Source organism: Halococcus sp. PRR34 (genome assembly GCF_028617175.1).
GTDB classification, from domain to species: domain Archaea; phylum Halobacteriota; class Halobacteria; order Halobacteriales; family Halococcaceae; genus Halococcus; species Halococcus salifodinae.
In genome coordinates this window covers 222605-279255 of sequence record NZ_JAQJDA010000004.1, presented here as the reverse complement: position 1 = coordinate 279255, position 56651 = coordinate 222605, and the positions used below count along the sequence as shown (strand labels likewise).

Sequence of the window (56651 nt, the reverse complement as noted above, 5' to 3'; positions counted from 1 at the left end):
TCTCGTCGCACCCCTGAAGGTCACAGATCGAGTAATAATCGTCGAAAACGCTCATCGACTCACCTCGATCAGCGCCGCGTATCCCTCTCGCACCGGCACGTCCGAGTCGCGGGTCTCGTAGCCCTCTCGATCGAACGTCCCGCGGACCCGGCCCTCGCCCTTGCCGATGAGCACCGTGACCGTCTCGTCGCCCGTCCGGCGGATCCGGTACGGCAGGCAGTCGATCTCCGCGAGGATGCGGTTGACCTCGACGACGAACTCGTCGGGTTCGGTGTCGACGTTGACGTCGTCGGTGTCGGCGGTGCCGGTACTCATGATCGACCTCGCTTGCGCTCGGCTATCTCTCGGTGCATCCGACACTCCGGGCACAGACGTAGGCGCTCGGCGGCCGTCCCGATCATCTCTCGGGCGGGTGCCCGCATCCCGCAATCAGCACAGCCCGGACCTTCGACGCCGCGCCGTCGTTGCTCGCGGGCGAAGCCCTGACCGACCTTGACCCGCTCGCGGAGTAGTCCGTTGGTGCCCATCGGCTCACACCTCGTTGGCGAACCGAACGCGGTTCAGCCCACTACCGAGATCGTCGGGGCGGACGTCGCGATCGCTCGTCACTGGCTTCCCGCCGCTCGCGAAGTTCGTCCCGCCGTGAACGAAGACGTCGGCGGTGTTGGCGCGGTGGATGTAGGCATCTCGCGTCGTCTCGAGGCGGACCCCCCAGTCGATGTGTAACGCCCCGCTACCGTAGAGCGCGATGTTGCGGACGTAGCTGTCCTGAATCCGCGCGCCGACCGGCTTCCCGCCGAACCCATCGGGGAAGCGCATATTCCGGTACATCGCGGGGCCGACCTGCTGCGAACGCGACCACGTCATCCCCTGGAACCGGAGGTGTTCGTCCTTCCCGGTGTGGATGATGTTGTGGTTCGCGGTCACCTTCACCTGCGAGGGATTCTCGTAGTTCCCGCAGAAGACGATCCGGGCAGCGCCGCGGTTCTGCGAGAAGGCCGCCTGGATCGTGCCCGGCGAGTAGGTCCCGTCCGCGACCGCGAACGCGTGGACCGCTCCGTAGTCCTTCGAGATCGTGTCGAACGCTTCGCGGTAGTCCTCGCTCGTCCGGATGACCTGGACGTCCGAGGGGTCGATGTACTGCGAGTCCGCGTCGCCCGCGGCTTTCCGCTTGCGCGCAGCGATCGAGGGTCCGGACTGGCCGCCGCTGGATCCACTGCTTCCGCCGCCGGAGTTGCCGCCACCTCCACCGCCCGAGCTCCCGCTCGAACTGGATCCGTCGAATGCCTTCCCTCCGAAGGCCGACGCCCGTTCCCAGCTCTTGTTGTTGATTGAGATCAGCAGGTCCTTGGGATTGTCCGCCCGGATGCGCGTCTTCTGTCCCCAGTAGCGCCACTCGTCGACGCCGCTGACGACTCGACCGACAGCTGTACGTCCGCTGTTGGTGACGCGATCGCGACCGCCGATACCGGAGCCCGCTTCGATACCGCCGTCGACCGTGACCTCGTATTCGTTTTCGCTGTTCGATTCGCTTTTGATCCGCATCGAGTGTGGCATTGGAGTGCTGTGTTGCGATTATCGTTTATTCCAGACGTTCGTATCACGATCCTGTGTTTTGAACTGGTTCAACAACGGGATCGCCCCGATTGAACCAGACGGAAAGCGGTTGCAGAGGTGTTGTAGCGGTGTTGTAGCTGTTTTACCCTCAGCTACGCAACACATACATACACACTGCACTGCAACCGAACTTTCTCTCAGGTCAGAGGAGGTGGGATCCCTCCTCCTGTGTGGAGGATCATTCGGACCCGTTCCCCCCTGATCCGTTGTTGAACTGGTTCAAAGCCCCCGGGTCGCGTTGAACTCGGTCGAAGTCGATCTTGAGCCCCTTCGGTTTCTCCCGGTCGCCCTTCCCCGTGGTGACAGTCTCGGCTTCCCGCACCGCCGCCCACGGATGCTGACCATCGTCGTAGCCGCCGCCCTCGTCAAGGCCGCCGATCTTGTCGACGAGGTCGTAGGCGTAGCGTTTCGAACAGCCGGTCGTGCCGGCGATCTCCTTCGGTGTGACGACCACCTTCGTCGACTGGCCGCGTGACTGATCGGCGTAGGCGACGATCGCGGCGACCTTCTCACCCTCGCTGGATTTGTCCTCGCCGACGTCGGCGATCGAGGCCAGCGTGTCGCCGTGACTCTCGACGGCGATCCGGAGGTCGTCGATCTCAGTCCGGGTTTCCTCGGCGGCGTCGGACAGCGCCATCACGCCCATGTCGTCACCGAGGTCGGCGTCGGTGAGGGTCGTGACTGCCTTCTTTAGAAACGCGATGTCGGTCTGCATGTCTTGGACCTGTTCGCGCAGTCCGCCGACCTCGCGTTCGAGCTCGTCACGAGTGAGTTCGTCCGGCGGCGACTGACTCATGTTACCCTCACCACCTCGTCGGCCGGCTCGTAGATCTCGCCCTGCCGACGGAGCTTCTCGACCTCTTCTTTCGCGTCGTCGAACTCGATCCCGAGGATGCTGGTGATCGAGTAGACGTCCTGGAGCGGTGCGCCGTCGTCGTTGTGCGACTCGGCGAGTTCGATGACCTGTTTGGTAGTCTTGATCCGCGTCCGCTGCTCAGCGTTCTCGTCGCCAGTCAGCCCGCCCCAACCAACGCCGTGGACTGTCTCTTCGAGATCGTGAACCCGTGCCGCGAGACTCTCGACCGTCGGTTCGTCGTCGACGTCGCTGGTGCTGGTCTCGGTATCACTCATGGAGATCACTCTCCCAGTCGTCGTCGCGTTCGGCCTGTCGTCCTGCCTCGGCGGCGTCGCCGATGAACTCGACCGCGTCCTCGCGGCCGACCTGTTCGTACAGCTCCCGCCGGTCGGGATCGCCGCAGGTGATCGTACCACGGTTCGTGAGCGCGTCCCGATCGATCTCGCGTTCGGTGACGTTCTCGTCATCCTGGTCGCGAGCACTCTTCTCTGGCCGGCGGGGCTGGCGCTGGCTCACGACGTCGCACCCCCTTTATTAGTTACACTGATACTCGCTATACCTTTCTCGTCACTTTCCTCGAACACACGGCTCCACGGGATCTGGGCGACGTGGCGGCCCGATCGCTGCGCCGACGCCGGCGACCACGTCGTCACCAGGTCCTCGACCCACCATGCAGGCCGGAGTGCACACGCCGCGATCTCGGTGTCGTCGGGGTCCGCGACTAGGAGCGCGTACTCACCACTTACCTCGCGTAGTTGATCATGAGCGCGCTCGCGGAGTAGCCAGCGCCCGCGGCGCGGCCCTCCGTTGGAGATGCGCCATGCAGCGCTTTTGATCTCGACGGGCGTGCCGGCCTCGACGGTGCCGAACCCGTCGCCGACATCGATTTGTTCCGTAACGCGCGCGTCGAGCCACCACTCGTCGTGATGATCGTCTGGGACGCGCTCTAAGGGGTAGCGCTCGCAGGCCGCGAGCTCGGCGTTCGCGCCGAGCGCACCGTTCTCGTCGCGGCGGTCGGGTGTCACTCCGATCCCCCCCCGTTACCGCGGTCGAGATACCGGATCCCGTTCCGGAAGCAAGGATCGACGCCGTTCGTCGTGGTCGTACACGTCCCGCCGTCGGGAACGCGCTCGAAGAGACGGTGGCACCGTTCGCATTTGCGAACGGGCATCAGGCCACACCCCTCTGCCCGGACGCACCGCTATTTATTTGTGGGCATGAACAGCTTTGAAGTAATGCCCGGGGTGGGCTCCGAACCCACGATCTCCGCATGTCCCAGGTTCGAGGCGGCGGCCTCGAAGGGAATCACGCCCGTCTCGAAACCCTATGAGTGCGGCGCTATGTCCAGCTAAGCCACCCGGGCTGTCCGTTGATATTCGACTCGGAGTCATTAACCTTCCCATCTGGTCCGGCAGTCTTATGTCGGCCGGTGGCACAGACGGCACATGGACGTTCCCGGGATCGTCAGCGAGCGCCTCGCCGACGAGTCGCGGCTGACCAGCGTGAGCATCGGGAACGACGACCGAGTGTACGTCACGCCGTCGCAGACGTTGGTCTATCACTCCGCGGGGCTGTTCAGCAGCGAGTCCGTCGAGGAGTACCCCCACGACGCCATCCGGTTCGACATCTCGGCCAGCCGCCGCGAGGCCTCCTTTGCCTTCGAGTACGACGACGGGGTACGGGGCTTTGCGATCCCGAGCGACCGGATCGAGACCGTCCTTCCGCCGGTGATCGCGGGCGTACTCCGCTCCACCGGGCTGATCGACGACGACGAGTCGATCGCCGAGAGCTATCGGTTCGGCGAGCGCACGCTGGTGGTCACCGACCGACGGCTGCTCACCTCGGTCGGCGAGGCGGTCTGGGACCGCGACTACGAGAGTTACGCCTTCGGGGACGTCACCGACGTGAAGTTCGAGGCGGGCACACTACTGATCGCGATCGGCGGACAGCGGCGGCGGCTCGACCTGTCCGGCGATGGCGATCGAGAGGCCTACCAAACCGTCGAGGACGCGCTGCTCGCGTACCACGACGTCGACACCGTCGAGGAGATCGGCTCACAGAACACCGACCAGTTCCGCCCGCAAACCCCGTCGGACGACGACGGAGAAACGACCGACCAGCAGACGACACCCCCTGGGACGGCCGATCAGCAGCCACCGACCCCGAACGCTCCCGATCAGACTCGAACGGGATCGCCCGAGACCGATGTTCGAGAGGCCGAGACCGGCGCGAACGCGGAGCAATCGCCATCCCGACCCCACGCTGCCGACCAGCCGACCGACACCGCTGGTCAGTCAACCGATACCGCCGGCCAGCCGACCGACACCGCCGGTCAGCCCTCCGACGGCGACACTCGATCGTCGGGCGACGATGCTCAGCCGTCCGGAACGGGCGGGCAGTCCGCGGACACCCAACCGAGTGCCGGACCGACGTCGGCCGAACCCACGATTGCGATCGAGGACACCGAAACTGCTCGGACCACGGATCCCACCACGTCGGACGCCGCTCGGCAGGACGCGGGTTCGAGCGCCGCTGCCGAGGTCGTCGACGAGATCGATGCGCTTCGCGAAGCGGTCGATCGACAGACCGAGCTGCTCGAACGCCAGCAGGCAACGCTCGAACGGCTCGCTGATCGACTCGACGACGATCGCTGATTCGGCGTCGCGGCCGACGGGAGTCCAGTGGCTGTCCGACGGGAATCGGACGAAGCGATCGCTGTGAGGGGTTCAGCGACGGCCGACGACTTTTTCGATACACGACGACCCGAACGGACCGTGGTCGCCGGCATCGAGACGGAGGAAGTAGCCCGTCGAGATGGAGGCCCCGCATCGCCGGCAGGTGAACTCGCCTTCTCGGGTGACGACGTCGCGCCCAAAGCGGACGAACTCGCCGGACAGCACCCGCACGAGACCGTCCTCGCGGTCGATCACGCCGCGGAGCTCGGCCGTATCGAGGATTTCGCGGGTCGTGTGAGGATCGTCAGTCACGGTTTCGAGCCGGTCGATCGCGGTCGCGAGATCGAGCGAAGCGTCGTCGAGCGTCGCGAGGAGCTCCACCCCGAGTTTGACCGGATCGGCGTCGCTCACGTCCTCACTCGATCGGGTGACGTGGTAAGTATTGTGCGATCGGTCCGTCCACATCCGCTGGAACTCTTGGCGGTTCGAACCGGAACGAGTTTGCCGATCCCGCGCCCGTGATCGTGCGTGCAGCGCGCTCGTCGACGGCTGGTCGGGGTCGCGATCGTCGCCGCGGCGGTGGCGCTCGCCGCACTCACGCTGTCTCCGGATCGAGTGCTCGCACGGCTCGCCGCGCTTCGATCCCAGCCGGCCGTGTTCGCGGCGGTCGTGGCGGCGTTGTATCTCGTTCGGCCGCTTCTCGCGTGGCCGCTGAGTCTCTGTTCGGCGGTCGTCGGTTACGGCTACGGGCTCGTCGGCCTTCCGTTCGCGCTCGCCGGCGTGTGTCTCACGTGTCTTCCTCCATACCTGCTCGGCCGCTACGCCAGTGGTGACACCGAAAGCGGCGTCCTCGGTCGGCTCGGCGGGGCCGGCGAGCGGTTTTTCGAACGGACGGGTGGCACTCGCGGGGTGGCCGCCGCCCGGCTCGCACCGCTGCCCGCCGATCCAGTGTCGGCCGGTGCGGGGTTCTCCGGGGTCGGCCTCCGATCGTACCTTTTTGGGACCTTCCTCGGTGAGATCCCGTGGACGATCGCCGCGGTGCTCGCGGGGCGGTCGCTCGACCGCCTCACGACCGCAGGATTGTCCGGCGCGAGCGTCGAACTCGCGGTCGCGGCGGGTGTGATTGCACTCCTCGTGCTCGCCGGACCAGCATACGAGCTGCTCCGCGACCGCCGACGGCCTCACCAGAACGTGTCCGAGCAGTCGTAGACCACGCCGTGGTTCGGGCAGACGTACTTGCAGTGGCGGCGGTCCATCGCCGCCCCGCAGACCGGACAGGGCCGCCCCGATCCGTCGGCCGTGGCGCTTGCCGACCCCGCGACATCGCTCCGGTTTGCAGCGCTTTTTCCATCGGCCTCGTTCGGGTCGCTTCCCTCCCGTCGCTCGTTCGCGCCGGCCATGTCTCGTCCGACCGCCGGCGCGGGGTTGAACCTTCCGCCGGGCGGACCTTCGAGAGAGTTTCGAGAGATTTGGGTGGGAGTCCGGACAACGTTCATTCCGGTGGACTCCCGTTCTCGAGTATGGCCAGAACTATCCTCGATGAGTCGGTCGGCGCGGCACTCGTCACGGCGGCGCTCGCGGGGATCGCGGGCGTCGCGGGGTCGTACGCGCTCGCGGGGTTCACGCCCGCCTTCCTCGCCTCGCCGATCACCTCGTTTCTCACGCAGGTGATGCCGAGCGCGGTGCTCCAGTTCGCGATCGTCACGCTCACCGACGTCGGTCAGGTGTTCGGGATCGAACATCTCGGCCAGCAGGCCAACCTACTGCTCGCGCTCACGCTCGGTGCGGGGCTGCTCGGCAGTATCACCCTCGCGGCGCTCGCGACCGGCTACCGACTCGATAGCGCGGCCGCCGCAGTGAGTCTCGCGGGGCTCGGTGCGTGGCTCGCGACCGCGGTGCTGACGGGCGCACCGATCCCCTCGCTCGGGGCCGGCGTCGGAAGCGCGGTCGTCGTCGGCGTCGCCACCGCCACGCTCGCCACGGCCGGTGACGGGACCGCCGAATCGGGGATCTCGCGCGGCCGGCGGACGATGCTCGGAAGTCTCGCGAGCGCACTCGGTGTCGGCGTCATCGCCTACGTGCTCGGCGGACGCGAAGCCGGGGCATCGGCACAGGAGACGTCACTTTCGAGCGTCACCAACGGCTCAAGCAATGCGAACGGAACGGGCGGCGCGATCGGCGGGGGCGGCGCAGCCGGCAACGACACGAACGGCGGCGCTGACGGTGGCGGATCGGGCACTGCGGAGGGGGGCAACAGCAGTGCTGACGCACAAGAGAGATCGACCGACGACCTCCTCGCCGACGCCGAGGCGGCGTCGTTCGCGATCGAAGGGCTCGAAGGCCTCATCAGCGGCGACGACTTCTATCAGGTCGACACCGCGAACCCCAACCCGGACGTGAACAAGGACAGCTGGACGCTCTCGGTCACGGGCGCGGTCGATAGCGAGCAGACGTTCGACTACGACGAGATCACGTCGATGGGGGCCGAAAACCGGTTCATGACGCTGCGGTGTGTCAGCGATCCACGCAACGGCAAGAAGATGGACAACGCGCTCTGGACCGGCGTCCCGATGGAGCGCGTGCTCGACGGCGTGGACCTCCAGGGGAAGTTCGTGATGGCCCGCTCGGTCGACGGCTACTACGAGGAGTTCCCGGTCGAGGCGCTTCGGACTGGATTCCTCGCGTACGGCATGGACGGCGAGGTGCTCCCGCGCGCCCACGGCTATCCCGTGCGCGCGCTGATCCCCGGCCACTGGGGCGAGATCAACGTCAAGTGGATCGACGAACTCGAAATCCTCGATCGCCCGGCCAAAGGGTTCTGGGAGAAGAAGGGCTGGAAGGGTACTGGCCCAGTGCACACGGTCGCGAAGCTCCACGCAACCAACCGTGCGGATGGAAAAATCACGGTCGCCGGCCACGCGAACGCCGGCGTTCAGGGGATCGAGCGCGTCGAGGTCTCGACCGACGGCGGGAACTCGTGGAACGACGCGGAGCTCTCCCCGGTTCTGACACCGAACCTCGGTGGCGACGTCTGGCGACAGTGGCGGTACGACTACGACGCGCCCGGCGAGCAACACGAGGTCGTCGTCCGCGCGGTCGACGGTACTGGCACGCTCCAGCCGAAGAAAGAAACCGGACGGTTCCCGAGCGGCTCGATGGGCTGGGTCTCGAAGACAATTGAGGGATAAAGCTAAGCCGACAGGGAAAAGCTAAAAACGAGGGCGTAGGGTTCGGTCTAGTTTCTTCCTCAAGCCGATAGCTGGAATATGTTCGACTACACTTGAGGAGAGAACTATAGATATCCTCGAACGAGATATGCTTGTCTTCTCTACGTAACCGTAGAGGTAGGCCGCTACTAGCAATACCCCGTAGCTAAGTCTGAATGAGATTGCATTTATGACCGACTGATAGAAGTGTGCGATGACAGCATCAACGGTTACTACGAACACGCTACTAACCAGCACAAGCGAGAATGTAGCGTTGCTCGCTGCGGAGGACATAAGTCCAACGTAGTCTGATATTCCTACTACAACGGCAGTGAAAAGTGCAGTAGTGGCAATATGGCTATTCTCCGCTATGAAATGAAACACATATAGCACTTTTCTTCGGAAAGGGTCCTCAACCCATTCCTCAACTGGCTCGTCGCCCGTACTATCGCCTCCGGCAGGATTAATCCCCATCTCCGGCCACGAGATATCAGTTCTGGTCATGGGTCTCTGTATCTCCAAAGGACGCTGCTTCTGGCCACCCCTTCGAATTCAGTACCCATAGTCTTTCGCCAACTCGTACTACCGCGGAAGCCATGACGAATTTAGTCACACGAATACCCTCCCCACCCATTTGTATACTGAGCGGGGAAAAAGCGACAACAGGAATGGATGGAACGAATGTATCGATCAATCCGATAAACAATAGCGTCGCTATTGGAACAAATACCATAGTTATGAACAGCAATATCTGGAAGACGAAGGCGTAGAACTGCTGGTGTGCTGCTAAACGTGCTTTCTGAAGCCTAGAGCTGTGGCTCGCAAGATCCTCGTCCACAGACGACTGGCCTGTCTTTTCAGACGCTATCTCGTCAGCCATGGTTGGGGTAGGAGATTATGACCTCCGTTGTCAGCTCAACACTCCGACCAGCCGCAGGACTCGCAGGTCTTGCAGCCTTCGGAGTAGTAGAGCGACAGCGATCCACACGAGGGGCACTCGGGACTCTCGCCGCTGTCGATCATCGCCTGGACGTCACCCGTCGATCGATCGGTGCCGGCGTCGGCTCCCGGCCCACCGGACGCGTCGGCCCGCGTGCCACCGTCGGGTTCGGTCGCCGTGTCTCCGGCCGTTCCGCTCTCGGCATCCTCGCTCGCGATCTCGTCCAAGTTGCGCTGCTGGGGGTAGGTCTTCTCGATCTCTCCATCGAGATACCGCCGCATCGCGGTGCCGATGGCGTCCGGAATCGACTGGATCTGCTCGCCCTTGTCCCACGCGACCTTCGGGCTCCGGGTGCCGTCGAGTTCGTCGACGATCTCGTCGGGATCGACGCCCGACCGGAGCGCGGTCGAGATGACCTTCGCGAGCGCCTCGGTGAAGGAGTTCGTGAACCCACCCGAGTGACCGATGTTGGCGAACAGCTCGAACGCTCTTCCATGTTCGTCCTCGTTGATGTTGACGTAGAGCTTGCCGTAGCCGGTGTCGACGCGCTGGGTCACGCCGTGGAGCACATCGGGCCGGGGCTGCTTCGCGGCGTAGACCGGCTCGGTGTCGACCACCGATGCGAGATCGGTATCGAGCGCCGCGCGGACATCCTCACTGTCGAGGAAGCCCTCGATCCCACCGAACACCTCTTCGATCTGCTCGACGAGAGCCTCGGCAGCTTCGCCCTCGTCGGCGAACTCGGCGTTGTCCGCCCGCGTCGTGAGGACCTGCTTCGAGCGCGTACCGTCGCGGTAGACCGTGACGCCCTTGCCGCCGTTGTCGTAGATGTAGCGGTACACCTCGTCCATGTCCGCCTTGCTCGCGGAGTTCGGGAAGTTACAGGTCTTCGAGATCGCCGAATCGACGCCCGCCTGGCACGCCACCTGCACACCCGCGTGCTCGATGCCCGAGAGGTCCGAGGTCACGACGAACAGCTCGCCGATTGCGTCGGGCACGGTGTCGAGCCCCTCGACGCCGTCGAACTCGTTACTACTCATCTGTTCTTGAGCCTCCGCCTTCACCGCGTCGACGTCGATATCGTTGGCCTCCAGCACCCGGAGGAAGTAGTCGTCGAACTCCACCAGCATCTCGTCGCCCTGGACGTCGTCGGAGACGTTCTTGTAGTAGGCGACGTTGTAGATGGGCTCGCAGCCGCCGGTGGTGTTGCCGACCATCGAGGTCGTGCCGGTCGGGGCGATGGTCGTCGTGTTGTGGTTCCGGATCGGGAACCCCTCTTCCCAGTCGTCGGCCGACTCGCCGGTCTGAGCCTCGAACCACTCTCGGTACGCGGTGGGGTCGGCGTACTTCGAGTCGTCCCAGTCCTCGAAGCTCCCGCGCTGTTCGGCGAGCTCGTGGGAGGCGTGCTTCGAGCCGTGGTTGATCCGGCGCATGAGCTGGCGTGCGATCTCGTTGCCCTCTTCGGAGCCGTAGCGCACGCCCAACTGGATGTAGAGCTGTGCGAGCCCCATGATCCCGAGCCCGATCTTGCGCATCTCGCGGACCTTCTGCTCGATCTTCTCGACCGGGAAGTCGCTCATCGTGACGACGTTTTCGAGGAACCGCGTGCCGAGTTCGATCCGATGGTCGAACGCCTCGGTGTCGATGGCCCCCTCCAGGTAGGCCTCGATCGCCGCCTCCTGAGACGCGTACTCGTCGGCGTGTTCGTCGGACCAGACCCGCCAGTCCGGCGCATCGCTCGCGGCGAGCGTCGAGAGGTTGATGTGTCCGAGATTACAGGCCTCGTACTCCTCCAACGGCTGTTCGCCACAGGGGTTCGTTGCGAGGATCTCGTGGTCGGGATGCTCCTCGACGTCGAAGGAGTGTTCCTTGTTCACGCGTTCGAGGTAGATCACGCCGGGCTCGCCGTTCTGGTAGGCTCCGTCGACGATGTGCTCCCAGAGGTCGGCCGCGGGGATCGAGAGCTCCTCACCGACCTCGACGTGCTCGCCGAGCCCGTAGCAGTCGTAGAGCTCCTTGGTCTCGGCGGTGGCGATGTGGGGCTCTTCGGTGCGTGGATTGGTGAACGTGAACTCGCCGCCCTCTTCGAGCGCGTCCATGAAGTCGTCGGTCACGCCCACCGAGATGTTGAAGTTCGAGAGATGGCCCTCGACGGCGTTCCGGAGGTGCTTCGGGACTTTGCCCTCGTCGTCGATGAGTTCCCGAGCCTCCTCTAAGGCGTCGACGAACTGGGTGTGCGTGAAGTCGTCGGGGTCGTTCAGTCGCAGCGAGTGCGCGAGCGAGACGTCCTTGTTCTTGGCGTGGATGAACTGGATGACGTCGGGGTGGGAGACGCGCATCACGCCCATCTGGGCCCCGCGGCGTGCGCCGCCCTGGGCGATCGTCTCGCACATCTGGTCGTAGGTGCGCATGAACGTGATCGGCCCCGAGGCGATTCCGCCCGTCGACCCCACTGCGTCCCCATAGGGACGGAGCTTCCAGAACGCATAGCCCATCCCGCCGCCCGATTGGAAGACCTCGGCAGCTTCCTTCGCGGTCTGGTGGATGTCGTCGATGTCGTCGCCCGGCGAGTCGACGAAACACGCGGACAGCTGCTGGAGCTCGTCGCCAGCGTTCATCAGCGTGGGCGAGTTCGGCATGAAGGAGAGATCCTCCATCGAGGCCTGGAACGCATCGGCGGTCTCCGCGACGTGCTCGCGGATCTCCTCGGGGAGATCGGGCACCACGGTCTCGTAGGCGAACTTGTTGACGTTGTACGCCGAGAGGGTGGTTTCGGCGTCGTCGTCAGCGGTGGTTCCCTTCCCGAACACCTCGCTCGCGAGATCGTCCCGCCGTGGGTGGTCAGGTTTCAGCTGCTCGGGCGTCACAGTAATGTCGGTGTCCCGACGCCCGGCTTCGAACACCGCCTCCGCCAGCGCGACGTTCCGCGCCACGCGCACGAAGAGGTCTTCTTGGGTCTCGACGAGTTCGCCGTCGGAATCCTTTCGAAGATAGCGCGCGGGCAGGATGTTGTCGTAGGCGTTCGCGGTCAGTCGTTCCTCCAGAGTGTCACCGTCGGTGCGCTTCACCGGCAGCGTGACCTCGTCGGCCGAGCCCGCGCGACTCACGCGGCTGCCTCCCGGTCGGGAACGGTCGTTCGACAGGCGATACGCGGATCGTGAGAGGGGGGTGTACCAGTCATTTGTAGCGGCGATCTCCTACCGAAGCAAGGGTCATCAACGCTTCGGCATCGGTCTTCGGTCGACGTCGTTTCGGGTCGGATCGCTGGCGTGATGGCTGTTCGTGCGAGTCTGACGAGACACGCCGAGTTACGGTATTGACGTGCGCTTCGAAGTCATATAACGGTAGGTAGACCGGAGTGAAAGTAGTTGTCATTGCGATCGAATCACGGGAGGGGACGCGGACATCCACGCGAAGCTAGAGGGGGTTTTCGTCTGGAACCGTCCGCGCGCGTTCAATCGTCGACGACTGCGTACTCGACGCCAGCCTCGATCCCGTCGAGGAAGTTCCGGATCACGTCGTGGCCGACACCAGTCAGAACGCTCTCGGGATGGAACTGGACGCACTCGATCGGATGCTCGCGGTGGCGCACTCCCATCACGAGGTCGTCGTCCGTGCGCGCGGTCACGGCGAAGCAGTCGGGGATCTCGGTCGCGACGAGGGAGTGATACCGGCCGGCGCGAAAGCCCTGGTCCAGCTCCGCGAAGACGCCCCGGCCGTCGTGCTCGACCGCGAACGCCTTGCCGTGGACGGGTTCGGGCGCGCGTCCGACCGCCCCGCCGTAGGCGTACACCGCGGCTTCGAGCCCGAGACAGACCCCCAGAGTGGGGATCTCCGGGCTCACCTCGCGGAGCACGTCGAGCGTGACGCCCACGTCGCGGTCGTTTGCGGGGTGGCCAGGCCCGGGACTGATCACGATCGCGTCCGGGTCGGCGGCGCGGACGTCCGCGAGCGAGGCAGTGTTCCGGACGACTTCGGTTTCGGCGTACTCGCTCACGTACTCCACGAGATTATAGGTGAACGAATCGAAGTTGTCGACGAACAGTACGCGCGGCCGATCGGTGTCGGCGCCAGTCGGACGGCCCGTCTCACGGTGGCGGTCGAGGGACTCGCTCACCGGCTCACCTCCGGGGGTGGCGTCGCGTCCGCGGGCTGCTCGATCCGATCGAGCGCGGCGATCACGCCGTCCATCTTGCGCTCAGTCTCCTCGTACTCGCTCGCGGGATCGGAGTCGGCGACGATGCCCGCACCGGCCCGCACGGTGATGCGGTCCGTCGTGGTTTCCTCGTCGCCTCCGCGTTCGTCCAGTGCGTGATCGATCAGCGCCGTCCGGATCACGATCGCGACGTCGGCGTCGCCGTCCCACGAGAAGTAGCCGACGCCGCCGCCGTAGAGGCCTCGGGGACTGGTTTCGAGGGCGTCGATGATCTCCATCGCCCTGATCTTCGGCGCGCCCGAGAGCGTCCCCATCGGGAACGCCGCGCGCGTCGCGTCGAACGCATCGGCGTCCGCGGCGAGCCGGCCCGTGACGGTGGACTCGATATGCTGCACGTGGGAGTATTTGAGGACAGTCATGAACTCCCCGACGCGCACCGAGCCTGGTTCGCTCACTCGGCGAACGTCGTTGCGCGCGAGATCGACCAGCATCGTATGCTCGGCGCGTTCCTTCTCGTCGGCGAGCAGTTCGCCGGCGAGCCGGCGATCCTCGACCGGGCTGGCTCCCCGGGGACAGGTGCCGGCGAGTGGGTTCGAGACGACTTCCTCGCCTCGCACCGAGACCAGCGTTTCGGGACTCGCCCCCACCACCGATCGGTCGCCGTATTCGAGGAGATACATGTACGGCGAGGGATTGATGTCACGGAGCGCGGCGTACAGTCCGCGTGGGTCGATCTCGCCGACGAGTTCGCGAGCGCGCGAGAGCACCACCTGGTAGCTGTCGCCGTCGAGGACGTGCTCCTTCCCGCGCTCCACCGCCGCCTCGTACGCCTCGCGCGACCCCGCAGTTGCGTCCTCGCGGACGAACCCACCGGGGTCAGCCGTCGCATCGGCGAGGGCCTCGCGGACCCGCTCGGCTTCGCGCACGAGGGCGTTGTGGATCGCGCCCGCATCGTCGCCTGGCCGGACGAGCGGCGTACACACCAGCGACACCGTATCGGCGGCGTGATCGAACGCGAGGGTCTTCGTGGTCAGCACGAACTGCGCGTCGGGTACTCGCGAATCGGGCCGCTCGACGCCCACCTCGTCGAGATGGAGGTCGTACACCGCGTCGTAGGCCAGAAATCCCACGAGCCCGCCGTCGAGCTGCTGGCGGTCGGTCGTGGGGAAGTTCACGCGCTCGACGTCCGGTAACGCGCCCCGGAGTCGGTCGAGCACGTCGCCCTCGCCGGGATCGACGAGGCCCGCGTACCGCGGATCGAACACGTCGACGTCGGTTCCGTCGGGATCGAGCGTGACGGCGGCCGCCGGGTCGTAGCCGACGAACGAGTAGCGCGCGTGGCGCTCCTCGCTCGCAGGTGCGAACGCACCATCCGGATCGCTCGATGCGAGCTTCTCGCCGCTTTCGAGGAGAAAGGTGTGCGCCGCGTCCGATGCGTCGGCGAGCGCCGCGTACGCCGCCAGCGGCTCGACATCGACATCGAGATCGACCGTCGTCCGAACGACCGCCGGTCGGTCGGCGTCCTCGGCGAGAGCGACGAACTCGTCGCGGTCGAGGAATGATTTACCGCTCATGTCGTCACCGTTCGCGGTGCTGTCGCCCGTTCGACGAACTGCTGAATCGCCGCGTGGTCTTTCACGCCGCCGGCACGTTCCGTGCCGCTCGAAACGTCCACGCCGAAGGGCTCGACCGTCCGGACCGCCTCGGCGACGTTCTCGGGTGTGAGACCGCCGGCGAGCAACACCGGAACGTCGAGGTCGGCGACGACCGCACGGGCACGCTCCCAGTCATGGGTTTCGCCCGTTCCACCGGCCCCCTGCTCGTCGGTCGAGTCGAGCACGAGCGCGTCGGCGGGGTTCGCATACTGTTCGAGATCGTCGTCGGCTGCGTCGACACCAGCCAGCACCCGAGCGTCGGTACGATCGGCGAGGGCCGCCACCTCGTCGGGCGAGTAGTCATGAACCTGGATCGCGTCCGGGTCGACTCGCTCGGCGAGGGCGGCTCCCGCTTCGGGTGTTTCAGGCATCGTGACGAGAACGCTTGTGACCCCTTCCGGAACGCGCTCGCCGAGCGTGGCGGCGCGGTCGGGTGCGAGTTCGCGCGGCGTCTCGATCGGCACGCCACAGACGAATCCCACCATGTCAGCGCCGGCCGCGACGGCGGCATCGAGGTCGTCCTCGCGGGTCAGCCCGCAGATCTTCGTGCGGGTCATGCGGTCTCGCCCGCGATCGCCTCGTCGGTGGTCCGGAGCGCAGCGAGCTTTTCGGCCGCGTGCCCCGCATCGATGGCCTCACGAGCGCGCTCGACGCCGTCCGTGAGCGAGTCGGCAGCGCCCGCGACGTAGATCGCCGCGCCGGCGTTCGCGAGCACGATATCGCGTTTCGCGCCCTCGACCTCACCGGTGACGATCCCTTCGAGGTCGCGAGCGTTTTCGACCGGTGTGCCGCCGGCGACCGCGCCGAGTTCGTGAGTCGCGAGGCCGAGATCGTCCGGCGAGAGGTGGTATTCCTCGATTTCCTCACCCCGAACCTCGGCGACGGCCGTCTCGTCGTGGACGCAGATCTCGTCCATCCCACCACCGTGGACCACGAGCGCGCGTTCGACATTGAGCTGTGCGAGCGCACGGGCGAGCACCGGGACGAGGTCGGGGTCGTAGACACCGACGACCTGGGCGTCCGCGCCCGCCGGGTTCGTGAGCGGCCCGAGCACGTTGAAGAGCGTCCGTATGCCGAGCTCCCGGCGCGGGCCGATAACCGCCTTCATCGCTGGATGGAACACCGGCGCGAGCATGAACCCGATTCCCCGCTCCTCGATCGAACGCTCGACCTCGGGTGGTTCGGCGTCGATCGTCACGCCGAGCTCGTCGAAGACATCGGCGCTGCCCGACGACGACGATACCGAGTAGTTGCCGTGTTTCGCGACGTTCACGCCCGCGCCCGCAGCGACGACCGCGCTCGTGGTCGAGACGTTGATCGTGTCGTGGGCGTCACCGCCCGTCCCGCAGGTGTCGACCACGGGCCGGCAGTCGGGATCGATGGTACGGGCGGCACCGCGCATCCCCGCTGCGAAGCCCGCGATCTCGGCTTCCGTCTCGCCTTTCGTCCGCAGCGCCGTGAGCAACCCCCCGATCTGTGCGTCGCTCGCCCCGTCGAACACCGCCGTGCTCGCCGCACGCGCGTCCGCGAACGAGAGATCCTCGCCATCGGTCGCGCGCTCGATGTACTCTTGCATTGTGGATCGTCGATGTACGGTTCCGCGTTGTAATGGACAAGATCGTACATCCACTTAACCGTACCGGCTGCAAGCCGGACAGGCGACCGCCGGCAGGCGCTCGTTTCGAAACGTTCAATTGCATCCGTATGCCATGTCGATGTACGCACTCGATGGGTTCGTGGTCTAGGCTGGTTATGACACCTCCTTGACATGGAGGAGGCCGGCGGTTCAAATCCGCCCGAACCCACTGATTTTGCGGCGAGCGACACCGCGAGCTGCGAACCCATTACGTGAGGGCGATTTGAACCAGGGAGTGAAGCGAAGCGGAACGACCGTGGTTCCAACTCCGTCCGAACCCAATCCGTTTCCTGCTGTCGCCATAATCTCACCGCGATCGGGAATAGAGACAGCGAAAGCCTTCGTTTCGATCTCTGAACTGATAGGTTTCGAACGTCCAAGAGCGCACAGCTACGTCACGATCCCGTGGACAACTGTTTTCATCTCCGTGCTCGAACCTGCGCATATCCGACACAACGGAGAGCTGATTCAGGATGGATGATGCAGAGCCGAGTTCGTCGCTGCAAGTGGCGGTCGACGAAGCGCTCCAACGGAAGAATGGCACGGCGGTCGCAGCGCTCGTCGAGAGCCTTCCGTCGGCAGGAGTCGAGACTCGCAAAGCGTGCCTTCGCTCGCTGAAAGCCGCCGTGAGCGATGATCCAGCCGTAGTAGCGCCAGCACTGCCGTCATGCGAATCCCTGCTCGAAGATGACGAGCGTTCGGTGTGCCTGCTGACCGCCAAACTGTTCGTCACCGTCGCAGAGACCGACCCGGACGCCGTCATCCCGGTGGTATCGGCGCTCGCCGAGCGGCTAGCCGACGACGAGGAGTTCTACTACGTCCGCGCCCGCTCGGCGGAGGCGCTCGGGTACGTCGCGCTCGAACACCCCGACACCGTTGCCTCGCCCGAGCTGCTGGCGGATTGCAGAGTCGGGCTATCGTTCGACGAACCGGCGGTCAAGGAAAAACTGGCGAAGGCGCTCGAACACGTCGCGCTGGGCGATCCTGAGCGGCTCAGACACCATGTTTCGGCTCTCGCCGATCACCTCGACGACGAAAACGACCTCGTGCGCTACCATCTGAGTACGGCGCTGGCGGTCGTCGGCTGTCAACACCCCCGACGGCTTGCCGAGGCCAGCGACGCGCTCGGCGCGCGACTGGCCGATGAGAACGCCCACGTCCAGGGGCGAGCCGCCGAGGCACTCGGCCTGCTCGCGCGCTCGGAAGCCGACGTGTCGCTCCCGGAATCGCTCGCGGAACTCGACGAGGGAGAGCCGTTCGTCGTCGAGCGAGCCCGCTTCGCCCTCGCCACCGACGGACCTGACAGCGGGAACGAGGAGGTCGAAACGGACACCGAGATCGGCAGCGTCGACGCGATCCGAGAAACGACGGCCGAAGCCGTCGCGGCGATCACGGAACCCGATGGTGACGGCACGTGCCCCCACTGTGGACTGACACTCCCCGAGGGTGGGCCACCGATGTGCCCGCAGTGTGGTGCGCCGTACTGAACCCACGCCGAGTTTTGGCTGGCCAAAAACGGAACGGCTAAGTGGATTTAGGCGAGCCTAATCCGTATGGGAGACGAGTCCACGGCGCGTGAGGCACCGACGCGGCGCGACTACCTGACGTACGGCGGCGCAGTCGTCGGTGGCGGGCTGCTCGCTGGCTGTACGAGTGAAGGCAGTCCCGACGATGAAGAGAGCAGCTCGAATAGCTCCAGAGCCGGAAATACGACGGGGAGTACCGATGCAAACACGTATTCAGTGACGATGGCCCCGATGGGGGAGATCACTTTCGAATCAGTACCCGAGCGATGGATCCCGTATGGCGGTTGTTATGCCGACATGGGTGTCGCGCTCGGACAGGCCGACGGTATCACCGGTATCGGTGGCTCGGACCGGTATTACACCGCGTTCTACGAGGAACTGCCCGGCGTGAACGTCGACCGCGAGAAGATCGAGGAGAACTCCGAAGTTCGGAGCAAAGAACAGTTCTACGAACTCGAGAACGACGTTCATCTATACGATCCGGGGATGCTGATCAACTGGTTCGACTGGGACCAGCAGGACGTCGACGAGATCGCCGAGAACGTCGGGCCGTTCCTTGGGAACGTGATCTTCCGTCGGGAGGACGAGTGGCACGATTACCGCTACTACACGCTCTACGGAGCATTCGAGAAGATAGCACAGCTGTTCCGAGAACAAGAGCGGTATCGAGCGTTCAAAGGACTCCACGACGAGTTCATCGCCGACATCCAGAAACGACTCCCGCCGGCCGCCGAGCGGCCGAGCGTGTTGCTCACCTACAAACGTACCAGCGAATCGGAAACGTTCTCGCCGTATCGACTCAACGACAAAGGGACGAGCAAGAAGCAGTGGCGCGATCTCGGGGTCAAGGACGCATTAGCGAAAACCGGCGTCAAGGGGATCAGTTCCACCGACAGGGGTGAACTCGACTTCGAGACACTACTCGAAGTCGACCCGGAGGTGTTCCTCATCCGCGGACACGAGCGAAAATCGGTGTCCGAATTCAGGGACACGGTCGTCGCGGATCTGCGGAATCACCCCGTGGGGAGTCAGCTAACAGCCGTCGAGAACGGACGCGTCTACCGTGGTGGCTACCTCCACCAAGGACCCATCCACAACCTCTTCTTAACTGAGCAAGGTGCAAAGCAAATGTATCCAGAGATTTTCGGTGAGATAGCCAGCAACGACCAGCTGTTCGACCGTCAACGAGTCGCGGACATCATCAGCGGAGAGTTCTGATTGAGGAGTGGACACAACGCGACGGCCGAGACATCGACGGCAGTTCAAACAACTCAATGACGACCTTATTCGTGCGTGCGTGATAGCACTGGAGCACGCTCATGACAACAGAATCGAACCACCACAGCGCGTACAGCGTCGTCATCGTCGGGGGAGGCGTGGCTGGCCTATCGGCAGGCATCTTCACCGCTCGACACGGCCTCGACACGCTCGTCGTCGACGCCGGCACGTCGCTCCTCCGGAGAAACGCCCACCTCGAAAACTATCCGGGCTTTCCCGCGGGTATCAACGCCCGCCTGTTGTTGGAAATGATGCAAGAGCAGGCTGATAGTGGCGGCTGTGACCGCCAGCAAGCGGCAGTAACGCGCGTCGAGACGACGTCCGACGGATTCGCCGTCGAGACGGCAGGCGGAGATCGCTATCACACCCAGTACGTGATCGCCGCAACGAAGAACACCACCGACTACCTCGCGGGCATCGACGGTGTCGGGATCGTCGATCGCGGGAAGCCGTTCGTCGACACGGACGAACGGGGCCGAACCGGCGTGAAGGGGCTGTATGCCGCCGGACGACTCGCCGGGAAGCCACACCAAGCGGTCGTGAACGCCGGCCACGGTGCCGAGGTTGCCGTCACGCTGCTGGAGGACGACGACCGGCCGTTCTACCACGACTGGGTCGCTCCCGATGGGTACTTCACCGACCGCGGACGCGACCTGCCGCCCGGCTGTGAGGAGATCGGTGGCCGAGAACGCCGCCGTCGAGAGGACGAGTCGCGGGAGACGATGCGGGAGTACGTCGCCGAGTCTCATCCGGACGAGCAACGCACGCACCCGAGCCTGCGAGAGGAGTAGTTCCACGCACTCCCATCCACCGTCTCCAGCGCTGCACAGCCGAGGGATGACACAGGACTGTCCCTAAAAAACACCTACTGGAAGTCAGGTTTGACGGAAGATTCTCACACAACCGAACGATCATCCAGCTAGCTGAGCAGCGCGACGATCAGGATGCCGGCGGTGAACACCAGCACGGCGATCGTTCCGAGGAGCAACAGGGCGCGACCAGTCGACATACCCGCGGTTGGTGTCGAGCGGTGAAAGGCTCCCGCCATCCGGCCAGGTTCGGCGGACGGCAAAGGCCTTTAGCACCCGGCTCCGACGGACATGTACGATGATCTCCGGATCGACGTGTCCCGAGTGTGGCGGTCATGTGACGACCGAGGACGGACTCGGCTACGTCTGTGAGGACTGTGGGGCCGAGTTCGACGTGGCTGATCTGTTCGTCCACTGACCGGGATTCCGAAACCCTTTTTCAGTCGCTCGGCGTCGATCCGAACGGGCCGCCTTAGCTCAGACTGGGAGAGCACTCGACTGAAGATCGAGCTGTCCCCCGTTCAAATCGGGGAGGCGGCATTTTCCTGCGACCAACGGGAGCAGTGAAAATGCTCCCGACCCGATTTGAGCACGCCAGTCACAGCCCCGGAATGGCGAACGGAGTGAGCCACACGCCCGGAACGTCTGGCATCTGTTCAAATCGGGGAGGCGGCATATTTCGAAAGCGTGAGCACAGCGAACGGTTGAGAAAACGACGCCGACCGGATTCATAACACTGCAAGTCGCGCGGAACGAGCGGAGTGAGTGTGTCTCGCTCCTGATCACATCAACTGAGTAAAATTTAGAGAACTGAAAGCGTCGGCGGTTACCCAGCCACCACCACCGGTTCCCGAAGGGTTCGCTGCTGTTCAGTGTTGTCGGCACGTTCATCCGTGAACACGGGTGACGGTGGCATGCCGTTCCCGAACACCGGCGCTGGCGGCATGCCGTGCGTTTGCTGTCCGGGCGGACCGATGGCCGGCTGGCTCCCGTTCGCGGCCGTGACAGTCAGCGGGTGAGTTGTGACTTCCTGAAGACTCGAAACCGCATACTCGTAATCGCCCGGCTCCGTGTCCGTCGCGACCTCGTGAGTGAACGTCACGGTGGTGCTCTCGCCGCCGTCGAGCGTCACTTCCTGTGGCGCGGCTTGGGGTCGGAAAGTTCCAAGCATCGCTTGTGTTCCCAACGTCCCGAGATCGTGCTCGTCGACAGCCGACATCTCCATGAAGAAGAAGTAGATCGACTGGGTTCCTTCTTCGTCACCGGTGTTGGTGATGGTGGCGGTCGTCGTGATCTCCTCGCCCGGATCGGCCGCCGAGGGGCCGGTCAGGTTCGAGATCGCGAAGTACGCCGGCTCCGGCTCGCTGGCTTCGACCGTGATGTCGGCGACTGCCCGATCGTTGACGGTCTCGATCCCGTGCTCGTAGGTGCCTTCCGTGGCAGGCATCGTCGGAGAGAACGCAACGGTCGTGTTCTCGCCTGGATCCAGCGTCACCTCGCTCGTGTTCATCGTCGTGCCGTTGAACAGGTACTCGACGGTCTGCGTGCCAGTGGCGTTGCCGGTGTTGGTGATCGTGGCATTGACCGCGATCTCCTCACCGGGTTCGCCCTCAGCGGGTGCGGAGAGGGCGGAAATCGAGTAGTTCGCCTCGCCGGGAGTTTCGGCTTCCTCGATGGAGATCATCGTCGACTTCACTTCGTCGGCAGAGACGCCGTGCTCGTACTCGCCCGGTTCACGACTCGCCGAGACCTCGTAGGTGAACGTCACGGTGGTGCTCTCGCCACCGTCGAGCGTCACCCGCTCGAACAGATCTGATTCGGCGGCGAGCATCTCCCCGCCGAAGTCGGTGCCCGGCGGGAAGTAAAACACCGTGCGGGTGTCTCGTTGTTCGCCAACGTTCGTGACCGTCGCGGTGACGTCGATCGTCTCACCCTGTGCTGCGGTGTCGGGCGCACTCACTGCCGACACCTCGAAGAACGTCCCGAGCGTGAGGTTCTGGGTGGTCGTCTCGTTCGCCGATGTCTCGACGAACGCGATGTCCGAAGCGTTGTACCCATCGGCTTTCGCCCGGAGCGCGTACGTACCACGATCGAGATCGGTGATCTCGTAGAGCCCGTTCTCGTTGGTGGTCGCGTTGAACGCCCCCTGATCGGCGTCGACCACGTGCGCACCCTCGATGGGCACGCCCGCGGCGTTCTCCACGTAGCCCGTGATGGAGCCGTTACGTGGAGTGAGTGCGAAATCGACGCCCGTGACTTCCTCGCCGGACGCGACCGTGACGATTTCCTGCGGTCGGTAGTCGCCCGGTGTGTCAGCGACGTTCACGACGTAGCGGCCCGGCAGCACGTCGAGGGTGTACGTTCCATTGTCGTCGGTCGTCGCCTCGTAGACGGTGCCCTCGTTGTCCTCGGCGGCGACGGTGACGTTCGCGACCGACTCATCAGTGTCGCTCGCGGTGACCGTGCCGGAGATCGATCCGTCCATCGGATCGAGCGAAACGTCCTGCGTGACAGTACCGTTCGCTGGCACGTCGACCGCGGTGGTCTCGTTGGTGTAGCCATCGGCCGACACCGTGACGTTGTGCGTGCCCGCAGGAACGTCTTCGATCCGGTACGTGCCGTCAGTCCCGGTCACAGCCGTGTAGTTGCCGTCGTCAACCGCGACCGAGACGTCGACCGTCGCGTCTTCGACGGGATCGTCGGTCGCGTTGTTGACGACAGTGCCGTCGACTGCACCGCGATCGACGTCGATCGTGACCGGTGTGAAGTCCTCAGCGTCTTCGCTCGCGACCACGTGACGGTAATCGACCGAGATATCGGTGTCCTTCGGGATCGTGTAGCTGAACTCGACGGTCTCGGACGCACCGGGATCGAGCGTGACGTTCTCGGACGTGTCGTCCTGTGCCGTCACACTGGATCCAACCGGGCCGAAGCCGCTGACGTGTGCGACCGAGTTCGCTAGGGTTCTGTTCGACGCCTCGGTGAACGCGGCGGGATTGTAGCTCGTCTCTCCCAACGAGTCCGCGAGGACCGTCGCACTGGTTTCGTTGACCGCGATGGCCGATCCCTTGATCGTGCCGCGCTGGCCGACGGTGGCGAGCGTCTGGCCGCTGTACCCGCTGTGCCAGCTGTGCTCGGGTCCGGACCCGACGAAGACGTCCACCTGATCGCCGGGATCACCGACGCCAGCGAAGATCGGATGGTCCTGTGTGATCTCGAAGTACGGATCCGCCCCGCTGAACTCGTCGGCGTGATTCGCCGGATCGCCGGTCACGGTGGACAGTTCGTCGATCGCGTCACTGCCGCCGAAGCTGCCCCACTGGTCGAGGTAGACGACGCCAGTCTCGGCGTCGTCGGTCGCCTCGTGGAACTCCTCGACGGACGCGTCGCCCGTCTGGAACTCGTTGACGACGAACGTGTCGTAGGCGTCGATCTCGTCCATCACGTTGCTGGAGTTGACGTACGTCACGTTGTAACGGTCAGCGGACAGCGACGAATCGAGCCGGTCGACGAGCGCCCGACTCTGCGAGTCGTCTCCGTCGTCGACGACCGCAACGTCGATCGCGTTCGGCACCAGATCGTACCGCACAGTTTGACCGTCGGTCGCGTTGCCGGTGTTCTCGACCGTCGCCGAGACGTTGACCGTCTCGCCGACCGACGCTTCGTCGGGCGCGTCGGTGATCCCGACGTCGAAGAACCCTTCGAGCACCGTGATGGTCGCCGTCCGTGAATCGTCGTCAGTGAACACGCCATGTTCATAGGCACCTCCGCTCACGCCGTTGGTTTCGATGTCTTCGAATTCGACGGTGGTGCTCTCGCCCGCACCGAGCGTGACGTTCGTGGTTCGCTCGACACCGTTGCGGAAGCGGTATTCGACGGTCTGAGTGTCTTCTTGATTACCCGTGTTCGTGACGGTCGCGTTCGCATCGAACGTATCGCCCTGCTCGATTTCCGCGGGCGCGCTCAGGTCCGAGACGGCGAAGTTCGACCCGAGAACCGTGATCTCGTCGCTCGCGGAGTCGTCCTCGCTGAACACCCCGACGTGGTACTCACCCGCGCCGATCTCGTCCGCGTCGACCTCGAACGTCACCGTGGTTTCGTGCGGACGGTCAACGGGCTCGTCGACGCCCGCGGGTGCCATGTCGATCGTCTCGTTTGCGACCGGCGTTCCCTCGCCGAGGTCGCTCTCGTTTTCGGCGACGCGGAGCGAGACCGTTTGGATCGCCCCCTCGTCACCGGGGTTTTCGAGATCGGCGGTGACGGTGATCGTCTCGTTCTCGCCGACTTCGTCGGGTGCGGTCAGATTCGTGACCTGGATTGCACCCTCGTCGAGCGTTCCCTGAACTTTGCGCTGGAGCAGGCGGAGGTCTTTGGTGGTGACCTCGCCGTCGCGGTTCATGTCCGCGAGGTTCGCGTTGAAGGGGTCGGGCTCCTCACCGTAGAGGTACTGCTGGGTCAGCCGGACGTCCTGGACGTCGACGTCGCCGTTCTCGTTGACATCACCGAGTTCGGACTCGGGGGCGGAGACGGCGAGCTGCTGGGTCGCGTTGTAGACGTCGATGATACCCATCCCGTAGCGGGTGTCCTTCTCGTCGTCCGGTGCCGGCGCGTCGTCGGGTTTCCACGCTGTACTGTTGAGTGCCTGCTGGATCTCGGAGACCGACGCGTCGGGGTTCGCCGAGTGCAGCAGCGCAGTCGCACCCGCGACGTGTGGGGTCGCCATCGAGGTGCCCGAGAAGGTGTCGTCGTACCCACCGCCGGGAACCGAGCTCAGTACGTTCACGCCAGGTGCGGAGACGTTCGGCTTGATGAACGTATCCGGCCATTCGGCGGGTGGGTCTTCCCACTCACTCTTGTCGATGATTTGGCCACCTGAGAAGTCAGCGATGTCGCCATCGGCGTTCGATGCCCCGATGGAGAACGTCTCGAAGTCGTTGCCGGGTGAGCCGACACAGCCCTCACCGCTGTTCCCGGCCGCGGCGACGAAGCTCGTTCCCGAAGCTTTGGTGTTCTCGACGACCGGGATCCACGCCTGGGAGTAGATCGGGCCGAACAGACCACAGCCTGCACCGAGGCTCAGACTCGCCACGTCGGCCCCCTGGCTGACAGCCCACTGGACCCCGCCGATGACCTGGGTGGTCGACCCGCTGCCACCGGGGATGACCATCCCGTGCATCAACTGGACGTTGGGTGCGACACCGATTGCGGTGCCGCTCGCGTCACCGCCCGACACGGTGCCGCTGACGTGCGTGCCGTGTTCGGCGCTGTCACGCGGCTCGGAGCCGGGGACCTGATTGCCGTTCTCGTCGAACTCGGCCCACCCGCCGGGGTAGGTCGCGTTCGAGGCGTTTTCGGTGTAGAGGTCGATGTCCGGGTGGTCGATGTCGACGCCGGTGTCGAGCACCGCGACCTTGGTACCCTCACCGCGAGTGTCGAACTCGTTCCAGGTTTGTGTGGCGTTGATCTGATCCAACCCGTAGGTGGTGTTGACGTCGCTCGGGCTGGTTTCCGAGCTGTCAGCGACCGGTTGGACGTTTTCGGGTGGCTCCGGAACCGAGATCTCGCGGCTCTTGACGACCGCGTTGACACCCTCGATTTCGGCGAGCGACCGAACGCTGGTCCGATCCGTATCGACGGTGACCGCGACGAGGTTGGCGATCCAGAACCGGTTCGTGACGTCGACTCCTTGGAGACCGCCAGCACTGGTCATCACCGACGACTGGGTGGTCGCCGCATGCTGTTTCAGTGTCGCGATGGTCTCCGCGCGGTTGGCCCCACGATCGACGGACGCCTGATCGAGGACGAGAAGCGCACGGACCGTCCCGTTGGCGTCCTGAAGCGCTGAACCGATCGGGGCCGTCTGGGATTGAGTCGCGTCGGAGGACCGAGCGTCGTGTGCCTGCCCGCCAACGGAACTCAACGGTGTGGTATCGGAAGCGGTGCTGTACTGCGCGGAGTGGTGGCCCGTCCCCACCGCGCCGACGAACGGCGCGATCATGGAAAACGTGACTGCCCCCGCGACGACGATCGCCAGAAGTGTAGCGTATTCGCGTGGCATGATTGATGCGAGTTCGTTTCTGAGTTTCACACACGGATATATTACCAACGGTGGTAATGGTTACATGTGTGATACACTCTGTCTCATACCCGAGGCTGATAAATCTACCCCTGATTTCATGAACACAATTGAGGATTAATGTCTGTCGGCGAACCGGGTTGTGCGTTCCCCCACAAATCGTACAGTCACCAAACAGTGGTTGTGAATCCAGTTTTGCTGAGATCTCCCTCGAAAATGGGTGATTCGTTCATCGGATTCAGCCATCCGTTCGTTTCTAGCGGCGTTCTGAGATTCCGGTGGTGAGGCCGGGATGACGCCGGAACTCGACCGGGGATTTATCACAACTACACAACAAGTACGAACAATGGCAGAGACCACAGGGGAACTCCGGACACTCATCGAGCGAGATGACGAACTAGCGGATGCGTCAGCCGTCGTGCTCGCTGCTGCCGAATCCGGGGATGGAACCGTCGCGTGGAACGACGTCAGCGACGATATGACTGCTGCGCAGTGGGGCCGTCTCCTCGGGACAGGTGTACTGATCGAAGCAGGAGACCGATTCGTCATCGATGACCCAGTCGCAGTCAGCGAAGCGCTTGGGAATGCTGAGGACACAACAGCAGAGAATGCTGAGGATACTGGGTGGTCGGTGTCCGACAAAATAGCAGGAGTGAGCGCACTCACCCTCGCCCTCGGTTATCGGGTTCCCGTCATCCGTGACTCAGTCGGACCGATGGTCGACGTCCTCCTCACACCACTCGAAGCTATCCTGCCGTTCTATCTCGTGGTGTTGACACTCGCAGCAGGAACGGGCCTCGTTTCGATCGTGATCCAGTCGCGGATGACGGACTACGAGCAGATGGGCGAACGCCAAGAGCGGATGAATGCCATCAGCGAACGGCTGGAGAAGGCCAAAGAGCGTGGCGATGAGGGTGCTGTCAAACGAATACAGAAAGAACAGATGGATGTGATGACCGATCAGCTGGGCATGTTCACCCAGATGCTTCGTCCGTTAGCGTGGACGATGCTGTTCACGGTGCCGGTGCTTCTCTGGCTCTACTGGCTCATGCTCTCGCCCGCTCAGGCGGTGACGCCAACCGCGATGGTGTTCCCGATGCTCGGCCGAATCGCGTGGACCGCGAAAGTCATCGGACCGATGCAGGCGTGGCTGCTCTGGTATACGATCTGCTCGGTCACCTCCCGACAGCTTATCCGGAGAACCCTTAACATCCAGACCAGTCCAACGTAACGTACTCGTGGCTCGGCGTTTAAGTGGTTCTGGCGACAAGGTGAAGATACGAGAGGTTACACGCGGCGGTTCTCCTTACAGCGTGATTCGCGAAAGCGGCGCATAGACGTTGTTCAGCCGGATTCGGTCGTTGCAAACACGCGGACCTCCGTCCTGTTGCGATGCTCACGCTCAACCCGGACGTTGTGGCCGTAGCGGTGTACTGTGACTCGGTGGGAAAGTCGATACGACGGCGGTCCGGCTGGTCTCGTCGCTGTCAGAACACTCCGCAGGAAAGCAAGAAACGGATTATTTGTGGTGAAGGTAGTGGTGTGTCAACCATCGATTGATGATCTCTTTGCTGCGGGACTCCGAGAACGGTTCACCTACTGACAGAGCCGGTGTGAGATACAGAGGATGGCTTTTTTGACATTCCGCCGCCATTATCTCGTGTTCTCTATCACTCTTCGTGATCCGCACCCTACCAGCCCTTCGTTCCCGGGAGTATGACAAAATACGAGGGATGGTCCCACCACCCATCAAATTCTTTGGAGGAATGTCCGCAATTCTGTATATGCAGCCTCGTACTCGTCGCGGAACACGTAGTGACCGGCGTCAGAGATGTGGACCAGACGACCATCCGGTACGGTGTCACTGGCATCAAGATCTCTCACACGCCGATCGACGTCGAGATCGGATCGTAACACGAGCGTTCGACATGATATTTCAGAAAGCGCATTCACAAGCGGCGATGGATACCCTTCACGGGCGATTTCAGCAACGTGTGGACTACATTCAAGAGAAGCAGTTGCAAGTCGTCGAGCGTGGGTTTGGTCCGGATCTGGGAAGTGTTCTTCAACGATCTCCTGAACCGTCTGACCGGCGACTTCTTCCAATCGTTCGTGCACGACTCCGGCCCGTTCGTCAGGATTGAGATCGGGCTGATCGTGCAGACCCTCCGGATCCTCAAGCACTACTGCTCGCGGAAAATCGGGGTACTTCGCAGCCGCCCAAGCGACGGTCGCTCCGCCCATAGAATGGCCGAGTAAAATCGGATTACTGAGGTCGAGTTCGTGAACAACAGCACGAAGATCCGTGATTCGATCATCAAGGCTGTACCCCGTCTTTGGAGCATCCGATTGGCCATGACCACGAGCATCGTACGCCACTACCTCGTAATCATCTGCGAGATCCTCGGCGAGCGGAATCCACCGTTGACCGCTATCGAAAAGGCCGTGGGCCATCACTAATGGCGGTCCATTGCCGATTCGGTAGCACTGGAGATCGACTCCATTGACACGCACAGCATCGGTCGTCCATCCATCTGGAAGAGTCATCAGCAACATCGGACAACACGTCGAATGATAAGGATATGGGAATCCACCCTGGCGTGCAAGAGATGCGCCCTCTATCCAGCAGTCGATTTCAGAACTATCACCAATGCGGCACCCAAACGAATGGCTACGAACCCATCAGTCCACGCCTGCCAAACCACTGGAGAGAACCCACTTGCTGGCTGTACTGCGTCATTCGATATCCATCCCGGCGACGATCTCGAACGTCTCACTCCCATCGAACCGTGTCGGATCGAACCGCCGAACACCGTCACCGCCGAGTATCTCGTCCGTGATTCGCTCACCGAGTGCCGGGGAACGCATGAATCCGTGCCCGTGGAACCCCGTCGCGACGAACAGTCCCGGTCGGATTTCTCCAACTAGAGGGTCGCCATCCGGGGTCGCAGTGCAGAGCCCCGCCCACGCCTCACGAACGCCGATCTCGTCCTGCCGGACCCGCTCGGCGATCCGTTCGCGTGTCTGCCGGACGAACACCTCGTCGGCGTCGCGCTTCCAGTGTTCGGGATCGCTCTCGACTCGTTCCGTCCCGTCGCCAACGAGGAGACCGCCTGTATGCGGACGGAAGTAGTAGTCACCGGTGGCGTCGAAGCACATCGGCACGGTCTCGCTGTTCGGAATGGGGTCCGTCACGAGAGCCTGGACCCGATACGGCTTCAGCGGGATCGAGACGCCAGCGGTGTCGAGTATTCGTTTCGAATGGGCTCCGCCGGCGACCAGTACTGCATCGAACGATCGCTTCCCGTCCTCCGCGAGGATTTGTAACGGATCGGTGGCGATCTCGACCGACGTTTCGGTCCGGATCGATGCGCCGTTTCGTGCAGCTCGTTCCGCTATCGTTTCGACGTAGTTCTCGGTCTCGGCGTAGCCAGCCCCTCGTGCGATCGCCGCCACGGCGACGTCGTCGGTGACCAGGCCCGGAAACCTGTCGTGGAGGTCGTCCGGAGCAACGAGTGAGACGTCGAGCCCCAACTCACGCATCCGTCTCGATTGCGTTCGGATCGCGTTTGCCCGCTTTTCGTCACCGGACCGAGCCAGCCAGACGTAAGGCAGCTCGGTGAACACGTCCGGAAGCTCCCGAAACCGTTCCAGCGATCGAGTGGCGATTCTCGCATCGGTCCGATCGGCGAACGCGTCGTAGCAAACGCCTGCGGCCCGTCCACTACTCCCGGCTGCAAGCGATCCGCGCTCGTACAGCGTCACGTCCGCCCCTCGTGTGGCGAGCGCTGCAGTAGCAGTCACACCGATCGCTCCAGCCCCGACGACGGCGACCGTTGATGGTTCCATTGTCACCAGTCATGCTGCCATCTCAGGTCAACTTTCGGGGTCCGCGGTCGGACGGTTCGCTGTCGTCGAAACGTACTTGTCGTTGCCCGAACAGTCCGAGGGGTGTGGTTCGACGACTTCCGCAACCGGACGACGTGGAACACCGTCGCCAACCAGCGACGATACGACACACCGGCCGATCCGTGGGCGTTCGTCCACGTGGATCCGAGCGAGGTTGAACGGTTCACCGTCGTCTCGCTACGCTCGGGGCTCGGCAGCGTACACGACGGCGACTGGGATCGGCCGGAAAACTGCCACCGGGTCGACGAGAACTACATCCACGAGGGACTGACACAGCGGTTCGTGGCGGGAGACGAGTGGATCGAGACGGCCTACTACGAGGAGGCCAGAGAGCGCATCGACGAAAACGGAGCGTATCACGGCTGCGAGAGCGAAGCGGAGCTCGTCGAGGAGTATCTGCCGGCCCTCGACGATCTGTACGGGGACATCCGCGACGAGGGCTACCGACCGAATCTCGGGGTGGTGTATGATAGCCCCGAGGACGCCGACTACATCCACGATCTGGAGCCGATGGTGCTCGTCGGCCGCGACGGCGTGATCATCTGGACCGAGGGGTTCCACCGGCTCGTGCTCGCCGCCCTCGCAGGGGTCGAGACGATCCCGGTGTACGTCCTCCGACGTCACGAGGCGTGGCAGCGAGTCCGGGACGCGCTCGCGGGGACGACGCCCGAGGAGCGGCCATCCGAACTGGACCAGTACACGACCCATCCGGACGTTCAGGATCTCGTTTCGTCGCCCACGGTCGAAGAGTAATCCTCGAATTCGCGGGTCGAACCACAACCCATTACGCCGTGGAAGCCGTACAGACTGCATCATGCAGGCCCTGCCGGCCGCGACCCTGCTCCCGACTCAGATCGGTGGGTTCGGCGTCACGGCGGGCTACGGCCTCGCGGTGTTCTTCCTCATCGGGCTGTTCGGCGGCGCACACTGCATCGGGATGTGTGGCCCGCTCGTCGCGACCTACGCCGAGCGCATGGAGACCGACGACCGCTGGTCGGGTGCGCTCACCCTCTACGAAGTGCGCCAGCACACGCTGTTCAACCTCGGCCGGACGGTGAGCTACGCACTCATCGGGGCCGTTTTCGGAGCCGCCGGCGCACTCCTCTATGGGACGATCGGCCTCGCCGGGATTCTCGGGCCGTTCCAGGGCGCTATCGGAATCCTCACGGGCGCAGCGATCCTCGTGATGGGGCTCACCCGGCTGGCGGGCTACAGGCAGGGAGCCGTCGAGGGCGTCATCGCCGGCACCGGCATCGGGTCGGTGTTCGCCCGGAGCTACACGGCGATCTCGACACGGATCGATCGCTGGGTCAACGGTGTCGGCATCATGGGCCTCGGCGCGCTGCACGGACTCCTGCCGTGCATGCTGCTCTACCCCGCATTCCTGTACGCGTTCGCGCAGGGATCACCCGTCTACGGCCTGCTCAGCCTCGGCGCACTCGGACTCGGCACCGTGCCGAGCGTGTTCCTCTACGGAACGGTGATCGGGTCGGTGAGCGCCCGCCAGCGACAGGTCGTCCACTACGGGCTGGGCGTGTTGTTCATTGGGCTCGGGTACGTACTACTCGCGATGGGATTCATGCGCTTTGGCGTCATGCTCCCGCTGCCCGACATCCCGTACTACCAACCGCTCGCCGGGTCGGAGATGATGGCCTGAGATGGCGGCCTGCACGCTCTGTGACCTCCATATCGAGGATCCGATCACGAGTGCGGACGTCGACGGTGAGTTTTGCTGTCGGGGCTGTCTGGAGGTCGCACGCCTCGTCGACGACGGCGAGGACGTCGACCTCTCGATCGCGGCCGTCCGCGACCGCGTCGCGGCCGAGGACTCCCGACCCGACGTCCCCGACGGTGCCGAGACCGCCTACCTCTCGATCGACGGGATGCACTGCCAGACCTGCGAGGGGTTCATCGAGCTGCTCGCCGAGGAGGAAGCGGGCGTCCACGAAGCCAGAGCGAGCTACGCGACCGAGATGGTCCAAGTGGTGTACGATCCTGATCGGATCGACCGCGAGGGGATCAGTGCGGCCCTGAGCCGACTGGGCTATCAGGCTCACGGCCCGGACGAGGAGAACGACTCGCTGCGCTCGCGCGTCGAGTTCGGCAAGTACCGCGCGGCGCTCGCGGCCATCCTGATGATGCCGGTGTTGATCCTCTACGTGCTGTTCATCTACCCGGTGTATCTCGGGATCTACCCCGAGAGCTTCCTCTACGGAACCACCGTCGAGGCGATGGTGTTCGGTCCGCTTGCGGTCTGGAGCACGCTGATCCTCGTCGGGCTCGGCTATCCGATCTTCCGCGGAGCCTACGTCAGCCTGCGCGTCGGCCGCCCGAACATGGACGTGCTGATCGCCATCGCGGTGCTCGCGGCCTACGGCTACTCGATGGTTACCTATCTCACGGGCGGGCGCGATCCGTACTTCGACGTCGCGGTGATGGTGCTCGCGATCGTCACCATCGGCAACCACCTCGAATCACGGGTCAAACGCGCCGCGCTCGGCAACCGGGCCGATCTCACCGACTCGCGCGTCGACGAGGCCCGCCGGCTCGACGACGACAGCGACGCCACCGAAACCATCGAGATCGCGGAGTGTGAGCCCGGCGACCGCCTGCTGGTCAAACCCGGCGAGCGGGTCCCGATCGACGGACAGATCGTCGACGGCACCGCCGCGATCGACGAGGCGCTCGTCACGGGCGAGTCCGTCCCCCAGCGCAAATCCGTCGGCGATGAGGTGCTCGGCGGCTCGATCCTCACCGACAGCGCGATCGTCGTCGAAGTCGGCCCCGACGCCACTAGCACGATGGATCGCCTCGTCGAACTCCTCTGGAACGTCAAGAGCTCGGCGACGGGCGTTCAACGCCTCGTCAACCGCTTTGCCGTGCTGTTCGTCCCGTTCGTGCTCGTGCTCGCCGGGCTGACCGCCGCGGGCTGGTTCGTGCTCGGCAACGACCCGAACACGGCCGTGATGGCTGGCGTCTCCGTGCTGGTGGTCTCGTGTCCGTGCTCGCTCGGGATCGCCACCCCGCTCGCGCTCGCGGCGGCCACCCGCGACGCCACCGACAACCGGATGCTCGTGCTCAACGAGACGGTGCTCGAACGCGTTGACGACTCCTCAGTGGTGGTGTTCGACAAGACTGGGACGCTCACCACCGGAGAAATGGAGCTCGCGGACGTCGTCGGCGACGATCCCGACGAGGTGCTCGCGATGGCGGCCGCCGTCGAGCGCCGGTCGAGCCACCCGATCGCCGCCGCGATCGACGACGCCGCACCGCCGACGACTCGCTCGGTGTCGAGCTTCGAGCGCGCCGATCGTACCGTGTCGGCGCTCGTCGACGACACTCGCGTGGTGGTCGGCCATCCCGACTCCTTCGACGCCGACGAGTGGACGACCTCCTCGGAAATCGAGGCAGCCGTCGCGGACGCCTACGAATCGGGCACCCATCCCACGGCGGTCGCGTGGGACGGAGCCGTCCGTGGGATCGTCACGGTCCAAGATACGCCTCGGGAGAACTGGGAGGCCGTAGTTGCCGAACTCGCGGACGCGGGCCGGGAGATCGTCGTTTTGACTGGTGACGACGAACGGATGACCGGGACGTTCGCGAACCATCCAGCCGTCGATCACGTGTTCGCGGGCGTGCGCCCCGAATCGAAGGAAGCGATCGTCCAGGGCCTCCGCGAGCGCGGGACGACGACGATGATCGGCGACGGGACGAACGACGCCCCCGCACTCGCCAGCGCGGATCTCGGGATCGCGGTGTCGAGCGGCACCGAACTCGCCATCGAGGCGGCCGACGCGGTGGTGCTCGACGACCGCCTCGACGCCGTTCCTGAACTGTTCGATCTGGCGAGCAACACCCGCGGACGGATCAAGCAGAACCTCGTCTGGGCGGCCGGCTACAACGCGATCGCGCTCCCGCTCGCGATGGCCGGCGTCATCACGCCGCTGATCGCCGCCGTCATGATGGCGATCAGCAGTCTCATCGTCGTTTTCAACTCGAAACGCCGGCTCCTCCCGGCGAACGAGCAGCGGCCGGTCGAAACCGACCCGGACGACCGCGACGACCGCGACGATCGGCTCGGGACGCCGACACACTCCGACTGACACACCGAATCGGGGCGTTCTTCTCCTCCTCTCCCCCCGCTGCCGGTGCTCCTTCTCTCTCGTCATTCCTTTAAGTGACTCTGGCGATAAGGTATAGATACGAGCGGGACGCGACAGGAGTCGATTCGTGATGGTTTTTCGCAGTAACCCACCATTCAACTGTTAGCGGCGGCTACGCCGTCGGCATGACCGACGACGACACGGCCGAATCGCTCGCGGCGACGGATGCGGACGTGGACTCGGCCAGAGAGTCGACCATCGTCCAGTTGAGCCGTCGGCCTGGCGACAGCGCCGTCGCGCGGGCCGACCTCCAGCGCGATGAAACCGTGCGCCGGTGGGGGTTGGTCACACCGAGCGCGACCCGGATCGGCCGGGCCGACTCGCCCGACGGCGACCTCCGGGAGAACCTCCGCCGGCTGCACGACGAGCGCCATCCCGCGATGGAAGGGTACAGCGAGCGCGCCCACCGCCTCGAAAAGCTCCGGCTGACCCACGCGCTGTGCGGCGATTGCTCGCTCACGCCGTGGCAGCGTGATCGCGCCATCGGGATCATGGTCGATCTCGATCTCACCGCGTTCGGCAGCCAGCGTGCGATCGAGAAGGTCGCGCTGGTCGTGATCCGCCACGTGGTCGACCGCGAGCGCGAACGCCACCTCGGCCTCCACGACGACGAGTGGATCGCCGAACAGTCGCCCGAACGCCTCGCCGATCTCTACGATCAGTTCAGCTCGATCACCGATGAAGATCGATTCAGCGATCTCTGTGCGACGTACGATCTCGACGTCACCGCCCTCAACCGGCTGCGCCGAACCTTGACTGAGCAGCTCGACGAACAGGACCTCCACGGCGCGGTGTACGGCCGCAACCCCTACCGTGATCCGAGCCTCCCGAGTCTCGGATCGCCCGCTACCGCCGTTTCGACCGGTTCCGGTGGGTGAAAGCGGTCGAATCAATACCCGACCGGTGTGATTTCTCGAACGCTCACGATTCGATCCGTCGTCGGCGTTCCTGTTCGCTGAGCGACGTACTGACTCCCGACCGACAGGGTAATTGCCACCCAGTGGAATCACCGAGTAATGCAACGACGGCGATTCATCCGCCGAGCCGGTGCTGGCGTGGCGGGGCTGACGCTGCTCGCGGGCTGCACCGGTAGCAACGACGGTGGCGGAAGTGGGCAGAACGCGTCCAACTCGTCGAACGCATCCGGCACGGACGGGAGCGAGGGAGCGAACGGGACGGCCAGCGGGAACGGAACGACCGGCGGAAGCGGGACGAACGCCACGAACGAGACGGGTACGACGACCGGCAGCGCGTCCTCAAGCGGGACGCTGACCGTCGCGACGTACTCCTCGTTCACCGGCGAGGACACCGCGGGCAACTGGCTCAAATCCGCCTTCGAAGCGGAGTATGCGGACACAACTGTCGAGTTCGTGACCCCAGAGAACGGCGTCAACCAGTACATCCAACGGGCCAAACAGGGCGCGCCGATCGACGCCGACGTGTACGTTGGGCTGAACACGAGCGAGCTCGTTCGTGTCAGCCAACAGCTCGACAGCGCGCTGTTCCAATCCGTCGGCGACGGTCTCGACCGCGCCGACACCGTGAAGGATTCCCTCCGTGTCGACCCGAAGGGCCGGGCGATCCCGTACGATACGGGCTACATCAGCCTCGTCTACAACGAAGAGGAGGTACAGGAGCCACAGACCTTCGAATCACTCCTCGAATCGCGCTACGAGGGAGACCTCATCACCCAGAACGCCCAGCAGTCCGATCCCGGTCGGGCCTTTCTGCTCTGGTCGATCATCACCCAGGGCGAGGACGGCTATCTCGACTACTGGGAGCAACTCGTCGGGAACGGCGTCAACGTGCTCTCGGACTGGGAGCCGGCCTACCAGGCCTACATGGACGACGAGGCCCCGATGGTGGTCTCGTACTCGACCGATCAGGTGTTCTATCACGGGCCGGACGTGAACATGGCGAAACACCAGATCGGCTTTCTGAACGATCAGGGCTACGCGAACCCCGAGACGATGGCGCTGTTTTCCGACGCGGAAAACCCCGATCTCGCAAGGCGATTCATGGAGTTCGTCCTCACCGAGAACGCCCAGTCGAAGATCGCCGTCAAGAACGTTCAGTTCCCCGCCGTCGAGGGCGTCACTCCGAGTGAGGAGTTCGCGAAGTACGCGAAAGAACCGCCCGAACCGGTGACCTTCTCGTACGACGAACTCGCCGGCTCGGTCGGAACGTGGGTCGAGGAGTGGGCGAGGCTGGTCGCGGGCGCGTGACGACGCTGCGGCGGTGGACCGGCCGGCTCGCCCTTCCTTTGGGATTCGCGCTGACGCTCGCGGTACTGCTCGCGATCTTCTACTACCCAGTTGGAAGCGTCCTCGTCGAGGCCGTGGTCCGCGGCGGCCGACTGACGGTCGCCCCGCTGCTCGACGTGCTCGCTGACCCCTTCTACACCGGGGCTGCCCATTCGCTGTTCACCGATCCTGCTGGCGTCCCGGCCGGCGTGCTCGCGTGGGTCCGAGCCGGATTCTCACCTGTGGAGTTCGGGCTGTTCGGGTTCACGGCCTACCAGGCGCTGCTCTCGACGCTGGCGAGCGTCGTCGTCGGCCTGCCGGGAGCGTATCTGCTCGCGCGCTACGAGTTCCGTGGCCGGCGCGCGCTCCGCTCGCTCACCATCCTTCCCTTCGTGCTCCCCTCGATCATGGTCGCGGTCGGTTTCCTGGCGATGTTCGGCCAGACGGGGGTACTCAACGACGTTCTCGGTTGGCTCGGACTCGGCGAAGTGAACCTGTTGTTCTCGCTCGAAGCGATCGTGCTCGCCCACGCCTTCTACAACGCGCCGCTCGTGACCCGGCTCGTGACCGCCGCGTGGGAGACCGTCGACGCGCGACGCGTCGAGACCGCGCGCGCGCTCGGCGCGTCGCCGCTGCGTGCGTTCCGGGACGTCGTCGCGCCACAGCTCCTGCCCGCCCTCCTGACCGCGGCGCTGCTCACGTTCGTTTTCACGTTCCTCTCGTTCCCGATCGTGCTCGCGCTCGGGGGGCTCCGGCTCGCGACCGTCGAGGTCTGGCTCTACGCCCGGGTTCAGGACCTCGCGCTCGCCGAGGCTGCGACGCTGGGGGCCATCGAAACCACCCTCTCGCTCGGGCTGACCTATCTCTACCTCCGATACGAGGCGCGCCAGACGAGTATGCGCGGCGGTGGGGCCTCCCGTCCGCGACAGGCGTTCATCCAGGGCTGGCGGACGCTCCGCGATCCCGTAAGGGTGGGGCTCGGGATCTACGGAATCCCCGTCTTGATCCTGTTCGTCGGCCCGCTCGCGAGCATGATTCTCGAAAGCGTGACCGGTCCCAATGGAGGGCTCACGACGGCGTACTACGAGTTCCTCGTCCGCCAGCAGGCCGCAACGGGGGCCGGAACGGTCAAACCGCTGCCCGCGATCACGAACTCGCTCACGTTCGGGCTCGGGACGCTCGTCCTCGCGGTCCCGATGGGGATCGTGGTTTCGGTGGTCGCGGTGCGAGGCGGGGCCGGCTCGCGGCTCGCGGAAACGATCATGACCGCCCCGCTCGCGGTCAGCGGCGTCGTCGTCGGGCTCGGGCTGCTCCAGACCCTGGTTTTCGGCACCGAAATACTCGGCCACCGGATCGTCGTGAGCGGCGCGGTCGCGGTCGTCGCCGCCCACGCCGTTGCGGCCTACCCGTTCGTGACTCGCAACGTCACGCCTGCGCTCTCCGGGCTCGATTCCCGGTTGCTCGATGCGGCCCGCTCGCTCGGTGCGAGCCGGTTCCGGGTGCTCGTGGACATCGAGCTACCCCTGATCGCTGCGGCCGTGCTCGCCGGCAGCGCGTTCGCGTTCGCCATCTCGATCGGCGAGTTCGATACCACAGTGTTACTCGCAGAAGGTGTGAACAGCTACACGATGCCGGTCGCGCTCGAACGCTACATCGGGAACCGCTCGCTCGGGCCGAGTCTCGGGCCGGCGACAGCGATGGGCACAGTGTTATTGGCCGTGACGGCCGCGAGCTTTCTGGTGATCGAACGCCTCGGCGGGCGGTGGGAGCCATGACTCGATCCGAATCCGGCGTCGAAACGACCGACAACGGGGCGGATCCAGGGATCGCACTCGACGGCGTGAGCGTGACCTTCGGCGGCGTGACCGCGCTCCAGGACGTCTCGATCGCGGTCGGAGACGGCGAGTTCTTCACGTTGGTCGGGCCGTCGGGCTGCGGGAAAACCACGACCCTCCGCACGATCGCGGGGTTCGAGACGCCCGCCGCCGGGCACGTCCGGATCGGCGGCCAGCAAGTCGACGGCATGCCGCCCGAGGAGCGCGACGTCGGAATCGTCTTCCAGAATTACGCGCTCTTCCCCCACATGAGCGTGCGTGAGAACGTCGCGTACGGCCTCCGCTTTCGCGATCCGCCCGGTGACGTCAGTTCTGACGAGCGCGTCGACGAACTCCTCGATCTCGTCGACATGGCGGGGATGGGCGAGCGCGACCCGGAAGCACTATCGGGTGGCCAGGCTCAGCGGATCGCGCTCGCGCGGGCGATCGCCCCCGGTCCCGAACTCCTCCTGCTCGACGAACCGCTCTCGGCGCTCGACGCGCGCCTCCGCGAACGCCTCCGGGTGACCGTCCGCGATATTCAACAGGACCTCGGGATCACGACGGTGTACGTCACCCACGACCAGGCCGAAGCGCTCGCGATCAGCGATCGGGTCGCGGTGGTCAACGGCGGCCGGATCGAGCAGGTCGACACGCCCGAACGGCTCTATCGTGAGCCCGCTTCGCGGTTCGTCGCCGAGTTCGTCGGCGACAACAACCTCTTCGACGGCGAGGTGTCCGCAACCGCACCACTGCGCGCTCGCGTGGACGGCAAAGAGATTCGGCTCCCCAAGACCGCCAACGTGTCGACTGGAGACTCGGTAACGCTCTGTGTCCGTCCCGAGACGATCCGTCTCGGCGGGGCTGAGCGAAGCGAGTCGTCCGAAAGTGAGACGACGCTGACCGCGACCGTCGAGAACAGCGAGTTCCTCGGCGATGCCTACCGACTCCACTGTACGTGGAACGACCGGTCGATTCTGGTGAAGACCGAGGGCCGCCAGCCACCGGACGATACTGTAGAGTTGAAGTTCGACACGGCCGACGTTCACCTCCTGCAGGACAGCTAAGAGTTCGGAACACCCGCAGGACACACACTCGCCACAGTCAGGCGCTGACAGACGGAATTACGCCGGCGCGTCGGGGCGGTGTTGTCGGCTGACCTGCTTCCACTTGTCGGTGGCGAAGCGGTAGTAGTTGAGCACCGCGGGCACCGTCGTCTCGGCGAGGAAGGCGAGATACAGCCCGTAGAGCCCGAGCGAGGTCGTCGCGCCGAGGTAGGCGAAGGGGATGGCGACGCCGAAGATGCCGAGCGCCTGGCTGTAGAACGGCCACCCGGTGTCCCCGCTCGCGTCGAGCGGGCCGGCAGCGGCCCCCGAAACGCCCTGAAGCACGATCGCGACGCAGGCCGCCGAGACCAGCGACACCGCGACCGAGATCACGGTCTCGGAGCCGCCACCGGCGAAAGTGGCGACGATGGGCTCGGCGAACACGAAGACGATCACGGCCGAGACGATGTAAACCGCGACCGCGAACCGAACGATCTCGCGGCCGTACGCTTCTGCGGTCTCCTCGTGGCCGCTGCCGAGCGCCTGGCCAACGAGGCTAGAGGAGGCGAGGCCGAAGCCCCAGCCGGGCGTGTTCATCAGCCCCCAGATCCGGCGCGCGATCACGTACGCCGCCACGACCTGTGGGCCGAACAGCGCGACGATCGCGAGCATCGGGAACTCCGCGACCGTCCAGACGAGGTTCCGGCCGATCACGGGCGTCCCGATGTCGACGACCTCGCGGACGTCGCCGAGGTAGCTTCCTCGCGGGTCGATCTGCACTGTGAGCTCGCCGAGACCGGGCAGTCGTCCCGCGACGAGTCCGACCGCGAAGATTCCCGTCACGATCGCGTTCGAGAACACGGTGCCGAGCGCTGCGCCAGCGACGCCGAGGTCGAGACCGAAGATCAGGATCGCGTTGATGACGGCGTTCGCGACCGCGCCGCCGGAGCGGAGCACCATCGGCGTTCTGGCGTCGTCGACGCCGAGGAACACCCGGCTGCCGATGAGATTGAGCGCCGCAAAGGGGATGCCGAACGCGACGATCCGGAGGTAGGTCGCGCCGAGCGCGACCGCCTCGGCGTCGTTGCTCAGGAGAGCGACGAGATCGGCCCCGAAAAGCCAGAAGATCGCGATGAGCGGCAGCGTGAGCGCGACCACGACGGCGGCGCTCGATCGCACGGCCTGGTCGATCGCACCGAGGCGCTTGGCCCCGTAGCGCTGGGAGACCAGCGCGATCGTCCCGGCGGCGACCCCGCCGCCGGCGGCGAACGCGAGCCCCCAGAAGGGACTCGCGAAGCCCACGCCAGCGATGCCAACGGAGCCGACCGCGACGCCGACCATCGCGATGTCGACCGCGTTCTTCGACATCCGCGCGATACCAGTGAGAATACGCGGCCACGCGAGATCGGTCGTCCGGCGTGCCCGCTCCGCTTCGATGAGATCGGCACGCACGAGGGCGAGTCCGATATACAGTACGACTACTCTGATTGGGTTTGGAAGACGGACCACTACGAACAAGGGCTCTACTGGATGGGGGGATATAGGGCTTCCTTTCTTCTGTTTCGCTGATCTATTTATCGTTACATAGCCGAGAATGTTTCTGATTCGTGCTAGCATTCACCACAATATTGCGTCGGTCACGTAACTGCCGAATATCGCGTCAGAAGAGGATTTCACAGCAATGTACTGCAATCACGCTGCGGGCGGACAGTCAGCAGGAAGCTCGCCCGACGAGACGAACGTGAGGAGTTCTGGGTGGCTCGCTATACTGGGTCGTTGTGGATTCCGAAGTGGGCGAGCAAGAGGAGACTCACGAGAAGCCAAGAACCGACGACAACCCCAGTGACAACCCTCGGGACGACCGCACCGGCGACAGCAGACACCACGACAGCTGCGAGCCCGAGAACCGTGAGCCACCGATAAAATCGCACGAAGTTCTGCTTCGTTAGATACCGATCCTCGGAAGCAGTCTCTTCGGTAGCCATTGTGTGCTCATAGTGAGAGGCCGAACCATCATTCTTTGGCTGGTCTGATGGCCGCGTCCAGGGTTCCCTCCTCCATACTGCCATCCGCGACCTGCCTCACGACACCAGCGATACGTTCGCTCCGAATATTCCACTCGTTGGATCGCCTCACGAGAGCGTGAGAACGGTTCGACGACACACTCACCGAACGGATCGCGACTGCCTGGCTCGATGAACGAGAGCACACCGGAAAAATCCGATGACGCGATAGCCTGCCACAATCGCTGCCGTCGTTACTTGGTCGGTTCGACGGTGAGCGGCTCGTCGATCGAGGCGTGCTGGAGGACGACGCGATGGCGGGTGTGGCGCGCGTGGGTTTCGGCCCACCGCCGTGCGGGGCGTTCGGAGAGGAACGCCTCGTGGTCCGGACAGCGACGGCACTCCGCGAGCCACGGGGTAACGTCGTCGGGGAAGTGACCCGTGTGCTGGCGGTGATCGAGCGCGAACTGTTCGAGCGCCCCGTTGCCGGCGTGGAGTTCGTCGAGTTCGTAGGCGAGATCCCACTCGCGATCGCACCGGCTGCACGCGATCGTGGGCGTGTCGTCGATTTTCTCCCTAGCGTTGTCGATATCGCGTCGATCGGCCATGGACCGATCTACTGGCGTGACGGGCTTCGTTCCTCCGGTCCGGCCTGCCCCGTCTCGGGGAACTACGCAGGGCTCGGCGTCTGAACGTGCGAGATGTACCCCGTGAGATCGCTCGTCGTCACCATGCCGATGACGCCCTCGGGGTCGCTCACGACGGGCACGTGGTGGAACCCGTGTTCGATCATCGCGTCCGCGATGTCGCGAATCGAGTCCTGGGGCGTGGCCGTCACGACGTCGGTGGTCATGTATCGCTCCACCGTGGTCTCGGCCTTCGGGTGGCTCTCGGCGACGATCCCGACGTAGTCGGTGGTGGTGACGATCCCCAGGAGTTGGTTGTCCTCGTCGACCACGAGAACCGAGCCGATCTCGTTGTCGAGCATCGTCCCCGCCACCTCCTCGACGAGTGTCTCCGGACTGACGGTGTACAGATCAGTCGTCATGAGCTGGCCCGCGAAAATATCGTCCATAGCTATGGATGAACCCATCCATCCATAAGTATTTACCATTACTGTCTTGACCGGATATTTGCCGGATCAGAGGGAGGACGCGAGCGTACGATGATTTCCATTGCCTCCGCCAAGGCTGTCAGACGCCACGGGATAGCGGGACGATCCGATTCTCGGAACCAACAGTCGGCCTGACGACAGTGAAACAGGACGAAGTCAGTCGTCCGCCGCTCTCGCGGTCACGCTCTGCGGCGGCCCCCCGGCCAGCCGCTCGCGGTCGTGTTCCGCGCCGAAGTCGTGATTCGGCCCGACCGCGACGATCCGTTTCGGATTCAGATCCGTGTGGGTCTCGTAGTAGTGCTCGGTGATGTGATCCATGTTCACCGTTGCGGCCACCCCAGGCAGCTGGTAGAGCTCCTTCAGGTAGTTCCAGAGGTTCGGGTACTCCGCGATCTTCCGGACGTTACACTTGAAATGCGTATGATACACGTCGTCGAACCGGATCAGCGTGGTGAACAGACAGATGTCGGCCTCGGTGAGCACGTCGCCACAGAGATAGCGCTGATCGGCGAGCACGTCCTCCCAGTGATCGAGCGCGTCGAACAGTTCGGCGACCGCGTTCTCGTAGGCGTCCTGGGTGCCCGCGAAGCCCGCGCGGTAGACGCCGTTGTTGATCGGCTCGTAGACCGCATCGATGGTCTCGTCGATCTCGTCCCTGTGGCCGTCGGGGTAGAGCGTCGCGTCGTTCGCGAACTCCCCGAAGGCGGTGTCGAGCATCCGCATGATCTCCGCGGACTCGTTGTTGACGATCGTGTCCTGCTCTGTGTCCCAGAGGACGGGCACCGTCACGCGGCCAGTGACCTCGGGATCGGCTGCGACGTACGCCTCCCGGAGGTAGTCGAACCCGTTCACCATGTCGGGGGTCGCGCCCTCGCGCTCGGGCGTGAACTGCCAGCCGTCCTCGGCGCGGTAGGGGTCGACGATATCGACCGAAATGACGTCCTCCAGTCCACGCAGCGCGCGCGTGACGAGCGTCCGGTGGGCCCACGGGCAGGCCAGCGAGACGTAGAGATGGTAGCGCCCCGCCTCGGCAGGGAACTCGGCGTCCGGGTCCGGTTCGATCCAGTCACGGAAGCTCGTCTCCTGTCTGTCGAACTCGCCGTCGTCGTTCGTGGACTCGTAGGCGTCCGTCACCCATTCGCCGTCGATGAGTTGATTCACGGCCACAGTACGGTCTCGGGACCCAAAGCCCCGTCGGCGATGCAGACGGCACACGCCGGCTTCGAAGGCTTTATTCGCGCCGTCGGCCTCCCGTCGGTAAGATCATGTCCGAGAAACCTGCCTCGATGTATCGGGAGATCTCGAAGCCTCCCTACACCCGGAAGGAGTACATCACCGGAATCCCCGGCTCGAAGATCGCACAGCACAAGATGGGCGACGTTCGGGCCGATCCCGACGACTACCCCGTCCAGATCAGCCTCTCGGTCGAGGAGGAGCTCCAGCTCCGCCACGGCGCGATGGAGTCCTCGCGGCTGTCGGCCAACCGCCACCTCCTGAAGAACCTCGGCGAGGGCAACTACAAGATGATCCTCCGGAAGTTCCCCCACCACGTTCTCCGAGAGAACAAGCAGGCGACGGGCGCGGGCGCGGACCGTGTTTCCGATGGGATGCGCCAGGCGTTCGGCAAGCCCGTTGGCACCGCCGCGCGCGTCGGCGCGGGCGAGCGGATCTTCACCATCTGGTGTGACGTCGACCAGGCCGACGTCGCGAAGGAAGCACTCCGGCGTGCGTACAACAAGATCGGCTCGCCGTGTGACGTCACCGTCGAGCGCGGCGAGGAACTCCTCGTCGTCTGACGGCAGCCCTCGAACCGTCCCGCTTCTCGAACGCTTTTCCTTCCGGCCGCCGTCGATTCGCCATGCTGACCCTCGCGGTCGCCACACGAGAGGAGACCTTCGAGCGGATGGGCGATCCGTTAGCCGATCGTGGGATCGACGCCCGGCACGTCCAGTGTGAGGAACGGACGACGCACCTCACCGATCCACCGAGCGAGTTCGACGGGTTCGACGTCGGATTCGTCCATCCCTCGCGGATCATGGAGGGCGGGGTCGCCGACGCGCTGCTCGACGTGCCGTGGGTCAACGACCGCGAGGCGATCCTGACCTCCCGAAACAAGGCCGACGTCATCGCGCGGCTGGCTCGCGCTGGCGTTCCAGTGCCCGACACGGTGCTGGTCTCGAACCCGGTCGACGACGACGAACTGGAGGACGTTTTCGAGCGGTTCGAGCCACCCGTCGTGGTGAAACCGAACTCCACGACGCGCGGGACAGGGGTCGTGAAGGTCGGTGATCTCGATTCCTTCCTCGGGGTCGCGGATTACCTCGCGCTGGTCCACGACTACCAGGCAACCGGCGATCGGTCCTTCCTCGTCCAAGAGTACGTCCCGGACGCGAAGGACTACCGCGCGATGTGCATCGACGGCGAGTACGTCGGCGCGGTCGAGCGGCGGCTGCCCGATCCGGCCCGGAGCGTAGGGCGGTGGAAGCACAACGTCCATCGCGGAGCTGAGGCTGAAGGGGTCGATCTCGACGACGATCTCCGCGATCTCGCCGAGCGCACTGCCGACGAACTGGGGATTCCGTGGCTCGGCGTCGATCTGCTCGTGACTGACGACCGCACGGTGGTCTCCGAAACCAACGCGAGGCCGACGATCGACGATAAGACGAAGTACGAACCCGGATTCTACGACGATCTCGCGGCGCTCATCGAGGATCAGGTGTGACCGGCGATGCGGCGGCTGTGGCGGTGCGGGCCTGGCGTCTCGACGAGCGGAGCGAGTCGAGGCTCAGGAGAGCCTGCTCTCCTGGCGGATGAAGGGCGAGATCGCGAACGAAGTGAGTGATCGAGGGCTTCAGCGGTGCTGTGCAGTTGCGGGGGCGGAAAGTGCCGGCAATCCCACCGCGAGCAAACGAAGTGAGCGAGCGGGAGTTTTTGGTCCAGATTTTTGCGAGGGGTTGAGCGAGCCGAAGGCGAGTGAGGCCCCGAAGTAAAAAGGTGGGGCTTTAGAGATCGATGTCCGCGGAGGCGTCGGTCCGGTCGAAGACGACTTCGAGGATGCCGTTGTTGTAGGTCGCGTTCGCGGAGCGTTCGTCGACGCGGACGGGCAGGCGGACACGCTCGGTGGTCTCGCGGCGGTCGCCGGTGGCGTCGATCGTGAGCCGTTGGCCGTCGCAGGTGAGATCGATCGACTCCTTGTCGACGCCGGGGAGATCCGCGACGACGCGCACGCGATCCTCGTCTTCGTAGACGCTGACGTGGGGATCGCTGCCGCCAACGGTGTCGGTCTGGATGTTCACGTCGCCGCCGACCATGTCGTTCATCATCCGCTCGATCTCGTCGAAGATATCCCCGAAAGGATCGTGGTCGTCACGGTCGTCCCGTCTCATGGACGTCGGTAGGTCAGGACGGGACAAAAGGGTTCGCGTCAGAACCCCATGTCGAGTGCGTCGTCGGTGGTGGCGACGCTTTCGGCGGCGTCGGCGGAGCCCGTGACCGCGCGGATCGCGTCGACGTTCTCGGGCACGACGTCGGATTCCTGATGGATGGCCTGGAACAGGTAGAGATCGTCTCCGGCGGCTCCGCCGCCTCCGTTTCGGTGCGTCTTCGACGCACCGCTGTCCTCTACGGTGATGGACTCGCCCCAGATGCAGTTCTCCCAGAGGTCGCCCCGCGGCCGGCCGGCGTCGAGCGCGAACTCCTTCAGTGCGCCCGCGCCGTCGATATCGAAGCGTTCGGGGATCACGAACAGCCGGGATTCGTCACGGAGGAGGTCACGGACCGCGTCGGCGGTCGCGTCGGATTCGAGCGTGACGTTGATCGAGTGGGTGTGCATCAGCGTCGCCGGCACCTTGAGACCGAGGGTATCGATCGCGAGGTCGGGGAAGATCGTCTTGACGTCGGGACCGTGGTGGGAGGGCAGGGTTCGCGGGTTCGGCAGGATGTCGTTGATCGGGCCGCGTCCGCTCTGGGCGGGATCGCCGCCGCGCCGGACGAGCGTCGCGCGGACCTTCTCGATGCCGTACTCCTCTTCGATCGGTGCGACCAGGCGCGAGAGGCCGGTGGTGTTACACGAGACCACGCGGACGTGGTCGGCCCCGGCGGCGTCGGCGAAGTTCGCGCGCGCGTTGAAGCTCGTGTCCACGAGCTCGGCGTCCTCGCCGCCCTGATAGAGCGCGGGCGTGTCGTACTCCTCGTAGAGGGACTTGTTCTCCGCGCCGATTCCCGACGGTGTGGCGTCGACCATCACGTCCGCCGTCTCGATCAGCTCCTCGACCATTCCGGCGAGATCGATCCCCGCCTCCCCGAACTGATCGGCGCGCTCCTCGACAGCGGCGTAGAGCGGAAAGTCCTTCGCGACCGCACGCTCGGCCTCGAAGTTCGGACGGGTTTTCGCCACGCCGGCGACTTCCATATCCGGCTGGGCGCGGACCGCGTCCGCGACGCGCTTGCCGATGGTACCGTAGCCGTTGACCCCGACTCGAAGCATGATCGGCCCTGCACGGGCGAGCGGAATAATCGTTTCGAGGTGGGCCGAAAGCCTAACGCGGTCGGGTCCCCACCGTCGAGCATGAGCCAGGAACGGGAACGTGGGGAGGGCGAGGGGGCGCTCTCGACCGCGGCCGAAACTGCGGTCAACCAGTGTCTCGCGCTCAGGCCGAACGAGTCGTGTGTGGTAGTGACCGACGACAAACGTCGCGCGATCGGGGAGGCGCTGTACGACGCCGCACGCGACCTGACCGAGGACTGCGTGATCGCGTGCTACTCGCCGGGCGAACAGCACGGGACCGAACCGCCAGCCCCCGTCGCGGCCGCCATGCGGGGGACCGATGTCGTGCTCTGTCCGACGACGAAGAGCTTGAGTCACACGCGGGCGCGCTCGCGTGCGAACGAGGTCGGCGCACGAGTCGCCACCCTTCCCGGGATCACCGAGGACGTGTTCCGAACGGGACTCGACACCGACTACCGCGAGATCGAGCAGTGCTGTGAGGAGATCCACGACGCGGTCACCGACGCGAGTGAGATCCGCGTGACGTCGCCGGCTGGCACCGACATCACGTTCGAACCAGGTGATCGCGAGTGGCTCGAAGACACCGGGATCGTCCACGAGCCCGGCGCGATGTCGAACCTTCCCGCCGGAGAAGTGTTCGTCAGCCCCGAAACCGCCAATGGAACGTACGTCGTCGACGGCACGATGATGCCCCACGGGCTGCTCGACCGCGAGCTGGAGTTCGAGGTCGAGGACGGCTCCGTGACCGAGGTGTCCGACGACGCGATCCGCGACCAGATCGAAAGCGCGGCCGAGGAGGTCGGCGAGGACGCGTACAACCTCGCCGAGCTCGGCATCGGGACCAACCTCGCGGTCACGGAGCTCGTGGGATCGGTCCTGCTCGACGAGAAGGCTGCCGGCACTGTCCACATCGCCATCGGCGACGATCACGGCATCGGCGGCGACGTTGAAGCGCCGCTCCACCTCGACGGGATCCTCCGCGAACCGACCGTTTATGCTGATGGGGAGGTCGTAGACCTCCCGACGATCGAACAGTAACACCGTGAGATGGTGCGGAAGTGGAACTTCCGCGATAGTGCGAGCGGCGAAGCCGCGAGCAGGGCGACGAAGTGACGCTGCCGACGGTCGAAGGCTGACGGTTGCCGGTAGCTGAGGGTTCTTTGTCGTCGCCGCCCCGACTCACCGAGCATGGAGGCAGCTGTCTTTCGCGATCCCGGCGACGTTCGTATCGAAACCACTCCCGACCCCGAAATCGAGGCGTCGACGGACGCCGTCGTCCGCATCACCCACACGGCGATCTGTGGATCCGACCTCTGGTTCTACCGGGGCCAACAAGATCTCCCCGAGGGGTCGCCCATCGGCCACGAACCGATGGGGGTCGTCGAGGAAGTGGGATCGGACGTCCGCCACGTCGAGCCGGGCGATCGGGTGCTCGCGCCGTTCTCGATCTCCTGTGGCGAGTGTGAGTTCTGCCGGAAAGGGCTCTACACGTCCTGCGTCCACGACCTGTCGTGGGGCGAAGACGGCGGGGGTGCACAGGGCGAAAAAGTCCGCGCGCCGTTCGCCGACGGAACGCTCGTCCGGGTTCCCGACCGATACGCGAACGACGAGGACGTGCTCGAAGCCCTCCTCCCGCTGACGGACGTGATGGGGACGGGTCACCACGCCGCGGTCAGTGCGGGCGTCGGCGCTGGCGACACTGCCGTGGTCGTCGGCGATGGCGCGGTCGGGCTCTGTGGCGTGCTCGCCGCACAGCGTCTCGGGGCGGAGCGGATCGTCGCGATGGGCCATCACGAGGATCGCCTCGACATCGCGCGTGAGTTCGGGGCGACCGACGTGATCTCGGCCCGCGGCGAGGAAGCGATCGAGGAAGCACGCGAACTCACGGCGGGCGGCGCAAACCACGTTCTCGAATGCGTCGGCGCGGAGTCCTCGATGGAGACCGCTGCCGCGGTCGCCCGTCCAGGCGGCACGATCGGCTACGTCGGCGTTCCCCTCGGTGTCGAGAGCACCGGCTTCCTCGGCACGATGTTCGGGAAGAACGTCTCGCTCCAGGGTGGCGTCGCGCCCGTTCGTGCGTATGTCGACGAGCTGATGGCCGACGTTCTCCAGGGAACGCTCGATCCGTCGCCGATCTTCACGGAAACCGTCGATCTCGACGGCGTCCCCGAGGGGTATCGGATGATGGACGAGCGGGAGGCGGTGAAAGTCATGGTGAAGCTCGACTGACTGGATAGGGCGGACGAGCCCCACGGAGCGCCGTCCCGAACGAACGCTTTTGATGAATCGGAGTGAAATCGAGTGCCATGGACACCAGCAAACAGTGCTACGAGATCGAGGCGACGGGCCGCCAGCGTGGCGTCTACGACGACATCAAGCGGACCTTTCGCGCACCGATCGTCAACTGGATCTTCCGAACGACGATGGCGAACGCCCCGCGCTTTCTCGAGTACGCGTGGGGACAGCTGAAGCCGCTGTTCGACACCCGGGCGTTCGCCCGGTACTCGGTCGCGTACCGCGATACAGTCCTCTCGGAACTCGAAGAGGCAATCGGGATCCCGACCTACCGACGCTCGGTGGTCGACGTCTCCCCGGCGGAGTACGACACGCTCCGAGGCCAACTGGCCACCTTCGACGTCGTCGCGCCCCGGCTCGTGTTCCTCTTCGAAACGATGGATCGGGCGCTCCACGACGGAGCCGTCGGCACCGACCCGGCGGCGACGCGCGCGGCAACGGCCCCGTTTCCCGCGTGGCTCGACACCGACCGTGGCCGCTCGCCGACGATGATCGCCCCCGGCGCGGTTCCCGACGGTCTCGACGAAACCGTCTCGTCGATCCAGTCGTTTCACGGTCTCGGCGACGACCTACCGAGCATCTACCGCTGTCTCGCCCAGTGGCCGAGCGTTCTCGACGCCGCGTGGAACGATCTCGAACCGTTCTTCGAGTCCGACGGGTTCGATCGAGCGCGCGAGAACACGGCGGAGCTGACGACGACGCTCGTCGAGTCGACACCCTACACGCCCCGTCTCGCGCCCGAAGACCTGCGAGGCGCGGGGTTCGACGACGAAACGATCGAGGACGTACGAACGCTGTTCCGGGAGTTCAACACCGGGGCCGTCGAGACCGTCCTGCCGACGTTGCCGATCTACGCAGCGACGGTCGACGCGGAAGGGGTTCGCGACCCGCTCTGAGTGGGGACTGTCGGCCGAACGACCACGAGAATGCTGGTTCCGATCGGCGGGACGTGACCGTTTTGTGCCCGTCCCCCCACGTCCCTCCGATGGAGAAAGTCGATATCGACGATGTCGATCCCGTCATCCAGCCCGCAGCGATCATGCGGCCGCTGACCGAAGCGCTCGGCACGACCGATCTCGCGATCAACTACTACGAGCTCGAACCGGGCGACAGCTTCGCCTACGGCTACCACGTTCACGAGATCCAAGAGGAGGTGTTCTACGTGCTCTCCGGCACGGCGACGTTCGAGACGAAAACGGGATCGGTTTCGGTCGCGGCGGGCGAGGTCGTTCGATTTCCGCCCGGGGAGTACCAGCGTGGCGTCAACGAGGGCGACGAGCGGGTCACCGCGCTCGCGCTCGGCGCCCCCCTCGAATACGGCGAGCAGACCGTGCTGCGCGAGTGTCCGACCTGTGGCGAGCGCACCCCGAACCGGATCACGTCGGCAGACGAGGGCGACGCTCGTCTCACTCTCTGCGAGGAGTGTGGAACCGAAACTGGCCGGTGGACGCTGTGAGTGCCGCTCGACCCCGACCGCCGCCGAACCGGGCCCGACGACCGGCCCGCCACACCGGACGCTTTTACACACTCACGAAGTAGCGGTAGACATGAGCGAAGCTACAGAGCGCGTTGCGGTCGCCTGTCCGTCGTGTTCGCCCGCGGAGCCGGTCGTCCACGAAGTGCTGAAACCGGGCGGCCAGACCACGGTGCGGTGTACCGAGTGCAGCCACACCCACAAGACCAAAATCGAGGAACCAGAGACCGTCGACTGTGACGTGATCGTCTCCCAGGACGGCGAGTCCTTTTCGACGGCGACCGACGTTCCCGCGGGCGAGTCGCTCGCCGAGGGCGAGGAGTTCGTCCTCGACACGCCCGAAGCCCTTCTCACAGTCAGGATCACCAGCCTCGAAGTCGGTGACGACCAGCGCCCCGAGAGCGCCGCTGCCGAGAACATCGACACGATCTGGACTCGCGTCGTCGGGAACGTCGGCGTGGACGTCACGCTCAACCCACAGGACGGCCGCGACGAGTCCCGAAGCATCGAACTCCAAGTGCCGGGCGATTACGAGTTCACCGTCGGCGAGCGCGAGGACCTCGCCGACGAGAGCTTCACGGTGAAGGGGATCCACCTCCGAGCGGACGCGACGGGCTACGGCTTCGCCCGACTCGACCACGACGAGGACATGGCGTTCGCGAAGGACATCGATCGGCTCTACGCCGACGACGAGTCCTCGGGCGCGTGGTCGGTCTGGTGAGATGACCGACCGGGCGGCCCAGCGAGAGCGGCTGGTCGACCGGCTCGATCGACAGGGCCGGATCGAACGCGACGTGACACGGGAAGCCCTCCGCCGCGTGCCGCGCCACGAATTCGTTCCCGAGTCCCACCAAGAGAGCGCCTACGCCGACCGCCCGCTCCCGATCGGCGAGGATCAGACCATCAGCGCACCCCACATGGTCGCGATGATGACCGACCTGCTCGGACTCGACCCCGGTGATCACGTGCTCGAAATCGGCACTGGCTGTGGCTACCACGCCGCGGTCACCGCCGCGGCGGTCGGGGCCAGAACCGACGACACCGAGGCCGGGGGCGACGCCGGCGAGGTTTACAGCGTCGAGTTCCACGAACCGCTCGGCGCGGACGCCCGCGAGCGCCTCGACAGGTTGGGATACGCCGTCCACGTGCGGGTCGGCGACGGCCACGAGGGCTGGCCCGCGGGCGCGCCCTACGACGCCGCCTACCTCACCTGCGCCGCGGCCGACTTCCCAGAGCGTGTCGTCGAGCAGGTCAAACCCGGTGGGCAGATCGTCGCTCCGATCGGCCGGGGGCGACAGACGCTCGTGCGCGCGACCAAGCAGGCCGACGGCGGGCTCGATCGTGAGCGCCACGGTGGCGTGCGGTTCGTCCCGATGCAGTCGGAGTGAGTGCTCGCGGAAGTGAGGTGTGGCGTCGGCCCGGCGTCGACAGTCCGATCGTCAGTCGTTTCTCGTGGTCGGTGTGCGTAGCGGCACTGTCGGGCAGTTCAAGACGTTCGAGGGCGAATTTCGGTCATGGATGCCGCGACGCTTCGCGACGACATGGTCGCGGGCCTCGAGCACGAGAGCAAGGCCGTCGTCGAGAGCGAGCGGGTGAGCGCCGCGATGCGGACGGTCCCCCGCCACGAGTTCGTCGACGACGCGGCCGCATACGCCGACCACACGGTCGAACACGCGGGCACGCGCGTTCTCGCACCGAGCACCGCTGCACGGCTCGTCGAGGCGCTCGCGCCCGAGTCCGGCGACCGAGTGCTGGTGGTCGGCGCTGGTGTCGGCTACACCGCCGCGATCTGTGCGGCGATCGCGGGCGAGCACAACGTCCACGCGATCGATATCTCGCGCCGGCTCGTGATCGAGGCTCGCCGAAATCTCGCGCGTGCGGGCTACGACGGCGTGCTCGTCGACCGACGCGACGGCACACACGGACTGGCGGCGTACGCCCCGTTCGATCGGATTCTCGTCGAGGCCGCCGCCGTCAGCCCGCCGCGCGCGCTCGAAGAGCAGCTCGCCGCCGGCGGTCGTCTCGTCCTCCCCGTCGGCACGCAGGATCAATCGCTCGTCGCGGTCGAGGACGGAGCCACGGAGCGCTTCGGCCCGGTATCGTTCGCCCCGCTGCTCGTCGAGGGCGAACAGTCGGATACCGTCGAGCGAAACCGAACCCACCGTGAGGACCGCGAGCGTGCGGAACGGACCGCACAGCGTCGTTCGGGCTGGGAACAGGACTGGATCGATTGGGAGTAGTCGTCGTTGCAGCTTCGTCCATCCGAACGCACGAATGCGATGCTTCCCCTCGCGGTTCGCTCTCGCACCGTCGATCACCCGATTCGACCCACCATTTCCGACAGCACCCGCACCGTGGAAACACTCCACACTCGCGCGATGTTCCCCAGCTGAGGGATTGTTTCACACTATACCAGAACTAATTATGCAGTCTAGAACGTGAACAGCCAGCAACTACGATCGAATTAATAGTAAACGTAGGTAATTGGCCAGAACGGGTATCTTACAAATGCCTAATGAACAGGTGATGCCGCGCAACGGAGCACGAGGCGACAGCGATAGCACAGGCGAGGGCGTTCGAACGAACCGCCGTACGTATCTGAAGGCCGCCGGAGCGGCCGTGGCGTCGGTACCACTGCTCGCTGGGGAGGGAGCAGCGGAGTCGCGTCACGGAATCAGCTTCGACAACGTCGTCGATATGGTCGATGACGCCGGCTGTGACCCGAACGGCAACAGCGCGTGTGACGGCAAGCTGCAGTCGGCCGCGGGCAGCAACACGCTGCTCAAGTTCCCATCGGGAACCTACAAGTTCAACGGAAAGAACGCACTCAACGGGTACGATAACTTCGGGATCGTCGGCGAGGGCGACGTCACGTTCGTCGTTTCCGGCGGGTTCGACGACAAACTGCTGACGATCAACAACGGCAACGGGCTGCTGATCGAGAACATCACCGTCGACCAGAACGGCGCAACCCCGTTGGTGCAGTGTGCCCCGGACGACAACCTCCAGGTCCACGGTCTCTCGATCGTCGGTCAGGGTCGGGCGTCGAGCGATGCCGCGTCCGACGCGTTCGCCGCGGCCGTCCGGTCGTCCGGTGGCCAGGGCGTCGTTTCGAACCTCACCGCACACAACGCTGGCAAGATGGGTGCGTACGCCCGGACGGGTATCTGGGTCGGTAGCAACCACAAAGGGACACTCACCCTTCGGAACTGCAACGTCGAAGGCTTCTCGAACAACGGTGTGTACGCCAGCCGGACACCTGGTGCCGTCCAGGTCGAGGGCGGTACCTACAAGAACAACGACCTCTCACAGGTCCGGATCGGCAGCTCCGGCAGCTACGTCGACGGTGCCACCATCGAGACCGATCTCTCCGACAGCAACAGTCCGAACCCGGACGACATGCTCAACGGTTCGGGGATCCGGCTCGAAAGCGACCGTGGCGGCTCGGGCGCTGAGGTCCGCAACTGTGACGTCCGCATCGGCCCCGAGGTCAACGCCGACGGCGGGATCCAGATCTTCGGGAACTACCCCTCGTTCAGTATCAAGAACACCCGCGTGGAGTTCAACCCAGACAAAGCGTACGCGATCCGCGGCAAATCGCCCAACGGGTCGAGCGGCAACGCGGGCGGGACGCTCAAGAACGTGAGCGTCACGGGCAACGCCTCCAACGCGGTCGGCGTCCTGATCGAGGATCGACCGAACACCACGATCGAGGACAGCTGTATCCAGCAGACCGGCGGCGGTCGCGTCGGTATCGCGCTCCACAACTGTGACGGCAGCCGGGTGGCAAACACCACCGTCAACGCGAGCGCACAGGCGGTCCGCGTAAAGAGCGGCAACGTGAACGTCAGCAACATCCAAGAGAGCGGGACCTGTCCCGCACCGAGCCTCGGCTCGTCGAACTACACCGGTAGCTCGTCGTCGGGCTCGGATGGGTCGTCGGGTGAGGACACCTCGTCCGAATCGTCCTCGAACGACGATTCGAGTGACTCGTCGTCCGGTGGTTCCTCGGAGGACTCCTCGTCGAGTGACGGCTCGTCGGATGATTCATCGAGCGACTCGGGATCGTCGGATGAAGAGTCCAGTGACGATGGCTCGTCGGATAGCGACTCCTCGGAAAGCTCATCGGATGAGGCCTCGGACGACTCGTCCGACGATTCCTCGTCGGGTAACTCCGACGGTGCCGGATCGGACGACAAGTTGAGCGGCAACATCGACGAATCGGACGTTCCCAAACCGTCCGACAGCGCGAACTTCGTCGTCACGGACACCGACACGTCCGGCGGCCGCATCCCCTACGAGCTCGCGACGAGCGGCGATCTCGAAAAGGCAAAAACCGGCGGAGCGACCGCGGACGACAACGACGACATCTCGGAGAACACCGCCTCGGGCGGCGTCAACGAGTGGCGCGACAGCTACGAGTACGAGGGCGAGATCGTCGAGCTCGAAGTCGACGATCGCGCGATCCTCAAGCTCGACGCGGACACGCAGACGATCAAGGTGATCGGCAAGGAGAGCACCGGCCCAACGGACTACTCCCTCGAAGTCACCGGCGAGCTCGAACACGCCGACAGCTCGTCCGACCCGATCACGGACGACGGTCAGTCGGTCGAGGGTGGCGTTGGCAACTCTCGAGACGTCTACAACTACACTGGTCGGCTGCTCGAGGCTTCGGTCGAGGACTCGGTCTCGATCACCACCCAGCCTGAATCGCTCGACAACTAATCGTCCGCGTCCCTGCTGCGCTTCCGTCGACGGCCCTTCTTTGTTGACGTGCGATCGACGTTTCGACCCCGGTGATCCACGGTGATTCGGATCGATACCGAGAACGACACTGTTCGTCTCCAGTAGTTACTGTCCGCTTGATCGTTTCGCGGGCGTCACACGTCCATCTACAGGGGACAACCGATGGATGGAGCTCTCAGTACCGCCCCAGCGTTCGTCTGCCGATCAACGACGCTCGCGAATCGGCGTCGACAGGAAAGCGCCCGAAGCGGGATTTGAACCGGAGCCAGACGGTCGGCCTCACTCCGTTCGGCTGCGCGCGACCGGCAGGGTTCAAATCACCGGACAGTCGTTCTCGGAATTCGGTTGCTCGCGACACAGTAAGCTGGTCGCTCGTGGGTTGGATTCAGAGAAAGCGCCCGAGGCGGGATTTGAACCCGCGTCACGACCGTGACAGGGTCGTATGATGGGCCACTACACCACCCGGGCAAGCGACATCAGTTTCTTACCCGGAGATGCCCTTAAGGGTTTCCAAACTGATCCACCGCTCTCCGGGGAAGCCCGAAACGCTATGTTCCCCCCGACCGTCGGTGCAGCCACGATCGATTCGACGATCTCGAACCGAACGAGCGGGTCCGAACTGCGCCTGCCAGCCCACGCTGGCGGCGTTGACAACGCTTAAGTCGCCCCACGGCGTAGGCCCTGTAGTATCTCGTGATAGCCACTTCTCCCCCGGTCAGACACACATGGTGGACGTAGGTCAGCACACGCTCGTTCCCGAGCACACGATCGTCGAAGACGACGAGATCGACGAGGTGCTCGACGAGTACGACATCAGACGCACCGACCTTCCGAAGATCAAACGTACCGACCCGGCACTCCCCGACGACGCCGCCGCGGGCGACGTGATCCGGATCGTCCGGGACTC

At 64.8% G+C, this 56651-nt stretch carries 51 protein-coding genes, 4 tRNA genes and 1 pseudogene (2 of these 56 running past the window's edge); 27 read left to right on the top strand and 29 right to left on the bottom strand.

Features of this window, described 5'->3' with window-relative positions; all coding sequences use genetic code 11:
- The 10 genes from PHA81_RS07830 to PHA81_RS07785 form a co-directional block, all read right to left on the bottom strand.
- Positions 1-55, bottom strand: the 5' end (the start) of a protein-coding gene (locus PHA81_RS07830) for a hypothetical protein (protein WP_273836199.1). 134 nt of this gene lie to the left of the window's left edge; the window shows 55 of its 189 coding nt (coding positions 1-55); it begins with the start codon at positions 53-55; its stop codon lies off the left edge, out of view.
- A complete protein-coding gene (locus PHA81_RS07825) occupies positions 52-315 on the bottom strand; it encodes a hypothetical protein (RefSeq protein WP_273836197.1) in 264 nt (87 codons plus the stop codon). The genes PHA81_RS07830 and PHA81_RS07825 overlap by 4 nt, the downstream gene beginning before the upstream one ends.
- Positions 312-527 (bottom strand): hypothetical protein, encoded by a 216-nt coding sequence (locus PHA81_RS07820; protein WP_273836195.1) that lies wholly within the window; start codon positions 525-527, stop codon positions 312-314. Before PHA81_RS07820 ends, PHA81_RS07825 begins: the two co-directional genes overlap by 4 nt.
- 4 nt (positions 528-531) lie before the next feature.
- Positions 532-1545 carry a hypothetical protein gene (locus PHA81_RS07815; protein ID WP_273836193.1) on the bottom strand — a complete coding sequence of 338 codons (1014 nt, stop codon included), beginning with the start codon at positions 1543-1545 and terminating at the stop codon, positions 532-534.
- 250 nt (positions 1546-1795) lie between these two features.
- A complete protein-coding gene (locus tag PHA81_RS07810) occupies positions 1796-2413 on the bottom strand; it encodes a hypothetical protein (protein ID WP_273836191.1) in 618 nt (205 codons plus the stop codon).
- Positions 2410-2748, bottom strand: coding sequence for a hypothetical protein (locus PHA81_RS07805; RefSeq protein ID WP_273836190.1), 339 nt, complete (start codon positions 2746-2748; stop codon positions 2410-2412). The genes PHA81_RS07810 and PHA81_RS07805 overlap by 4 nt, the downstream gene beginning before the upstream one ends.
- Positions 2741-2989, bottom strand: a complete 249-nt coding sequence (locus PHA81_RS07800; protein WP_273836188.1) for a hypothetical protein — start codon at positions 2987-2989, stop codon at positions 2741-2743. Before PHA81_RS07800 ends, PHA81_RS07805 begins: the two co-directional genes overlap by 8 nt.
- Positions 2986-3498 carry a hypothetical protein gene (locus PHA81_RS07795; protein ID WP_273836187.1) on the bottom strand — a complete coding sequence of 171 codons (513 nt, stop codon included), beginning with the start codon at positions 3496-3498 and terminating at the stop codon, positions 2986-2988. The genes PHA81_RS07800 and PHA81_RS07795 overlap by 4 nt, the downstream gene beginning before the upstream one ends.
- Complete coding sequence (locus PHA81_RS07790; RefSeq protein ID WP_273836186.1) at positions 3495-3644, bottom strand: hypothetical protein; 150 nt, start codon at positions 3642-3644, stop codon at positions 3495-3497. The genes PHA81_RS07795 and PHA81_RS07790 overlap by 4 nt, the downstream gene beginning before the upstream one ends.
- Positions 3645-3709: 65 nt before the next feature.
- Positions 3710-3836, bottom strand: a tRNA-Met gene (locus PHA81_RS07785).
- A gap of 82 nt (positions 3837-3918) precedes the next feature.
- Between PHA81_RS07785 and PHA81_RS07780 the strand changes: the two genes are divergently transcribed.
- A complete protein-coding gene (locus PHA81_RS07780; RefSeq protein WP_005045382.1) occupies positions 3919-5127 on the top strand; it encodes a hypothetical protein in 1209 nt (402 codons plus the stop codon).
- 72 nt (positions 5128-5199) lie between these two features.
- Here the strand turns inward: PHA81_RS07780 and PHA81_RS07775 are convergent, their stop codons facing one another.
- Entirely contained in the window at positions 5200-5559 is a 360-nt protein-coding gene (locus tag PHA81_RS07775) for a DUF5830 family protein (RefSeq protein ID WP_273836184.1), read from the bottom strand.
- Positions 5560-5676: 117 nt separating this feature from the next.
- Between PHA81_RS07775 and PHA81_RS07770 the strand changes: the two genes are divergently transcribed.
- Positions 5677-6357 (top strand): VTT domain-containing protein, encoded by a 681-nt coding sequence (locus PHA81_RS07770; protein WP_005045380.1) that lies wholly within the window; start codon positions 5677-5679, stop codon positions 6355-6357.
- Here PHA81_RS07770 and PHA81_RS20925 read toward each other — a convergent pair.
- Positions 6330-6434, bottom strand: a pseudogene (locus PHA81_RS20925) (HVO_2523 family zinc finger protein); the annotation flags it as partial. The gene PHA81_RS07770 and the pseudogene PHA81_RS20925 sit on opposite strands and share 28 nt — an antisense overlap.
- A 234-nt stretch (positions 6435-6668) precedes the next feature.
- On the opposite strand from PHA81_RS20925, the gene PHA81_RS07760 reads away from it, so the two are divergent.
- On the top strand, positions 6669-8336 hold the full coding sequence (locus tag PHA81_RS07760) for a molybdopterin-dependent oxidoreductase (RefSeq protein WP_005045377.1): 1668 nt from the start codon (positions 6669-6671) through the stop codon (positions 8334-8336).
- Positions 8337-8357: 21 nt separating this feature from the next.
- On the opposite strand, the gene PHA81_RS07755 is transcribed toward PHA81_RS07760, so the two are convergent.
- The 7 genes from PHA81_RS07755 to trpD form a co-directional block, all read right to left on the bottom strand.
- Complete coding sequence (locus PHA81_RS07755; RefSeq protein WP_152424523.1) at positions 8358-8858, bottom strand: hypothetical protein; 501 nt, start codon at positions 8856-8858, stop codon at positions 8358-8360.
- Positions 8845-9234: a hypothetical protein gene (locus PHA81_RS07750; RefSeq protein WP_005045376.1), complete on the bottom strand. Its 390-nt coding sequence runs from the start codon at positions 9232-9234 to the stop codon at positions 8845-8847. The genes PHA81_RS07755 and PHA81_RS07750 overlap by 14 nt, the downstream gene beginning before the upstream one ends.
- A 35-nt stretch (positions 9235-9269) precedes the next feature.
- A complete protein-coding gene (locus tag PHA81_RS07745; RefSeq protein ID WP_005045375.1) occupies positions 9270-12401 on the bottom strand; it encodes an adenosylcobalamin-dependent ribonucleoside-diphosphate reductase in 3132 nt (1043 codons plus the stop codon).
- 347 nt (positions 12402-12748) lie between these two features.
- Positions 12749-13339 carry an anthranilate synthase component II gene (trpG, locus tag PHA81_RS07740; RefSeq protein WP_241430417.1) on the bottom strand — a complete coding sequence of 197 codons (591 nt, stop codon included), beginning with the start codon at positions 13337-13339 and terminating at the stop codon, positions 12749-12751.
- A gap of 68 nt (positions 13340-13407) precedes the next feature.
- The gene (trpE, locus tag PHA81_RS07735; protein ID WP_005045372.1) at positions 13408-15024 is read right to left on the bottom strand and encodes an anthranilate synthase component I; all 1617 of its coding nucleotides are present in this window, start codon (positions 15022-15024) and stop codon (positions 13408-13410) included.
- Positions 15021-15662: a phosphoribosylanthranilate isomerase gene (locus PHA81_RS07730; RefSeq protein WP_005045370.1), complete on the bottom strand. Its 642-nt coding sequence runs from the start codon at positions 15660-15662 to the stop codon at positions 15021-15023. The genes trpE and PHA81_RS07730 overlap by 4 nt, the downstream gene beginning before the upstream one ends.
- Positions 15659-16681: an anthranilate phosphoribosyltransferase gene (trpD, locus tag PHA81_RS07725; protein WP_005045368.1), complete on the bottom strand. Its 1023-nt coding sequence runs from the start codon at positions 16679-16681 to the stop codon at positions 15659-15661. Before trpD ends, PHA81_RS07730 begins: the two co-directional genes overlap by 4 nt.
- A gap of 154 nt (positions 16682-16835) precedes the next feature.
- Between trpD and PHA81_RS07720 the strand changes: the two genes are divergently transcribed.
- The 5 genes from PHA81_RS07720 (at position 16836) to PHA81_RS07700 (ending at position 20894) form a co-directional block, all read left to right on the top strand.
- A tRNA-Val gene (locus tag PHA81_RS07720) sits at positions 16836-16910 on the top strand.
- Between the two features lie 304 nt (positions 16911-17214).
- Positions 17215-18228 (top strand): hypothetical protein, encoded by a 1014-nt coding sequence (locus PHA81_RS07715; RefSeq protein ID WP_005045367.1) that lies wholly within the window; start codon positions 17215-17217, stop codon positions 18226-18228.
- Positions 18229-18294: 66 nt separating this feature from the next.
- Positions 18295-19485 (top strand): ABC transporter substrate-binding protein, encoded by a 1191-nt coding sequence (locus tag PHA81_RS07710; protein WP_005045365.1) that lies wholly within the window; start codon positions 18295-18297, stop codon positions 19483-19485.
- Between the two features lie 101 nt (positions 19486-19586).
- Positions 19587-20336, top strand: a complete 750-nt coding sequence (locus PHA81_RS07705; protein ID WP_005045364.1) for an FAD-binding protein — start codon at positions 19587-19589, stop codon at positions 20334-20336.
- A gap of 484 nt (positions 20337-20820) precedes the next feature.
- Positions 20821-20894 (top strand) — tRNA-Phe (locus PHA81_RS07700).
- Positions 20895-21180: 286 nt separating this feature from the next.
- Here PHA81_RS07700 and PHA81_RS07695 read toward each other — a convergent pair.
- The gene (locus PHA81_RS07695) at positions 21181-26412 is read right to left on the bottom strand and encodes a S8 family serine peptidase (protein WP_273836175.1); all 5232 of its coding nucleotides are present in this window, start codon (positions 26410-26412) and stop codon (positions 21181-21183) included.
- A gap of 364 nt (positions 26413-26776) precedes the next feature.
- On the opposite strand from PHA81_RS07695, the gene PHA81_RS07690 reads away from it, so the two are divergent.
- Positions 26777-27661: a DUF106 domain-containing protein gene (locus tag PHA81_RS07690; RefSeq protein WP_005045360.1), complete on the top strand. Its 885-nt coding sequence runs from the start codon at positions 26777-26779 to the stop codon at positions 27659-27661.
- A gap of 518 nt (positions 27662-28179) precedes the next feature.
- On the opposite strand, the gene PHA81_RS07685 is transcribed toward PHA81_RS07690, so the two are convergent.
- Positions 28180-28977 (bottom strand): alpha/beta hydrolase, encoded by a 798-nt coding sequence (locus tag PHA81_RS07685; protein ID WP_273836174.1) that lies wholly within the window; start codon positions 28975-28977, stop codon positions 28180-28182.
- A gap of 189 nt (positions 28978-29166) precedes the next feature.
- The gene (locus PHA81_RS07680; protein WP_273836172.1) at positions 29167-30279 is read right to left on the bottom strand and encodes an FAD-dependent oxidoreductase; all 1113 of its coding nucleotides are present in this window, start codon (positions 30277-30279) and stop codon (positions 29167-29169) included.
- A 102-nt stretch (positions 30280-30381) separates the two neighbouring features.
- On the opposite strand from PHA81_RS07680, the gene PHA81_RS07675 reads away from it, so the two are divergent.
- The 7 genes from PHA81_RS07675 (at position 30382) to PHA81_RS07645 (ending at position 39626) form a co-directional block, all read left to right on the top strand.
- The gene (locus tag PHA81_RS07675) at positions 30382-31092 is read left to right on the top strand and encodes a hypothetical protein (protein WP_005045346.1); all 711 of its coding nucleotides are present in this window, start codon (positions 30382-30384) and stop codon (positions 31090-31092) included.
- Between the two features lie 61 nt (positions 31093-31153).
- A complete protein-coding gene (locus PHA81_RS07670; protein ID WP_005045343.1) occupies positions 31154-31996 on the top strand; it encodes a sulfite exporter TauE/SafE family protein in 843 nt (280 codons plus the stop codon).
- A gap of 1 nt (position 31997) precedes the next feature.
- Entirely contained in the window at positions 31998-34442 is a 2445-nt protein-coding gene (locus tag PHA81_RS07665) for a cation-translocating P-type ATPase (protein WP_005045342.1), read from the top strand.
- Between the two features lie 185 nt (positions 34443-34627).
- Positions 34628-35380, top strand: a complete 753-nt coding sequence (locus PHA81_RS07660; protein WP_005045340.1) for a hypothetical protein — start codon at positions 34628-34630, stop codon at positions 35378-35380.
- A gap of 138 nt (positions 35381-35518) precedes the next feature.
- Entirely contained in the window at positions 35519-36727 is a 1209-nt protein-coding gene (locus PHA81_RS07655) for a thiamine ABC transporter substrate-binding protein (RefSeq protein ID WP_005045337.1), read from the top strand.
- Positions 36700-38520 carry an iron ABC transporter permease gene (locus tag PHA81_RS07650; protein ID WP_005045336.1) on the top strand — a complete coding sequence of 607 codons (1821 nt, stop codon included), beginning with the start codon at positions 36700-36702 and terminating at the stop codon, positions 38518-38520. Before PHA81_RS07655 ends, PHA81_RS07650 begins: the two co-directional genes overlap by 28 nt.
- Positions 38517-39626: an ABC transporter ATP-binding protein gene (locus PHA81_RS07645; protein ID WP_049910330.1), complete on the top strand. Its 1110-nt coding sequence runs from the start codon at positions 38517-38519 to the stop codon at positions 39624-39626. Before PHA81_RS07650 ends, PHA81_RS07645 begins: the two co-directional genes overlap by 4 nt.
- A 57-nt stretch (positions 39627-39683) precedes the next feature.
- Here the strand turns inward: PHA81_RS07645 and PHA81_RS07640 are convergent, their stop codons facing one another.
- The 4 genes from PHA81_RS07640 to PHA81_RS07625 form a co-directional block, all read right to left on the bottom strand.
- The gene (locus tag PHA81_RS07640; RefSeq protein ID WP_005045332.1) at positions 39684-41057 is read right to left on the bottom strand and encodes an MATE family efflux transporter; all 1374 of its coding nucleotides are present in this window, start codon (positions 41055-41057) and stop codon (positions 39684-39686) included.
- Between the two features lie 805 nt (positions 41058-41862).
- Complete coding sequence (locus tag PHA81_RS07635; protein WP_005045328.1) at positions 41863-42216, bottom strand: hypothetical protein; 354 nt, start codon at positions 42214-42216, stop codon at positions 41863-41865.
- A gap of 62 nt (positions 42217-42278) precedes the next feature.
- Positions 42279-42683, bottom strand: coding sequence for a CBS domain-containing protein (locus PHA81_RS07630; RefSeq protein WP_005045325.1), 405 nt, complete (start codon positions 42681-42683; stop codon positions 42279-42281).
- 195 nt (positions 42684-42878) lie between these two features.
- The gene (locus tag PHA81_RS07625; RefSeq protein ID WP_049910341.1) at positions 42879-43883 is read right to left on the bottom strand and encodes a glutathione S-transferase family protein; all 1005 of its coding nucleotides are present in this window, start codon (positions 43881-43883) and stop codon (positions 42879-42881) included.
- Between the two features lie 104 nt (positions 43884-43987).
- Here PHA81_RS07625 and PHA81_RS07620 point away from each other — a divergent pair, with 104 nt between their 5' ends.
- Positions 43988-44518, top strand: coding sequence for a 50S ribosomal protein L16 (locus PHA81_RS07620; RefSeq protein ID WP_005045320.1), 531 nt, complete (start codon positions 43988-43990; stop codon positions 44516-44518).
- Between the two features lie 62 nt (positions 44519-44580).
- A complete protein-coding gene (locus PHA81_RS07615) occupies positions 44581-45444 on the top strand; it encodes a RimK family alpha-L-glutamate ligase (RefSeq protein WP_005045318.1) in 864 nt (287 codons plus the stop codon).
- Positions 45445-45724: 280 nt separating this feature from the next.
- Here PHA81_RS07615 and PHA81_RS07610 read toward each other — a convergent pair whose 3' ends face one another.
- Both PHA81_RS07610 and PHA81_RS07605 read right to left on the bottom strand, forming a co-directional pair.
- Complete coding sequence (locus PHA81_RS07610; RefSeq protein WP_005045316.1) at positions 45725-46108, bottom strand: Hsp20/alpha crystallin family protein; 384 nt, start codon at positions 46106-46108, stop codon at positions 45725-45727.
- Positions 46109-46146: 38 nt separating this feature from the next.
- On the bottom strand, positions 46147-47208 hold the full coding sequence (locus PHA81_RS07605; protein ID WP_005045314.1) for a type II glyceraldehyde-3-phosphate dehydrogenase: 1062 nt from the start codon (positions 47206-47208) through the stop codon (positions 46147-46149).
- An 81-nt stretch (positions 47209-47289) separates the two neighbouring features.
- On the opposite strand from PHA81_RS07605, the gene PHA81_RS07600 reads away from it, so the two are divergent.
- The 8 genes from PHA81_RS07600 to PHA81_RS07565 all read left to right on the top strand — a co-directional run bounded on the left by PHA81_RS07600 (position 47290) and on the right by PHA81_RS07565 (position 55723).
- Complete coding sequence (locus PHA81_RS07600; protein WP_005045312.1) at positions 47290-48267, top strand: aminopeptidase; 978 nt, start codon at positions 47290-47292, stop codon at positions 48265-48267.
- A 150-nt stretch (positions 48268-48417) separates the two neighbouring features.
- Positions 48418-49458, top strand: a complete 1041-nt coding sequence (locus PHA81_RS07595) for a zinc-dependent alcohol dehydrogenase family protein (protein WP_005045310.1) — start codon at positions 48418-48420, stop codon at positions 49456-49458.
- 77 nt (positions 49459-49535) lie between these two features.
- Entirely contained in the window at positions 49536-50420 is an 885-nt protein-coding gene (locus PHA81_RS07590; RefSeq protein ID WP_005045308.1) for a halocarboxylic acid dehydrogenase DehI family protein, read from the top strand.
- Positions 50421-50509: 89 nt separating this feature from the next.
- A complete protein-coding gene (locus PHA81_RS07585; RefSeq protein ID WP_005045306.1) occupies positions 50510-50980 on the top strand; it encodes a cupin domain-containing protein in 471 nt (156 codons plus the stop codon).
- Positions 50981-51071: 91 nt separating this feature from the next.
- The gene (locus PHA81_RS07580) at positions 51072-51719 is read left to right on the top strand and encodes an HVO_0476 family zinc finger protein (protein WP_005045304.1); all 648 of its coding nucleotides are present in this window, start codon (positions 51072-51074) and stop codon (positions 51717-51719) included.
- A 1-nt stretch (position 51720) separates the two neighbouring features.
- Positions 51721-52386 carry a protein-L-isoaspartate(D-aspartate) O-methyltransferase gene (locus PHA81_RS07575; RefSeq protein ID WP_005045301.1) on the top strand — a complete coding sequence of 222 codons (666 nt, stop codon included), beginning with the start codon at positions 51721-51723 and terminating at the stop codon, positions 52384-52386.
- 126 nt (positions 52387-52512) lie between these two features.
- Positions 52513-53238 carry a protein-L-isoaspartate O-methyltransferase gene (locus PHA81_RS07570; RefSeq protein WP_005045300.1) on the top strand — a complete coding sequence of 242 codons (726 nt, stop codon included), beginning with the start codon at positions 52513-52515 and terminating at the stop codon, positions 53236-53238.
- 286 nt (positions 53239-53524) lie between these two features.
- Positions 53525-55723: a hypothetical protein gene (locus PHA81_RS07565; RefSeq protein WP_005045298.1), complete on the top strand. Its 2199-nt coding sequence runs from the start codon at positions 53525-53527 to the stop codon at positions 55721-55723.
- A gap of 416 nt (positions 55724-56139) precedes the next feature.
- Here the strand turns inward: PHA81_RS07565 and PHA81_RS07560 are convergent.
- Positions 56140-56212: transfer RNA gene (locus PHA81_RS07560), tRNA-Asp, on the bottom strand.
- Positions 56213-56469: 257 nt separating this feature from the next.
- On the opposite strand from PHA81_RS07560, the gene PHA81_RS07555 reads away from it, so the two are divergent.
- A protein-coding gene (locus PHA81_RS07555) for a DNA-directed RNA polymerase subunit H (RefSeq protein WP_005045296.1) crosses the window boundary here: on the top strand, positions 56470-56651 show its 5' portion. 46 nt of this gene lie beyond the right edge of the window; the window shows 182 of its 228 coding nt (coding positions 1-182); its start codon is at positions 56470-56472; its stop codon lies beyond the right edge, outside the window.

Excerpts from the sequence above, each read along its gene's own strand:
- PHA81_RS07595 (WP_005045310.1), top strand. The coding sequence starts at position 48,418 with ATGGAGGCAGCTGTCTTTCGCGATCCCGGCGACGTTCGTATCGAAACC.
- PHA81_RS07780 (WP_005045382.1), top strand. The coding sequence starts at position 3,919 with ATGGACGTTCCCGGGATCGTCAGCGAGCGCCTCGCCGACGAGTCGCGG.
- PHA81_RS07655 (WP_005045337.1), top strand. The coding sequence starts at position 35,519 with ATGCAACGACGGCGATTCATCCGCCGAGCCGGTGCTGGCGTGGCGGGG.
- PHA81_RS07580 (WP_005045304.1), top strand. The coding sequence starts at position 51,072 with ATGAGCGAAGCTACAGAGCGCGTTGCGGTCGCCTGTCCGTCGTGTTCG.
- PHA81_RS07605 (WP_005045314.1), bottom strand. The coding sequence starts at position 47,208 with ATGCTTCGAGTCGGGGTCAACGGCTACGGTACCATCGGCAAGCGCGTC.
- PHA81_RS07660 (WP_005045340.1), top strand. The coding sequence starts at position 34,628 with ATGACCGACGACGACACGGCCGAATCGCTCGCGGCGACGGATGCGGAC.
- PHA81_RS07575 (WP_005045301.1), top strand. The coding sequence starts at position 51,721 with ATGACCGACCGGGCGGCCCAGCGAGAGCGGCTGGTCGACCGGCTCGAT.
- PHA81_RS07715 (WP_005045367.1), top strand. The coding sequence starts at position 17,215 with ATGGATGATGCAGAGCCGAGTTCGTCGCTGCAAGTGGCGGTCGACGAA.
- PHA81_RS07585 (WP_005045306.1), top strand. The coding sequence starts at position 50,510 with ATGGAGAAAGTCGATATCGACGATGTCGATCCCGTCATCCAGCCCGCA.
- PHA81_RS07760 (WP_005045377.1), top strand. The coding sequence starts at position 6,669 with ATGGCCAGAACTATCCTCGATGAGTCGGTCGGCGCGGCACTCGTCACG.
- PHA81_RS07695 (WP_273836175.1), bottom strand. The coding sequence starts at position 26,412 with ATGCCACGCGAATACGCTACACTTCTGGCGATCGTCGTCGCGGGGGCA.
- PHA81_RS07635 (WP_005045328.1), bottom strand. The coding sequence starts at position 42,216 with ATGGCCGATCGACGCGATATCGACAACGCTAGGGAGAAAATCGACGAC.
- PHA81_RS07680 (WP_273836172.1), bottom strand. The coding sequence starts at position 30,279 with ATGGAACCATCAACGGTCGCCGTCGTCGGGGCTGGAGCGATCGGTGTG.
- PHA81_RS07645 (WP_049910330.1), top strand. The coding sequence starts at position 38,517 with ATGACTCGATCCGAATCCGGCGTCGAAACGACCGACAACGGGGCGGAT.
- PHA81_RS07600 (WP_005045312.1), top strand. The coding sequence starts at position 47,290 with ATGAGCCAGGAACGGGAACGTGGGGAGGGCGAGGGGGCGCTCTCGACC.
- PHA81_RS07705 (WP_005045364.1), top strand. The coding sequence starts at position 19,587 with ATGACAACAGAATCGAACCACCACAGCGCGTACAGCGTCGTCATCGTC.
- PHA81_RS07615 (WP_005045318.1), top strand. The coding sequence starts at position 44,581 with ATGCTGACCCTCGCGGTCGCCACACGAGAGGAGACCTTCGAGCGGATG.
- trpE (WP_005045372.1), bottom strand. The coding sequence starts at position 15,024 with ATGAGCGGTAAATCATTCCTCGACCGCGACGAGTTCGTCGCTCTCGCC.
- PHA81_RS07570 (WP_005045300.1), top strand. The coding sequence starts at position 52,513 with ATGGATGCCGCGACGCTTCGCGACGACATGGTCGCGGGCCTCGAGCAC.
- PHA81_RS07805 (WP_273836190.1), bottom strand. The coding sequence starts at position 2,748 with ATGAGTGATACCGAGACCAGCACCAGCGACGTCGACGACGAACCGACG.
- PHA81_RS07590 (WP_005045308.1), top strand. The coding sequence starts at position 49,536 with ATGGACACCAGCAAACAGTGCTACGAGATCGAGGCGACGGGCCGCCAG.
- PHA81_RS07630 (WP_005045325.1), bottom strand. The coding sequence starts at position 42,683 with ATGGACGATATTTTCGCGGGCCAGCTCATGACGACTGATCTGTACACC.
- PHA81_RS07820 (WP_273836195.1), bottom strand. The coding sequence starts at position 527 with ATGGGCACCAACGGACTACTCCGCGAGCGGGTCAAGGTCGGTCAGGGC.
- PHA81_RS07750 (WP_005045376.1), bottom strand. The coding sequence starts at position 9,234 with ATGGCTGACGAGATAGCGTCTGAAAAGACAGGCCAGTCGTCTGTGGAC.
- PHA81_RS07670 (WP_005045343.1), top strand. The coding sequence starts at position 31,154 with ATGCAGGCCCTGCCGGCCGCGACCCTGCTCCCGACTCAGATCGGTGGG.
- PHA81_RS07690 (WP_005045360.1), top strand. The coding sequence starts at position 26,777 with ATGGCAGAGACCACAGGGGAACTCCGGACACTCATCGAGCGAGATGAC.
- PHA81_RS07685 (WP_273836174.1), bottom strand. The coding sequence starts at position 28,977 with ATGACTCTTCCAGATGGATGGACGACCGATGCTGTGCGTGTCAATGGA.
- PHA81_RS07790 (WP_273836186.1), bottom strand. The coding sequence starts at position 3,644 with ATGCCCGTTCGCAAATGCGAACGGTGCCACCGTCTCTTCGAGCGCGTT.
- PHA81_RS07730 (WP_005045370.1), bottom strand. The coding sequence starts at position 15,662 with ATGACCCGCACGAAGATCTGCGGGCTGACCCGCGAGGACGACCTCGAT.
- PHA81_RS07565 (WP_005045298.1), top strand. The coding sequence starts at position 53,525 with ATGCCGCGCAACGGAGCACGAGGCGACAGCGATAGCACAGGCGAGGGC.
- PHA81_RS07755 (WP_152424523.1), bottom strand. The coding sequence starts at position 8,858 with ATGACCAGAACTGATATCTCGTGGCCGGAGATGGGGATTAATCCTGCC.
- PHA81_RS07710 (WP_005045365.1), top strand. The coding sequence starts at position 18,295 with ATGGGAGACGAGTCCACGGCGCGTGAGGCACCGACGCGGCGCGACTAC.
- PHA81_RS07825 (WP_273836197.1), bottom strand. The coding sequence starts at position 315 with ATGAGTACCGGCACCGCCGACACCGACGACGTCAACGTCGACACCGAA.
- trpD (WP_005045368.1), bottom strand. The coding sequence starts at position 16,681 with ATGCAAGAGTACATCGAGCGCGCGACCGATGGCGAGGATCTCTCGTTC.
- PHA81_RS07810 (WP_273836191.1), bottom strand. The coding sequence starts at position 2,413 with ATGAGTCAGTCGCCGCCGGACGAACTCACTCGTGACGAGCTCGAACGC.
- PHA81_RS07815 (WP_273836193.1), bottom strand. The coding sequence starts at position 1,545 with ATGCGGATCAAAAGCGAATCGAACAGCGAAAACGAATACGAGGTCACG.
- PHA81_RS07610 (WP_005045316.1), bottom strand. The coding sequence starts at position 46,108 with ATGAGACGGGACGACCGTGACGACCACGATCCTTTCGGGGATATCTTC.
- PHA81_RS07620 (WP_005045320.1), top strand. The coding sequence starts at position 43,988 with ATGTCCGAGAAACCTGCCTCGATGTATCGGGAGATCTCGAAGCCTCCC.
- PHA81_RS07665 (WP_005045342.1), top strand. The coding sequence starts at position 31,998 with ATGGCGGCCTGCACGCTCTGTGACCTCCATATCGAGGATCCGATCACG.